The sequence below is a fragment of the Microbacterium sp. HM-570 genome, assembly GCF_054165885.1.
In genome coordinates this window covers 2,283,459-2,340,299 of record NZ_CM135111.1, presented here as the reverse complement: position 1 = coordinate 2,340,299, position 56,841 = coordinate 2,283,459, and the positions used below count along the sequence as shown (strand labels likewise).

56 protein-coding genes, 3 pseudogenes and 1 other annotated feature (2 of these 60 running past the window's edge) are annotated in these 56,841 nt (G+C 65.3%); of the genes and pseudogenes, 27 read left to right on the top strand and 32 right to left on the bottom strand.

Going from position 1 to position 56,841, the window contains the following annotated elements:
* The 3 genes from resB to ccsB all read left to right on the top strand — a co-directional run.
* Positions 1–1,205, top strand: partial view of a cytochrome c biogenesis protein ResB gene (gene resB / locus ACT9TC_RS11155; RefSeq protein WP_458040570.1) — the 3' portion only. The gene continues 475 nt to the left of window position 1, outside the view; the window shows 1,205 of its 1,680 coding nt (coding positions 476–1,680); its start codon lies beyond the left edge, outside the window; the stop codon is at positions 1,203–1,205.
* On the top strand, positions 1,202–2,140 hold the full coding sequence (locus ACT9TC_RS11150) for a cytochrome c oxidase assembly protein (RefSeq protein WP_458040569.1): 939 nt from the start codon (positions 1,202–1,204) through the stop codon (positions 2,138–2,140). Before resB ends, ACT9TC_RS11150 begins: the two co-directional genes overlap by 4 nt.
* 250 nt (positions 2,141–2,390) lie before the next feature.
* Positions 2,391–3,425 (top strand): c-type cytochrome biogenesis protein CcsB, encoded by a 1,035-nt coding sequence (gene ccsB / locus ACT9TC_RS11145; RefSeq protein WP_458040568.1) that lies wholly within the window; start codon positions 2,391–2,393, stop codon positions 3,423–3,425.
* 9 nt (positions 3,426–3,434) lie between these two features.
* On the opposite strand, the gene ACT9TC_RS11140 is transcribed toward ccsB, so the two are convergent.
* The 4 genes and pseudogenes from ACT9TC_RS11140 to ACT9TC_RS11125 all read right to left on the bottom strand — a co-directional run bounded on the left by ACT9TC_RS11140 (position 3,435) and on the right by ACT9TC_RS11125 (position 6,714).
* Complete coding sequence (locus tag ACT9TC_RS11140; RefSeq protein WP_458040567.1) at positions 3,435–5,360, bottom strand: heavy metal translocating P-type ATPase; 1,926 nt, start codon at positions 5,358–5,360, stop codon at positions 3,435–3,437.
* A gap of 176 nt (positions 5,361–5,536) precedes the next feature.
* Positions 5,537–5,914 (bottom strand): Cd(II)/Pb(II)-sensing metalloregulatory transcriptional regulator CmtR, encoded by a 378-nt coding sequence (gene cmtR / locus ACT9TC_RS11135; protein ID WP_458040566.1) that lies wholly within the window; start codon positions 5,912–5,914, stop codon positions 5,537–5,539.
* Positions 5,915–6,143: 229 nt separating this feature from the next.
* Positions 6,144–6,418: pseudogene (locus ACT9TC_RS11130) on the bottom strand (cation diffusion facilitator family transporter); the annotation flags it as partial.
* Entirely contained in the window at positions 6,328–6,714 is a 387-nt protein-coding gene (locus ACT9TC_RS11125; protein ID WP_458042918.1) for an ArsR/SmtB family transcription factor, read from the bottom strand. The gene ACT9TC_RS11125 and the pseudogene ACT9TC_RS11130, both read right to left, overlap by 91 nt.
* Positions 6,715–6,911: 197 nt before the next feature.
* On the opposite strand from ACT9TC_RS11125, the pseudogene istA reads away from it, so the two are divergent.
* The 9 genes and pseudogenes from istA to ACT9TC_RS11080 all read left to right on the top strand — a co-directional run bounded on the left by istA (position 6,912) and on the right by ACT9TC_RS11080 (position 15,302).
* Positions 6,912–8,609: pseudogene (gene istA / locus ACT9TC_RS11120) on the top strand (IS21 family transposase).
* Positions 8,606–9,415: an IS21-like element helper ATPase IstB gene (istB, locus tag ACT9TC_RS11115; RefSeq protein WP_458040565.1), complete on the top strand. Its 810-nt coding sequence runs from the start codon at positions 8,606–8,608 to the stop codon at positions 9,413–9,415. The pseudogene istA and the gene istB overlap by 4 nt, the downstream one beginning before the upstream one ends.
* 46 nt (positions 9,416–9,461) lie before the next feature.
* A complete protein-coding gene (locus ACT9TC_RS11110; protein WP_458040564.1) occupies positions 9,462–9,806 on the top strand; it encodes an ArsR/SmtB family transcription factor in 345 nt (114 codons plus the stop codon).
* On the top strand, positions 9,770–10,447 hold the full coding sequence (locus ACT9TC_RS11105; RefSeq protein ID WP_458040563.1) for a signal peptidase II: 678 nt from the start codon (positions 9,770–9,772) through the stop codon (positions 10,445–10,447). The genes ACT9TC_RS11110 and ACT9TC_RS11105 overlap by 37 nt, the downstream gene beginning before the upstream one ends.
* On the top strand, positions 10,444–11,049 hold the full coding sequence (locus ACT9TC_RS11100; protein ID WP_458040562.1) for a cadmium resistance transporter: 606 nt from the start codon (positions 10,444–10,446) through the stop codon (positions 11,047–11,049). The genes ACT9TC_RS11105 and ACT9TC_RS11100 overlap by 4 nt, the downstream gene beginning before the upstream one ends.
* A gap of 477 nt (positions 11,050–11,526) precedes the next feature.
* Positions 11,527–11,808, top strand: coding sequence for a metal-sensitive transcriptional regulator (locus ACT9TC_RS11095; protein ID WP_458040561.1), 282 nt, complete (start codon positions 11,527–11,529; stop codon positions 11,806–11,808).
* Between the two features lie 22 nt (positions 11,809–11,830).
* Entirely contained in the window at positions 11,831–12,160 is a 330-nt protein-coding gene (locus ACT9TC_RS11090) for a heavy-metal-associated domain-containing protein (RefSeq protein ID WP_458040560.1), read from the top strand.
* A complete protein-coding gene (locus ACT9TC_RS11085) occupies positions 12,157–14,433 on the top strand; it encodes a heavy metal translocating P-type ATPase (RefSeq protein WP_458040559.1) in 2,277 nt (758 codons plus the stop codon). Before ACT9TC_RS11090 ends, ACT9TC_RS11085 begins: the two co-directional genes overlap by 4 nt.
* 275 nt (positions 14,434–14,708) lie before the next feature.
* Positions 14,709–15,302 carry a DUF305 domain-containing protein gene (locus tag ACT9TC_RS11080; protein ID WP_458040558.1) on the top strand — a complete coding sequence of 198 codons (594 nt, stop codon included), beginning with the start codon at positions 14,709–14,711 and terminating at the stop codon, positions 15,300–15,302.
* A 1,102-nt stretch (positions 15,303–16,404) separates the two neighbouring features.
* Here the strand turns inward: ACT9TC_RS11080 and ACT9TC_RS11075 are convergent.
* On the bottom strand, positions 16,405–16,614 hold the full coding sequence (locus tag ACT9TC_RS11075) for a hypothetical protein (RefSeq protein WP_458040557.1): 210 nt from the start codon (positions 16,612–16,614) through the stop codon (positions 16,405–16,407).
* 45 nt (positions 16,615–16,659) lie between these two features.
* On the opposite strand from ACT9TC_RS11075, the gene ACT9TC_RS11070 reads away from it, so the two are divergent.
* The gene (locus tag ACT9TC_RS11070) at positions 16,660–17,937 is read left to right on the top strand and encodes a prolipoprotein diacylglyceryl transferase (protein WP_458040556.1); all 1,278 of its coding nucleotides are present in this window, start codon (positions 16,660–16,662) and stop codon (positions 17,935–17,937) included.
* Positions 17,938–18,125: 188 nt separating this feature from the next.
* Here ACT9TC_RS11070 and ACT9TC_RS11065 read toward each other — a convergent pair whose 3' ends face one another.
* From ACT9TC_RS11065 to ACT9TC_RS11055, 3 genes are read right to left on the bottom strand one after another with little or no spacing between them, the layout of a single operon-like run.
* A complete protein-coding gene (locus tag ACT9TC_RS11065; protein WP_458040555.1) occupies positions 18,126–18,812 on the bottom strand; it encodes a ferredoxin--NADP reductase in 687 nt (228 codons plus the stop codon).
* A gap of 12 nt (positions 18,813–18,824) precedes the next feature.
* Entirely contained in the window at positions 18,825–19,373 is a 549-nt protein-coding gene (locus ACT9TC_RS11060) for a hypothetical protein (RefSeq protein WP_458040554.1), read from the bottom strand.
* Positions 19,374–19,395: 22 nt separating this feature from the next.
* Positions 19,396–20,097, bottom strand: coding sequence for a ferric reductase-like transmembrane domain-containing protein (locus ACT9TC_RS11055; protein WP_458040553.1), 702 nt, complete (start codon positions 20,095–20,097; stop codon positions 19,396–19,398).
* Positions 20,098–20,433: 336 nt separating this feature from the next.
* Between ACT9TC_RS11055 and ACT9TC_RS11050 the strand changes: the two genes are divergently transcribed.
* Entirely contained in the window at positions 20,434–20,685 is a 252-nt protein-coding gene (locus ACT9TC_RS11050; protein WP_458040552.1) for a putative quinol monooxygenase, read from the top strand.
* A 409-nt stretch (positions 20,686–21,094) separates the two neighbouring features.
* On the opposite strand, the gene ACT9TC_RS11045 is transcribed toward ACT9TC_RS11050, so the two are convergent.
* Complete coding sequence (locus ACT9TC_RS11045) at positions 21,095–21,244, bottom strand: helix-turn-helix domain-containing protein (protein WP_458040551.1); 150 nt, start codon at positions 21,242–21,244, stop codon at positions 21,095–21,097.
* 21 nt (positions 21,245–21,265) lie between these two features.
* On the opposite strand from ACT9TC_RS11045, the gene ACT9TC_RS11040 reads away from it, so the two are divergent.
* Entirely contained in the window at positions 21,266–21,511 is a 246-nt protein-coding gene (locus ACT9TC_RS11040; protein WP_458040550.1) for a hypothetical protein, read from the top strand.
* A gap of 85 nt (positions 21,512–21,596) precedes the next feature.
* Here ACT9TC_RS11040 and ACT9TC_RS11035 read toward each other — a convergent pair whose 3' ends face one another.
* On the bottom strand, positions 21,597–21,890 hold the full coding sequence (locus ACT9TC_RS11035) for a hypothetical protein (RefSeq protein ID WP_458040549.1): 294 nt from the start codon (positions 21,888–21,890) through the stop codon (positions 21,597–21,599).
* A 103-nt stretch (positions 21,891–21,993) separates the two neighbouring features.
* Here ACT9TC_RS11035 and ACT9TC_RS11030 point away from each other — a divergent pair, with 103 nt between their 5' ends.
* The 4 genes from ACT9TC_RS11030 (at position 21,994) to ACT9TC_RS11015 (ending at position 25,858) form a co-directional block, all read left to right on the top strand.
* Positions 21,994–23,745: a hypothetical protein gene (locus ACT9TC_RS11030; RefSeq protein WP_458040548.1), complete on the top strand. Its 1,752-nt coding sequence runs from the start codon at positions 21,994–21,996 to the stop codon at positions 23,743–23,745.
* A 676-nt stretch (positions 23,746–24,421) separates the two neighbouring features.
* Positions 24,422–25,111, top strand: a complete 690-nt coding sequence (locus ACT9TC_RS11025; protein WP_458040547.1) for a hypothetical protein — start codon at positions 24,422–24,424, stop codon at positions 25,109–25,111.
* Between the two features lie 189 nt (positions 25,112–25,300).
* Positions 25,301–25,525, top strand: coding sequence for a DUF433 domain-containing protein (locus tag ACT9TC_RS11020; protein ID WP_458040546.1), 225 nt, complete (start codon positions 25,301–25,303; stop codon positions 25,523–25,525).
* 3 nt (positions 25,526–25,528) lie between these two features.
* Entirely contained in the window at positions 25,529–25,858 is a 330-nt protein-coding gene (locus tag ACT9TC_RS11015; RefSeq protein WP_458040545.1) for a DUF5615 family PIN-like protein, read from the top strand.
* 93 nt (positions 25,859–25,951) lie between these two features.
* Here ACT9TC_RS11015 and ACT9TC_RS11010 read toward each other — a convergent pair whose 3' ends face one another.
* The 5 genes from ACT9TC_RS11010 to ACT9TC_RS10990 all read right to left on the bottom strand — a co-directional run bounded on the left by ACT9TC_RS11010 (position 25,952) and on the right by ACT9TC_RS10990 (position 31,574).
* Entirely contained in the window at positions 25,952–26,743 is a 792-nt protein-coding gene (locus ACT9TC_RS11010) for a tannase/feruloyl esterase family alpha/beta hydrolase (protein WP_458042917.1), read from the bottom strand.
* 473 nt (positions 26,744–27,216) lie between these two features.
* Positions 27,217–28,494 carry an ATP-binding protein gene (locus tag ACT9TC_RS11005; protein WP_458040544.1) on the bottom strand — a complete coding sequence of 426 codons (1,278 nt, stop codon included), beginning with the start codon at positions 28,492–28,494 and terminating at the stop codon, positions 27,217–27,219.
* A gap of 102 nt (positions 28,495–28,596) precedes the next feature.
* Positions 28,597–29,490, bottom strand: a complete 894-nt coding sequence (locus ACT9TC_RS11000) for an ATP-binding cassette domain-containing protein (protein ID WP_458040543.1) — start codon at positions 29,488–29,490, stop codon at positions 28,597–28,599.
* On the bottom strand, positions 29,487–30,530 hold the full coding sequence (locus tag ACT9TC_RS10995) for an ABC transporter permease (protein ID WP_458040542.1): 1,044 nt from the start codon (positions 30,528–30,530) through the stop codon (positions 29,487–29,489). Before ACT9TC_RS10995 ends, ACT9TC_RS11000 begins: the two co-directional genes overlap by 4 nt.
* A 60-nt stretch (positions 30,531–30,590) precedes the next feature.
* Entirely contained in the window at positions 30,591–31,574 is a 984-nt protein-coding gene (locus ACT9TC_RS10990; RefSeq protein ID WP_458040541.1) for a sugar ABC transporter substrate-binding protein, read from the bottom strand.
* A gap of 160 nt (positions 31,575–31,734) precedes the next feature.
* Here ACT9TC_RS10990 and ACT9TC_RS10985 point away from each other — a divergent pair, with 160 nt between their 5' ends.
* Positions 31,735–32,919 carry a Gfo/Idh/MocA family protein gene (locus ACT9TC_RS10985; RefSeq protein ID WP_458040540.1) on the top strand — a complete coding sequence of 395 codons (1,185 nt, stop codon included), beginning with the start codon at positions 31,735–31,737 and terminating at the stop codon, positions 32,917–32,919.
* A 49-nt stretch (positions 32,920–32,968) separates the two neighbouring features.
* On the opposite strand, the gene ACT9TC_RS10980 is transcribed toward ACT9TC_RS10985, so the two are convergent.
* The 8 genes from ACT9TC_RS10980 to iolC are packed head-to-tail and all read right to left on the bottom strand — an operon-like array spanning position 32,969 to position 42,090.
* Positions 32,969–33,754, bottom strand: a complete 786-nt coding sequence (locus ACT9TC_RS10980; RefSeq protein WP_458040539.1) for a TIM barrel protein — start codon at positions 33,752–33,754, stop codon at positions 32,969–32,971.
* 14 nt (positions 33,755–33,768) lie between these two features.
* Complete coding sequence (gene iolG / locus ACT9TC_RS10975) at positions 33,769–34,779, bottom strand: inositol 2-dehydrogenase (RefSeq protein WP_458040538.1); 1,011 nt, start codon at positions 34,777–34,779, stop codon at positions 33,769–33,771.
* Between the two features lie 33 nt (positions 34,780–34,812).
* Positions 34,813–35,730, bottom strand: coding sequence for a sugar phosphate isomerase/epimerase family protein (locus ACT9TC_RS10970; RefSeq protein ID WP_458040537.1), 918 nt, complete (start codon positions 35,728–35,730; stop codon positions 34,813–34,815).
* Positions 35,727–37,667, bottom strand: a complete 1,941-nt coding sequence (iolD, locus tag ACT9TC_RS10965) for a 3D-(3,5/4)-trihydroxycyclohexane-1,2-dione acylhydrolase (decyclizing) (protein ID WP_458040536.1) — start codon at positions 37,665–37,667, stop codon at positions 35,727–35,729. The genes ACT9TC_RS10970 and iolD overlap by 4 nt, the downstream gene beginning before the upstream one ends.
* Positions 37,667–38,599 carry a 5-deoxy-glucuronate isomerase gene (iolB, locus tag ACT9TC_RS10960; protein WP_458040535.1) on the bottom strand — a complete coding sequence of 311 codons (933 nt, stop codon included), beginning with the start codon at positions 38,597–38,599 and terminating at the stop codon, positions 37,667–37,669. The genes iolD and iolB overlap by 1 nt, the downstream gene beginning before the upstream one ends.
* A gap of 44 nt (positions 38,600–38,643) precedes the next feature.
* A complete protein-coding gene (locus tag ACT9TC_RS10955) occupies positions 38,644–40,212 on the bottom strand; it encodes a CoA-acylating methylmalonate-semialdehyde dehydrogenase (RefSeq protein ID WP_458040534.1) in 1,569 nt (522 codons plus the stop codon).
* Positions 40,213–40,232: 20 nt separating this feature from the next.
* A complete protein-coding gene (locus ACT9TC_RS10950) occupies positions 40,233–41,132 on the bottom strand; it encodes a class I fructose-bisphosphate aldolase (RefSeq protein ID WP_458040533.1) in 900 nt (299 codons plus the stop codon).
* A gap of 1 nt (position 41,133) precedes the next feature.
* Positions 41,134–42,090: a 5-dehydro-2-deoxygluconokinase gene (gene iolC, locus ACT9TC_RS10945; RefSeq protein ID WP_458040532.1), complete on the bottom strand. Its 957-nt coding sequence runs from the start codon at positions 42,088–42,090 to the stop codon at positions 41,134–41,136.
* 149 nt (positions 42,091–42,239) lie between these two features.
* On the opposite strand from iolC, the gene ACT9TC_RS10940 reads away from it, so the two are divergent.
* On the top strand, positions 42,240–43,001 hold the full coding sequence (locus tag ACT9TC_RS10940; protein ID WP_458040531.1) for a GntR family transcriptional regulator: 762 nt from the start codon (positions 42,240–42,242) through the stop codon (positions 42,999–43,001).
* A gap of 95 nt (positions 43,002–43,096) precedes the next feature.
* Here the strand turns inward: ACT9TC_RS10940 and ACT9TC_RS10935 are convergent.
* Positions 43,097–43,372 (bottom strand): annotated as a pseudogene (locus tag ACT9TC_RS10935) (LysR family transcriptional regulator); the annotation flags it as partial.
* A 177-nt stretch (positions 43,373–43,549) separates the two neighbouring features.
* On the opposite strand from ACT9TC_RS10935, the gene ACT9TC_RS10930 reads away from it, so the two are divergent.
* Entirely contained in the window at positions 43,550–43,747 is a 198-nt protein-coding gene (locus tag ACT9TC_RS10930; protein ID WP_458042916.1) for a transposase, read from the top strand.
* Positions 43,705–43,857, top strand: a sequence feature (AL1L pseudoknot). (Overlaps the previous gene by 43 nt.)
* Before the next feature lie 302 nt (positions 43,858–44,159).
* Here the strand turns inward: ACT9TC_RS10930 and ACT9TC_RS10925 are convergent.
* The 5 genes from ACT9TC_RS10925 to ACT9TC_RS10905 all read right to left on the bottom strand — a co-directional run bounded on the left by ACT9TC_RS10925 (position 44,160) and on the right by ACT9TC_RS10905 (position 49,003).
* Positions 44,160–44,783, bottom strand: a complete 624-nt coding sequence (locus ACT9TC_RS10925; protein WP_458040530.1) for a hypothetical protein — start codon at positions 44,781–44,783, stop codon at positions 44,160–44,162.
* A gap of 162 nt (positions 44,784–44,945) precedes the next feature.
* Positions 44,946–45,356 (bottom strand): hypothetical protein, encoded by a 411-nt coding sequence (locus tag ACT9TC_RS10920; RefSeq protein WP_458040529.1) that lies wholly within the window; start codon positions 45,354–45,356, stop codon positions 44,946–44,948.
* Positions 45,357–45,807: 451 nt separating this feature from the next.
* Positions 45,808–46,173, bottom strand: a complete 366-nt coding sequence (locus ACT9TC_RS10915; RefSeq protein WP_458040528.1) for a DUF5615 family PIN-like protein — start codon at positions 46,171–46,173, stop codon at positions 45,808–45,810.
* Between the two features lie 13 nt (positions 46,174–46,186).
* On the bottom strand, positions 46,187–46,429 hold the full coding sequence (locus ACT9TC_RS10910) for a DUF433 domain-containing protein (protein WP_458040527.1): 243 nt from the start codon (positions 46,427–46,429) through the stop codon (positions 46,187–46,189).
* 351 nt (positions 46,430–46,780) lie between these two features.
* A complete protein-coding gene (locus ACT9TC_RS10905; protein ID WP_458040526.1) occupies positions 46,781–49,003 on the bottom strand; it encodes a TOTE conflict system archaeo-eukaryotic primase domain-containing protein in 2,223 nt (740 codons plus the stop codon).
* A 369-nt stretch (positions 49,004–49,372) separates the two neighbouring features.
* Here ACT9TC_RS10905 and ACT9TC_RS10900 point away from each other — a divergent pair, with 369 nt between their 5' ends.
* Complete coding sequence (locus ACT9TC_RS10900) at positions 49,373–50,521, top strand: tyrosine-type recombinase/integrase (RefSeq protein ID WP_458040525.1); 1,149 nt, start codon at positions 49,373–49,375, stop codon at positions 50,519–50,521.
* A gap of 418 nt (positions 50,522–50,939) precedes the next feature.
* Here ACT9TC_RS10900 and ACT9TC_RS10895 read toward each other — a convergent pair whose 3' ends face one another.
* From ACT9TC_RS10895 to ACT9TC_RS10885, 3 genes are all read right to left on the bottom strand, one after another.
* Positions 50,940–51,287, bottom strand: coding sequence for a HepT-like ribonuclease domain-containing protein (locus ACT9TC_RS10895; RefSeq protein ID WP_458040524.1), 348 nt, complete (start codon positions 51,285–51,287; stop codon positions 50,940–50,942).
* Positions 51,284–51,604 carry a nucleotidyltransferase family protein gene (locus tag ACT9TC_RS10890; RefSeq protein WP_458040523.1) on the bottom strand — a complete coding sequence of 107 codons (321 nt, stop codon included), beginning with the start codon at positions 51,602–51,604 and terminating at the stop codon, positions 51,284–51,286. Before ACT9TC_RS10890 ends, ACT9TC_RS10895 begins: the two co-directional genes overlap by 4 nt.
* Positions 51,605–52,299: 695 nt before the next feature.
* Positions 52,300–53,118: a siderophore-interacting protein gene (locus tag ACT9TC_RS10885; RefSeq protein ID WP_458040522.1), complete on the bottom strand. Its 819-nt coding sequence runs from the start codon at positions 53,116–53,118 to the stop codon at positions 52,300–52,302.
* Positions 53,119–53,190: 72 nt separating this feature from the next.
* On the opposite strand from ACT9TC_RS10885, the gene ACT9TC_RS10880 reads away from it, so the two are divergent.
* From ACT9TC_RS10880 to ACT9TC_RS10865, 4 genes are all read left to right on the top strand, one after another.
* Positions 53,191–54,252 (top strand): ABC transporter substrate-binding protein, encoded by a 1,062-nt coding sequence (locus tag ACT9TC_RS10880; RefSeq protein ID WP_458040521.1) that lies wholly within the window; start codon positions 53,191–53,193, stop codon positions 54,250–54,252.
* Positions 54,253–54,257: 5 nt separating this feature from the next.
* Entirely contained in the window at positions 54,258–55,253 is a 996-nt protein-coding gene (locus tag ACT9TC_RS10875) for an iron chelate uptake ABC transporter family permease subunit (RefSeq protein WP_458040520.1), read from the top strand.
* A gap of 62 nt (positions 55,254–55,315) precedes the next feature.
* Positions 55,316–56,311 (top strand): FecCD family ABC transporter permease, encoded by a 996-nt coding sequence (locus tag ACT9TC_RS10870; protein ID WP_458040519.1) that lies wholly within the window; start codon positions 55,316–55,318, stop codon positions 56,309–56,311.
* On the top strand, positions 56,308–56,841 hold the 5' portion of the coding sequence (locus ACT9TC_RS10865) for an ABC transporter ATP-binding protein (RefSeq protein ID WP_458040518.1). 285 nt of this gene lie beyond the right edge of the window; only the first 534 of its 819 coding nucleotides appear in the window; its start codon is at positions 56,308–56,310; its stop codon lies off the right edge, out of view. Before ACT9TC_RS10870 ends, ACT9TC_RS10865 begins: the two co-directional genes overlap by 4 nt.

The window sequence follows — 56,841 nt, the reverse complement described above, 5'->3', positions numbered from 1 at the left end:
GCCCGGACGCCGCGGGGTTCGCGATCGACCTTGCAGAGCGTCAGTTGCGTCGCGCCGGCTATCGCGTGCACCGTTACGACGGCGCCGGTGGGGCGTCGGTGTCGGCCGAGCGTGGCTACCTGCGTGAGACCGGCAACCTGCTGTTTCACCTCGCCCTGGTCGGTGTGCTCACCTCGGTCGCCATAGGCACCGGATTCGCCTATACCGGCCAGCGGGTCGTGGTGGAAGGAACCACGTTCGTCAACGCGCTCAGCGACTACTCGTCCTTCAATCCCGGTCGGTTCGTAGACGGGACCGGACTCGCTCCGTACTCGCTCACCCTCGACGATTTCCAGGTCTCGTACCGCCTGCCCGGCACGCCCGGGGCCGGACAGGCGGGGGACTTCTCCGCAGACGTCACCGTCCGCACACCCGGAGACGAGGAGAACACCGAAAGCGTGCTCGTCAACTACCCGATCACGGTCGATGGGGATCGGGTCTTCCTCCTCGGCAACGGTTACGCACCCACCCTCTCCATCCGCAACCCCGACGGCGAGCTGGTCTACAGCGAGTCCCAGCCCTTCCTCCCACAGGACACAGCAATGACCTCTCTGGGGATCATCAAGATTCCGGACGGGCTGCCGGAGCAGGTCGGCCTCGTCGGCTTCTTCTACCCCACACAGGGCGTGCTGCCCTCAGGCGCGTTCACCTCGATCTACCCCGACGTGGTAAACCCGGTCCTCACCCTCAATGTGTTCAGCGGCGATCTCGGCATCGACGACGGCACACCCCGGTCGGTGTACACCCTCGACGTCGGCAGTCTGACCCAACTCACCGGGGGCGACTCCGGCCTGGACTCCCTCGAACTCACCCCCGGAGCCACCGCCGATCTCCCCAACGGGTGGGGCACCGTCACCTGGGAGGACGACACGGAACAGGTCGGCGAGCCCGTGAAACGGTTCGCGTCCCTCCAGATTCAGAGCGACCCCAGCGGCGTCTGGGTACTCGTGTTCTCGATCCTCGCCCTCCTGGGCCTATTCGCCGGACTGTTCGTCCCGCGCCGACGCCTCTGGGTCAAAGCTCACCTCACGCCGGACGGGGTTCACGTCGACTACGCCGGTCTCGCGCGGGGAGAGGACCCGGCTCTCTCCCGCGCCGTCACCGACTTCGCATCTCGACACGCCACCGCCTATTCCGACCTGCCGAACGCAGCCACACGCCCATGACGGACTGGATCCCGGACGTACCGCCCACGTTGATGGGGTTCCTTTCCCCTGTCCCGCTACCGTTCCCGCTGCTGCCGCTTGTCGCGGCGATTCTTGCCGCCGCCTACCTTCTGGGGGTTATCCGGATGTGGGTACGGGGGCGGCGCTGGCCGATCTGGCGAACCGTGAGCTTCCTGCTCGGATGCGCCAGCCTCGCCGCCATCACCGGGCTCGGCGTCGAGGCCTACGGATACGCGCTGTTCTCCGTGTTCATGTTCCAGCAACTCACGCTCATGATGGCGATCCCGCCGCTGCTGGTCCTCGGCTCACCGGGCACACTCCTCTTGCGGTCCACCCCCCACGATGGCGTCGGTCGGTCGGTCCTTCAGATCGCGCATGCGGGGCTACGCAGCCGATTCGCGCGGTGGCTTCTCAGCCCCTGGGTCGCGCTACCCCTGTATCTCTTCGCGTTCTACGGCCTCTACCTGGCCGACTTCGCCGACCTCATCCTCGCGTTGCCCGGCGGTCATCTCGGCCTCGAGGTCGGCTTTCTCATCGCGGGGATCCTGTTCACCATCCCGGTACTCTCGGCGGACCCGCTGCCCGTGCGCCTCAATCACGCGGGACGAGCCCTCGACGTCTTCGCGGAAGCCGCGCTGCACGCCTTCTTCGGGGTATTCCTGATGATCTCGGGAAGCCTCCTCATCAACACCTTCGCCGCGTCCAGCCTCGCCCTGGGCGTCGACCCCCTCGAAGATCAGAGAATCGCGGGCGGGCTGGCCTGGTCGTACGGAGAAGCACCCACCCTGCTGATGCTCCTGTTCGTCATGCATCGCTGGTACCGCGACGACACCACACGCGGTGCGGCGGCTGCCCGGTATGCCGACGCACACGGCGACCCCGATCTGGACGCGTACAACGCCTACCTCGAAACCCTCCGCGAGAAAGGCACCTGACGAATGCTTTCGCTCACCTTCGCCTCACCCGACGCGCCGACGGCAGCCGCGCGGGCCAGCATCGGTGCGGGGCTGCCACTGTGGACGGCGGTTCCGATGTCGGCGGTCCGAACCGGCCTCACGCCGGCGTCGGTCGTCGGCGCCGGGCTCAACGCGCTCCTCCTGACCAGGGCCCGAGCCGGGCTGATCCTGTTTGGACTCACTCGCCGTCTCCGTAACCGACCTCGCACCTACCGATAGGAACAATCCCATGTCCGGAACAGAGCCTCTATCCCTCGATGGGATCTCCTTGTTGCTGGTGTGGACGGCAATAGCCACCTACGCACTAGCCTTCATCGCCTTCACCATTGACCTGGCCCTGCGCGCCTCTCGCACCGACTCGGTGTCTCTGCGCGAACATGTCCCCGTGCTCGTTGCGGCAGGCGCCAACGTCCCCCGGCACAGCGCCGCCGATACTGCCGCCGCCGAACAAGGAGCCATCGATGACCTGCGGGTGCCGCCGAGACTGCGGCCCCGGCTGCTGTGGGCTCGCATCGGCACAGCGCTCACCTTCCTCGGGTTTCTGTTCCACGCGGTAGGCACCGTGTTGCGTGGAATCGCGGCCGAGCGGGTTCCCTGGGCGAACATGTACGAATTCGCTCTCACCGGGACGTTGTTGATCGTGGCGGTATTCCTCATCGTCCTCCGGTGGTATGACCTCCGCTTCCTTGGTGCATTCCTCATCGGAATAGTCGTGCTTCTTCTCGGTGGGGCGACGGTCGCTTTCTACGTGGAGGTCGTCCCGCTGATGGATCCCCTGAAGAGCATCTGGCTGGTGATCCACGTGTTCGTCGCGTCCCTTGCCACGGCACTCTTCGCGATCGCATGCGGGATATCAATTGTTCAGCTGCTGCAAGCGCGCCGCGAGACGCGAGCCTCGGCGGTATCAGATGCCGACATTCGCCGCCCTGGACTTCTGCGCACGCTCCCCGGTTCCGACGCCCTGGAATCGCTCTCCTACCGCTTCGCGATTGTCGGTTTCATGTTCTGGACCTTCACGCTCATCGCCGGCGCAATCTGGGCGAACGACTCGTGGGGACGCTACTGGGGCTTCGACACCAAAGAGGTATGGACGTTCGTCATCTGGGTGCTCTACGCCGGCTACATCCACGCCCGAGCGACCCGCGGATGGCGCGGCACGCGTTCCGCCTGGCTGTCCATCATCGGGTTCGCGACCGTGCTGTTCAACTTCACCATCGTCAACATCTTCTTCAAAGGCCTGCATTCATACTCCGGCCTCAGCTGATCGGCGGGTTCAGGACGTCGGGGCGACTGCGGGCTGGGAGTCGTCCAACTCGGTCATGCCGCGAACGAGTGCCGGGCGACGCGCAGCGCGAACGCCGTTCGCGATGACGATCAGCTCCGCGATCTCGTGAACCAGGACGACCCCGGCAAGCCCCAGCACCCCGAATAGCGCGAGAGGGAAGAGCACGACGATGATCGCCAGCGCAAGGCCGATATTGGCGGTCATGATCCGCCGTCCGCGTCTGGCGTGTGCCAGGGCGCTGGGGATGAGGCGGAGATCGTGGCCGGTGAAGGCGACGTCGGCAGATTCGATCGCCGCCGCGGAGCCTTTCGCTCCCATGGCGATCCCGACGGTTGCGGTAGCCAGCGCCGGGGCGTCGTTGATACCGTCACCGACCATCGCGGTCGGACGCGCCGCTACGAGCGCCGCGATCGCGTCGGCCTTGTCTCTCGGCAGCTGCTCGGCCCGGACATCGGTGATTCCGGCTTCCTCAGCGATCGCGTGCGCGGTGCGGTTGTTGTCACCGGTGAGCATGATCGTGTCGATGCCCTGCGCGTGCAACATCCGGACCGTTTCCGGCGCCTCCGGGCGGAGCTCGTCGCGCACCCCGATCAGACCGGCGAGCTGTGCGTCTGCTTCGACGACAACAACGGTCATGCCGCGCGCTGCCATCTCCTCCGCGGCGACGCGGAGCACGCCGGGGTCCAGCCAGCGGGCGTTGCCGACGCGCACGACCCGGTCGCCTACCCCGCCAGTGACACCGTGGCCGGCCTCCTCCACCACGTCAGTCGCGGATGCAGCTCCCGGTCCGGCCTGGGTGATCGCCCTGGCCAGTGGGTGCGTGCTGGTCGCTTCGACCGCTGCAGCCCAGGTCAGAAGTTCCTCGCGGGTAACGCCCGACGCGGGTCGCACGTCCGTGACGGTGGGTTCGTTGCGGGTGAGCGTCCCGGTTTTATCCAGCGCCACCGTACGGATCGTGCCCAACTGCTCGAACGCCTCACCCGACTTGATCACCACACCGAATTTTGACGCAGCCCCGATCGCGCTGATCACCGTCACCGGAACCGCGATCGCCAAAGCGCAGGGCGACGCGGCGACGAGGACCACCAGGGCGCGCTCGATCCAGGTCCCGGGATCCCCCACGATGAACCCGAACACGACGATCGCGGCAGCGGCAATCAGCACGGCAGGCACCAGCGGGCGGGCGATACGGTCGGCCAACCGCGCCCGGTCTCCCTTCCGAGCATGAGCCTGCTCCACCAGAGCAACAATCTGCGTCAGCGAGTTGTCGCGACCATCGGCGGTCGCCTCGATCCGCAGCGTCGCCGCCCCGTTCACGGAACCCGCGACGACCGTCCCGCCGGGCCCGACATCTACCGGAATGGATTCGCCCGTCACGGCGGACGTGTCCAAACTCGACCGGCCCTCCACGACCACGCCGTCGGTGGCGACACGTTCACCGGCACCCACCACGAGGATGTCGAGTTCGCGCACCTCCGCTGCGGGGATCGTGACATCACCGGTCGGACGTGACACGCGCACCGTCTCCGGAATCAGGGAGAGGAGAGCGCGCAGCCCCGCCTTTGCCCGGTCCATCGCACGGTCCTCAAGGGCCTCGGCGAGGGAGAACAAGAACGCAAGCGTCGCCGCCTCGCCCACATGGCCGAGAAGCACAGCCCCGATCGCGGCGATCGTCATCAGCAGTCCCACCCCGAGGCGGCCGCGGAGAAGCCGACGAACAGCACCGGGAACGAACGTGTACGCACCCGCCACCAATGCGGCCGACTGCAACACCACCGCGGGGATGTCGAGCCCGGACCACTCGAAGATGTACCCGACGAACAGGAACACACCCGACAGGACGGAGGGCAGGAGCGCACGGTCGCGCCACCACGCCGGGCGGACCTCCTCATCCTCGCCGTTGCGTTGGAGCACCGTCCGTGCAGGGTCCGAGCCGCAGCACGCGTCACCCTCGTCCGCAGGCACCTTCGTAGCAGGGCCGCCCGGCTCGCGTGGTGCGCAGCAAGCGTCCGTCGCCGCGGGCCGGTGCAGGTCAACTCGTCGCACCGTGCCGGTCTTTCGCGACTCGCCCGGACCGCAGCATTCCTCGCTCACCGGGTCACCCCGGTCACCACCGAGTCGAGTGACCCGATGCTCTCACAACACTCGCACGCGTCATCGGCGCACGGCGTGCCCTCGTCGACCGCGACCACTGCGTCGAGCAGGTGCCTAATGCCGCGGGTCAGGTGACGGTCAGAGATCTCGTATCGGGTGCGGCGACCCTCTGGGGTAGCCACGACCAGACCACACCCCCGCAAACACGACAAATGGTTCGAGACGTTTGTGCGCGTCAGTTCCAGATCTCGCGAGAGCTCTGCGGGATACCCCGGGCCGTCCAACAAGGTCAACAGAATACGCGAGCGCGTCGGATCAGCCATCGCCCGACCGAGCCGGTTCATCACATCGAGACGGGACGCTATAGTCAGCATGCGATGACTATACAGCAGTTACTGACCTAATCTGTTCGGCCCCTCGACAGCAGGGGGCGTGGAAGTGAGCGGCCCGCTGGTGACTGACGCCGCGAAAGTAGGCAGCTTCTCAACGAGGCCCCTGCTGCTCCCGCCGCCTCAACGCCTGGCCTGGGCCCTCCGGCCAACACCTGGGCCCTCCGTCCAACAATCGGAGCGCGCTATGGCTGGCGCGTGGTCAGGATCCCGTCCCCTCCAACCGGTGCCCGTTCCAGCGAAGGCGGATGCGGATGCGGTCGACATGCTCGATCCCCTCGACGTGGGCCAGTGCGCGCGCGACCTTGTCGACGAGTTCGGGTTCTACGCCGTCGAGGAGACGCCGGCCCACGCTGCGGATAGTGCCGATCAGGAGGATGAAGATCGCCGCGAGATGATCAGTCCGACGATGGGGTCGGCGAGGGGGAAGCCGAGGAGCACTCCGATTCCCCCGACGACCGCGAGGGAGGTGACTCCGTCGGTGCGTGCCGCTGAAAACAACAACAATGCTCTGCATGGTGATGGCGGGGGCTGCCGCCGAGAGAATGCTCGGCTTGGAGGATGGCATCGGCCACCAACCGGGATGCGTGCTCGTTCTCCAGCCGGTAGAAGATCTTCTGCCCCTCCTGCCTCGTCGCCACTATGCGAGCCAGGCGCAGCTTGGCAAGTTGCTGCGAGACGGCGGCAGGCGACTTGTCGATCACTTCGGCGAGAGCGCTGACGGAAAATTTGTCCGCATCCTCCAGCGCGAGGACAATCCGCACACGTGTCGCGTCAGCGAGCATCCCGAAGATCTCCACCGCAAGCTCGACGTATGAACTATCCGGACGATACGCACTTGGTTATGACAGCCTGATATGGCCCCGGGGTGACGGCTACATGTGGCTCCACCGTTTCGGACTTGCCGGGGGCCTTTCGCGGGTTTGAGTGGGCCGCCCGTGAGCGTGTTCTCGTCTGGATGATTCTGACGAGAGGGCCCTTGATGAGGTCGACGGTGGATCTGTTCGCAACTATTCGGAGGGACGCCCGGGTCGAGGGACTCTCGGTGCGGGAGTTAGCGCGCCGGCATGGGGTCCACCGACGGACGGTGCGGTCCGCGTAGGGGTCTGCCGAGCCACCGGCACGGAAGGTGCAGGTTCGGGTGGCGCCTCGTCTGGCTCCGTTTAAAGAAGCCATTGATCAGATGCTCCGGGTGGATCTCGATGCTCCGAAGAAGCAACGCCACACAGCTACCCGGATCCTCGCCCGGCTCGCGGAGGAACACGGTGCAACGGAGCTGTCTTACTCCACGGTCCGGGACTACGTCCGGACCCGCCGAGTCGAGATCGAAGTGGACGCCGGCCGCCGGAGGGTTGACGCGTTCATCCCGCAGGGGCACGCGCCCGGGGCTGAGGCGGAGGTCGACTTCGGCGACGTCTGGGTGGTTCTCGCCGGGGTGAAAACGAAGTGCCACATGTTCGTCTTCCGCCTCTCCCACTCGGGAAAGGCGGTGCACCGGATCTACTCCACCCAGTCGCAGGAAGCGTTCCTGCAGGGACACATCGACGCGTTCGACACGATCGGTGGTGTGCCGACGAGGCATATCCGGTACGACAATCTGACCTCTGCAGTGACGAAGGTGCTGTTCGGGAGGCGTCGGGATGAGAACGACCGGTGGGTGCTGTTCCGCTCCCACTACGGGTTCGACGCGTTCTACTGCGAACCCGGAATCGGCGGCGCGCACGAGAAGGGCGGGGTCGAGGGTGAGGTCGGGAGGTTCCGCCGGAATCGACTCTCCCCGATGCCCGAAGTCGACTCCCTCGCCCAACTCAACGAGAAGCTCATCGCCTGGGACGAAGCGGACGACGCCCGCCGGATCGACACCCGGCTCCGGTCGGTCGGAGGGGACTTCGCCACTGAAAAACCGCTCCTCGCCGCTCTGCCGGCAGAGCGGTTCGATCCGGGGTTGCCGCTCACGCCACGAGTGGATAGGTCGAGTCTGATCACGGTGCGGATGGCGAGATACTCCGTCCCCTCCCGCCTGATTGGTCGGCAAGTGCGCGTCTCCCTCGGAGCGGCCGAGGTAGTCGTGTTCGACGGTCGCCTCGAGGTCGCCCGACACGCGAGGGTCGTGGCGCGGGGCGGGGAATCGGTGGACCTCGACCACTACCTCGACGTGCTCAAGAGAAAACCGGGCGCTCTGCCCGGCTCGACGGCACTGGCCGCAGCTCGAGCGGCGGGCACGTTCACGTCCGCGCATGAAGCGTTCTGGGCCGCAGCCCGGAAGACCGACGGGGACTCCGTCGCCACCCGGCAGCTGATCGACGTCCTCCTCCTGCACCGATCCATGGCCGCCGCCGACGTCGAAGCCGGCATCCGGTCGGCCCTGCTCGTCGGAGCGGTCACCGCCGATGTCGTCGCGGTCGAAGCCCGTCGACATGAAGCAGCGGGTGGGGCCAGTTCTGGCCGTCACCTCGTTGCTCGAGCACACGACGATGAACGGCGCGACGGACAAACCACCGGGCCCCGGGTCATCAGCCTCACCCAACGCCGGCTCGCGGATCCCGCCGCCGTCATCGCCGGGCTCCCCGCCGACACGAGGCCACTCCCGTCGGTGGCGGGTTACGACCAGCTGCTCCGACTGCCTGCACGAACCGAGACCACAGCCGCTCCGGCCGTGAAGGAAGGAACTGCATCATGACCGTCACCACCAGCGTCACCACCACCCTGAGACGTCGACGAGGGCTCACCGAGGAAGCTGCCATCGCGGCGATCGACCAGGCGTGCCGGCGGCTCCGGTTGCCGACGATCCGAGCCGTCGTCGACGAGGCCACCGCGACCGCTCAGAAGGAACAGCTCAGCTATCACGGGTTCCTCGCCGAACTCCTCCTCGCCGAGTGCGACGACCGGGACCGGCGCTCGTCCGTCCGCCGGGTGAAAGCCGCCGGCTTTCCGAGGGACAAGTGGTTAGGGGACTTCGACTTCGACGCGAACCCGAACATCAACGCCGCGACCATCAACACCCTCGCCACCGGCGAGTGGGTCCGGAAAGGGAAACCACTCTGCCTCATCGGCGACTCTGGCACCGGCAAATCGCACCTCCTCATCGGCCTCGGCACCGCCGTGGCTGAGAAAGGCTTCCGGGTCAAATACACCCTCGCCACCCGGCTTGTGAACGAACTCGTCGAAGCCGCGGATGAGAAGAACCTCGCCCGCACCATTGCCCGCTACGGCCGGGTGGATCTCCTCGCGATCGACGAGCTGGGGTATATGGAATTGGATCGCCGCGGCGCGGAGCTCCTGTTCCAGGTCCTCACCGAGCGGGAGGAGAACAACTCCATCGCGATCGCGTCGAATGAGTCCTTCTCCGGGTGGACGAAAACCTTCACTGACCCGAGACTCTGCGCTGCGATCGTTGACCGGCTCACCTTCAACGGCACCATTATCGAAACCGGCACCGACTCCTACCGACTCGCCCACACCCGACACCAGCAACAAACCAACTGACGAGTAGGCATCACTAGTCATCGTCCGTTTTGGCTATCATCGGTGTATGACGATGAACTGTTCACCTGATCTGGATCCCGCTGTCGCGCTATTCCACTCGCTTGCTGACGAGACTCGGCTCGCGGTCGTGCAGCAACTGGCCGGCGGGGAGTTGAGAGTCACCGACCTGGTGGCACGTCTCGGTCTCGCCCAATCGACCGTTTCCGCTCACGTCGCCTGCCTACGAGATTGTGGCCTCGTGGCGGGGCGGTCGGAGGGCCGTCAGGTCTTCTACTCCCTGTCCCGTCCCGAGCTGATCGACCTTCTCCGAGCGGCAGAGGGAGTGCTCGAAGCGACCGGATCCCGAGTGGACCTGTGCTCGGTCTACGGCACCCGGGAGATGGCGAAGTGACGGCTCTCGACACCGCCGAGGTCGAGCGCCTCAGCCGACGCGGCTTGCGCCTCGCCCAACGGGCTTCGCGCAGCGCGGCGGAAGAAAGCACGACCTCCCCCCATGACGGACCCCCTCTCGCCCGAGCGGAGGGTCTCGAAGTGTCAAGTTCGCCTCGCCGTGCGACCGAGAGGGGCCGAGCTCGACGGTTCCTACTAGCGGTCGGTGTCGCAGCAGTCGCTGTACTGGTCGACCAAGGCGCCAAAGCGCTCGCCCTCGCGCAGCTCCGCGAGGACGAGCGAATCCCGCTCCTCGGGGACTGGCTCGGCTTACAACTCGCATTCAACCCCGGCACCGTCATGTCCCTCGCAGCCGACGCAACCTGGCTGTTGACGGCCGTAGCGGGTGCGGCCTCGATCGCCCTGCTCATCGCCGCGACACGTGCTCGCACCGTCGGATGGGCGATCGCGATCGGCCTCGTATGGGGAGGGGCAGTCGGCAACCTCCTGGACCGACTGCTCGCCCCGCCCGGATTCGGCCGCGGTCACGTGACCGATTTTCTCGCCTACGGCAACCTCTTCATCGGCAACCTCGCCGATGTCATCCTCGGTGTTGGGGTGGGGCTCGGCCTGCTGGTCTACCTCCGGGAGGCGAAGGCATGATCCTCCACTCCGTCCTGCAAGCGATCGGCCTGTTCTTTGCCACGAACATCGACGACATCATCGTGCTGTCACTATTCTTCGCCCGCGGCGCTGGGCAACGAGGTGCAACGGCTCGGATTCTGGTCGGTCAGTACCTGGGATTCGTAGGTATTCTCGCCGCCGCCGTACTCGTATCCCTCGGCGCCGGAGCGTTCCTGCCTCCCGATGTCATCCCCTATTTCGGCCTGATTCCACTGGCGCTGGGGTTATGGGCAGCCTGGCAAGCGTGGCGCCACAGGCACGAGGACGATGATGACGATGAGGTCAAGATCGAAGGCAAGAAGGTCGCTGTCTGGGCCGTAGCCGGAGTCACCTTCGCTAACGGCGGAGACAACATCGGCGTCTACGTCCCCGTCTTCCTCACCGTGGGGCCGGCCGCCGTGGTCGCTTACTGCCTTGTGTTCCTCGCGCTCGTTGCAGTGTTGGTGATAGTGGCCAAGTTCATTGCCACGCGACGTCCGATCGCCGAAATCCTGGAACGTTGGGAGCACATCCTTTTCCCGCTAGTTCTCATCGGGCTTGGCATCTTCATCCTGATAAGCGGGGGCGCATTCGGACTCTGATCCACCGCGTTTCGACGTCGAGCACGGGGACTCGATCCAGTCGGACGATCTATCACGGCCGTCATCGTGGGGGGGCTCAGAGACGACTCCCGCCCGAAGGTGAGGGAAGGCCCGCACCCCTACCGCGGCGGACATCCCCGGTCGCTAACACCGATTCGGTGGAGCCACATGTAGCCGTCACCCCGGGGCCACCTCTAGTTGACATAGCCACGCACTTTCCCGCTTATCTGCATGCATACGCAGATGTATGCATGCAGATGTCCTCACTCGACCACCGATAGGTGCGCGCTGGGCGACCGCACGTCTCGACGTCGTCTCACACGGTCGACTTTCGCTGTATTCAGATTCATTCTCACCCTCCCGGCGGTCGTCGTGCAGATAGGAGGTCTTTACCGTCTCGCACCGTAGACACTCAACGTGCACGTTCATCCCACCCATCGTGACTTCAAGTACCCTAGGGGGGTATAGTATGTCCTTGTGAACGGTTACTCGGACAACAAAGATGACCTTCTGAAGCGACTCAGTCGCGCGGAAGGTCAGGTGCGAGGGATCGCGCGGATGCTGGAAAACGATAAGTACTGCATCGACATCCTCACCCAGGTTTCCGCCGCGACCAGCGCCCTCGAGACGGTGGCCCTGTCCCTGCTGGCCGATCATTTGTCGCACTGTGTCGCGGAAGCGGCCGCAGAGGGCGGTGCCGTTGCGACCGAGAAGATCCGCGAAGCCAACGAGGCGATCGCTCGCCTGGTCCGTTCCTGACCCCCAACGAAAGGCACTCATCATGAACACCACCAACGACCGCACCGACCTGGGCCTGACCGACTCCGCCGCCGGGTGCAGCTGTTGTTCCACCGCGTCCGCCGTCGACACCCCGATAGCAGCGTCCACGACTACTCAGGTTGTCTTGGTCGACGGGATGACCTGCTCGCACTGCGTGATGAGTGTCACCGAGGAGCTCACCTCGATCGAGGGTGTCGAGTCCGTGTCGGTCGACCTGAACGCGGGCGGCGCCTCGCGCGTCAGCATTCACAGTGGAGCGCCGATCGACGCTACGCAGGTGCGGGCCGCAGTAGAGGAGGCAGGGTACACCCTCGCCGGCAACCCCGCATGAGCACCGCCGATGTGGAGCTCGAGATCTCAGGGATGACCTGTGCGTCCTGCGCGACGCGGATCGAGCGCAAGCTGAACAAGCTTCCCGGGGTTGAAGCGACCGTAAACTATGCGACCGAGAAGGCGCGTGTGCGTGCCGACGGTGTCGAGACCGCGGAGTTGATCGCCGCCGTCGAATCCGCGGGGTATTCCGCGGTGCTTCCCGCCCCGATCGTCGCGGAGCCCACCTCGACGGACGAGGTGCCCGAGGATCCTGAGCTGGTTTTGCTTCGGCACCGGTTGCTGATCAGCACCGCACTGGCAGTGCCGGTCGCGCTGATGTCGATGATTCCGCTGCTCCAGTTCACCTACTGGCAGTGGCTGGCGTTGACCCTCACCGCACCGGTGGCGGTCTGGGGCGCGTGGCCCTTCCATCGTGCCGCGTTCGTGAACGCCCGACACGGCGCGGCGACCATGGACACCCTGATCAGCGTCGGAGTGATCGCCTCGTTTGGGTGGTCGCTGTACGCGTTGTTCTTCGGAATGGCCGGGATGCCGGGCATGCACATGACTTTCACCCTGTTCGGCAGCCCTGAGGCCGGGAGCGGCGAGATCTACCTCGAAGTCACTGCCCTCGTGACGGTATTCATCCTTGCCGGCCGATATGTCGAAGCCCGCGCGAAGAAGTCCTCATCCGAAGCGCTCCGCGCCCTCCTTCATCTCGGCGCGAAACACGCCACTCTGCTCGTCGACGGCATCGAACAGCTCGTGCCGGTGTCACAGCTAGCCGTCGGCGACCAAGTTGTCGTGCGCCCCGGGGAGAAAATCCCCTCCGACGGGCTCGTGGTTGAGGGCGCGTCCGCGATCGACGCGAGCATGCTGACAGGCGAATCCGTCCCGGTTGAGGTCACCAGAGGTTCCCGAGTGGTCGGCGCCACCGTGAACGTCGGCGGGCGGCTGACCCTGGAGATCACCCGCGTCGGCGCCGATACCGAGCTGGCACGGATGCAACGACTGATGGACGAAGCGCAAACCGGCAAGGCCAAGGTACAGCGCCTCGCTGACCGCGTCTCGGCCGTGTTCGTTCCGATCGTGATCGTCCTGGCGATCATCGCGTTCGTCGGATGGCTGCTGCTCGGCGGGTCTCTCGAGGTTGCGTTCACCGCGGCCGTCGCGACCCTGATCATCGCCTGCCCCTGCGCCCTCGGTTTGGCAACGCCCACCGCGCTGCTCGTCGGCACCGGCCGCGGATCGCAGCTGGGCATCCTAATCCGCGGACCCCAGGTACTCGAGCAGACCCGCCAGGTCGACACCATCGTGCTGGACAAGACCGGCACCATCACGAACGGTGTCATGTCCGTCACCACCCTCTCCCCTGCACCCGGCATCACTCCCGAGGACCTCCTAGCATCGGCCGCCGCCGCAGAGTGGGGATCGGAACACCCCGTCGCCCGTGCGATCGTCGCGGCAGCGGAGGGCACACCGACTCCTGCCGAGGCATTTACCTCGCACGCCGGATTCGGCGTGCAAGCGGTGATCGATGACGCTGTCGTGGTCGCTGGGCGTCCCCTGTGGGTCGAAGACCAATGGTCCGTCCACGCCCCCACCACCCACCGTACCGAAGCTGAGGGTCTGGAAGCGGCCGGGGCGACGGTAATTGCGGTCGCACGCGACGGCGAGTTCCTCGGCATGATCGCCGTGTCCGACACCGTCAAGCCCAGCAGCGCCGAAGCGATCGCACGTTTCCGCGCGCTCGGGCTCCGTCCGGTGCTGCTCACCGGCGACAACGCCGGCGCGGCGCAGCACATCGCCGCCCTCGTCGGCATTGACGAAGTCCGCTCCGGAGTCACCCCTGCCGGGAAGCTCGAAGCGATCCGGCAGCTGCACGCCTCGGGGCGGGTGGTGGCGATGGTCGGCGATGGCGTGAACGACGCCGCGGCCCTCGCCGCGGCGGATCTCGGGGTGGCAATGGGCGGCGGGACGGATGCGGCGATCGCCGCGAGTGACATCACGATCGTCTCCGGTGACCTGCTCGTGGTCGCGGATGCGATCCGGCTTGCCCGCCGAACCCTGGGCGCCATCAAGGGAAACCTGTTCTGGGCGTTCGCGTACAACATCGCCGCGATCCCGCTGGCGATGCTCGGCCTGCTAAATCCGCTGATCGCGGCCGCCGCGATGGCGTTCTCGTCTGTGTTTGTGGTCACCAACAGCCTCCGGCTGCGACGCTTCCGCGCCCACGCCACCGCTTCGGCCGCCGTAGCCGTACCTCTGTCCCGCACGCCCCAGCTGGCCTGATCCGTTTACCCTGGGAAGCGAGCGAGGTGACATGTCGATGATCGCTCTGGCGCAACGCCTGCCTCGCATGGCCGCCACCTGGCGGACCGCGCTGCCTGCCGGACCGGCCCTGATCGCCCGTGGCACTGTCCTTCCTAGACCACCGTCTCTGCTGGTTCTCTGCATCGGTCGTACCTGAGGGGTGCAGTCAGCCGACCCGTTCCTGCGCGTGGGCACAGCAGTCTCGCGCACGAACATCCGGTTCGTGCGCCTCACAACGACTGAGAAGACACCTGATGAAGAACCGTGCCACGGCGACCGCCGCGATCACCCTGACCGCCCTGCTCGCTCTCGCCGGTTGCACCGGCACCACGACCGGTGGCGGGATGGACAACATGCCCGGGATGGGCTCATCGTCCTCGGCGTCCCCTGCCGCCGATGTGAACTCCGCAGACATGCAGTTCACGATGATGATGATCCCGCACCACGAACAGGCCGTAGAGATGGTCGACATGATCCTCGCCAAGGATGGGATCGATGACCGCGTACTCACTCTCGCCGAGCAGATCAAAGCTGCGCAGGGCCCCGAGATCGAGCTGATGGAGTCGTGGCTGGACGAGTGGGGCACCCCGATGGGCGACATGGGCGGTATGGACGACGGGGGGATGATGTCGGACACTGACATGGAGGCGCTTGAGGGCGCCACCGGCGTGGAAGCGTCGCGCCTGTTCCTGGAGCAGATGATCGTGCACCACGAAGGCGCGATCGACATGGCGCAGACCCAGATCGACAACGGTGAGAACGCCGATGTGATTGCCCTGGCGGAGAACATCGTCGCCTCGCAGACCACCGAGATCACGACGATGGAGGACATCCTCGCGACCCTCTGACAGGCAGGGGCCGGCCACACCCGCCGGCCGGCCCTCGCCCGTGCAGCCCGCCACCATGAACACGCGCACACGCACCCCCACTGCCACCGTCTCGCTGGCGTGCTGACAGTTACCGTCGCGGCCTGCACGACCGCCGGCAGCGATGAACCTTCCTCCGCCCCGCCCGTCGCTCACATTCACGACGTCGCGTTCGCGCCCGACGGTGCTGTGTTGGTCGGCGCACACGCCGGCGCGGACCGCAGGCCACCACTCCTCGAGCCAGCAGAACGTGGTGAGGTCAGGGTTCGCGAAGGTAGCGTGGGGCACGTCGAGGTCTTTCGGCTGGGCAGTGTGAGAACTTCCATCCTGGAAGACCTCGACCCCTGCCCAGAAACCGACACCACCACACCCTCATCTGCAAAGAGCCCATCTAGCGCACCACCAAACGTTGATAGTGTGAGAGCGACATGATCGCCCCGGTGTCCACCCAACCCTCGACAATACTGTCCGAGCGCCTGATGATAACGAAGATCATTACGGGTGTGACGCTCGCGTTTTTTCTCATTCTTGGCGCTTGGGTATCGACCCACTCCTATCAGGAGGCTGGCGCACCGGCTCCCGTTGGCGTCGAGCTGATCGATTCACACGTCGAAGGGCCCGCTCCGAGCGTTCAGACCATCGTTAGCACATACCTGGGCACCAACTCCCTTCTGGGGGTAGGGGTGTGCGCGCTTGGGGTACTGTGCGGGGTTCTTCTCGTTCTGATCGTGTCCAGGTGGTTCCATTCGCGAGGGCGCCCCATCTACGTCCGACGACCGCTTGCATCGACCCGGGTGCTCCTCGCTACGCCGACTCCGCCCCGCAAGGCTGCACTTTCACTCACGCAACTGAGCATCTCGCGAACCTGATACGTCGTACGCCATCTCTCTGATGGCGCCCACTCCGGCTCCCGCCGGAGGTATCCGCTTTGTGCCGTGCGTTTGTTGATTGTTTGGAGTTGCTTCGTGAAGACCCCCGTGAAGGCGACGTTGATCGCCATTGCTGTCGCTGTCGTTCTGGTCCTCGCCAGAATTATCTGTGCCCTGATGAACTATCGCCTCTCGCAGGCGACGCGGAGGTGGCCTCAGCGGTGCGCCCCAATTCGCATGTCGTCGACGACGGAGGTGAGGGCGCCGTCGTCGTCGTGGAGTTCCTGGACTTCGAGTGCGAAGCCTGTGGCGCGTTCCACCCGATCGTGGAGGACCCGCAGGACTGTGCCGCTGGGCACTTCCCGGCCCGCGTCGAGCACGCGACGAAGGCTCTCCATTTCAACGAGGACCGGACGCGTAGTCACCATGAACCGTCGTCCGGCGCTAGAGCTCCCCATGGAACCGCGGCCATGACCGCCGACCCGAAGAAGACTCCGTCGCCTCCTGGGGCATCGTTTTTCCGTGGGTCGGCGCCTCCTAAACCACAGGTTGGGCTCGGCGCAGCACAGGCCAGGGTCGGCGGATCTAAACCGCCACCAGCGAAGCCAGATCAGGGCAGTGGTGACGTACAGCCTGGAGCTTTGCAGATTTCCGCGTTCAATTGCAGAGCCTTGGCGGAGGCTGAGCCGCATGCCTTGGGACTGACCTATGAGTTCAACGCCGCGCCTGAGGGCGACCCTTACGCAGTAACGGTCACGTTTGAGGGACAGCGGGCAGGCGTGACTCACCGTCCCGGTCCCGGCGACAGGTTTCAGGTTTCGACGACAGTAAAGCCCGTACTGCCGGGGGTCGGCCGGGTTGCGGTCACTACTCGAGTCCCGGGATTGGCAGCGGGCTCTTGGAGGGTGGTCGCTCGGCCGTCGGCCCACCATCTCGGACTTGATGAAGGCCCATCCAATGGTCTGCGAGCCGCGTTACCGCATCTACCCGGGGGAAGAGCACAGGGTTCCACGGGTTGGGCTCCGGTGATCGCGCAGCGGGCTCCGGGGGTATTCCTTGGCTCTTGGGCGGCTCTGGTCGGGTTAGGTGCGGTAGTCGGGTTGAGCCTGCAGGCGATGCTCGCCGCCTTTCTAGGGCTGTCGGTGTTCGGGGTAGCACTGGTGTCAGTGATAGCGAGCCTGATCGGGCTGATCGGAGCCAAGGTTTACTACCTTGCGGTGTATCCGGCCGCGCGGCGTCGTGCATTGATCGGGGGAGGGATGTGCATCCAAGGGTTTGTTATTGGCGCCGGTGCGGGCTTAATCATTGGTGCATGGGTGGCTGGCATCCCCATAGGCACGTTGCTTGACATCACCGCGCCCGCGTTGATGTTCGGGATGACGATAGGTCGGTTCGGCTGTTTCTTCAGCGGATGCTGCGTGGGGCGCCCCACCGCATCGCGTTGGGGTTTGTGGTCCTCGGACCGGCGTGTCGGGGTGCGCCGTATCCCTACGCAATTGCTGGAATCCGCTGTCGCGGCGGCGATCGGGGTAGCCGCTCTCGCGCTCCTGATCATCCTGGGGAGCCCGCCGCTGGGTGGCGTGATTTTCATCGGAACCCTGGCCGCTTACGTCGCAGGTCGGCAGCTACTCTTGCCGTTGCGAGCGGAGCGCGGTAAAACCCGTCACGGACGAGCGATAACGTTGGCCGCAGCGGCGATCATCTTGGCCGCCGACGTTGCCGCCGCCATAGTCATGTACGCGCGATGAGCTCCGGTGAGCCGCTGGCGAAGAGGGGCGGGTCACCGGGGACTTGGGATGGGGACTTTGCGGACCGCCGATGAGATCGAACTAGCGACCCTGTCCTGGGTGCACTGGTGCACGCCACGGCCCGACCTTGAGAAGTCCGGATGCACCAGTCCGCAGGACTTCTCCGCGCGGCAGGGAGCGGGCCGGCCTCAATATCCGACGAACACTTCGGTGAACACGCTGAGGTCGTCCACGCCGGAGAGGGACAGCAGGCTACGGACGTGGTCCACCATCCCAGCCGGGCCCGCGAGGTGCCACACCGCGGTCGGGAAGTCCTCCGCCGCTTGACGGACCTCCGGCAGGTCGACGGTGCTGGAAGTGCTCCATAAGGTGAAGTGGTCGCTTCGGCGCGCGAGCGCCGTCAACTCGTCGAGGTACACCGCGCTCGTTCGGTTGCGGTTGAGGTAGACGAGTGCGAGCGGCGCGGGGAGTTGCTCCTCTGTGGCGAAGCGGATCATGCTCAACTGCGGCGTGATACCGATCCCCCCGGCGACGAACACGATCGGATGGCGCGGTGTGCCCTGCAGCGTGTAGAAGCCGTGGGCGCCCTCCAATAGCACCTCCGTCCCGATGGGGTATTGCTCGAGCGACCGCTTGAAGCCGCTCATGGTCCGCCGAAAAGCGATCGAGATCCGTCGTCGGTCGTTCGGCGACGACGCGATGGAGAACACCCGCGAGCTCCCCTGGGGGTCGGCGTGCGCAAGCTGCGGCAGCTTCACCTGGATGTGCTGCCCGGCCGAGAAGGTGAAGCAGGCGGGGCGAGCGAAGGAGATCTCGAGTGCGTCATCCGCGATCCGCTTTCGCTCGAGGATCGTCGTCCGTTGGATTCTGCTCATCGGCTGCCCGGCTCACTCGGCCGGGACCGGTGCGGCGTCCGGGGGAAGCTCGAACACCTCGGCCGGAATGTCTTCGTCGACGCTGTGCACCGTGATGTCGAAGCTGCCTCCCTGGACCGGCACCTGGTGGTCTCCCACCCCGTATTCGAGTGCCCATGCGGCGGGCCCCGTCGCGAGCCGGGAGAACTGCATCTGCTCCGGAGTGACGCCTTCCACCATCGTCCAGGCGAGCTCCGAGTCCGCGTTCGCTTCAGCTGTGTATAGCGTTTGTTCTTCGGATAGGTAGAGCTGCTCCGAGACGGGCTGCCCGTCGACCTCGATGGTCTGCCGGAAATTCGGCTGGCCCTCCATGTTCTCCAGCCAAAGCCGGACCGTCCGGTCCGGTTCAGACACCGTCATGGAGAACGAGCGGGCGTACTCGGCGGCCTGAGCCGGTGCGCCCATCGCGGAGCCTGCGTTGGCCGCTAGCCGACTCTCGAGCACCAGCATGGTGGACGCGATCAGCAGGATCGGTAGCGCGAGCATCACGCCGATCAGGGAAAGGGCCGCCGTGGTGAGCACGCGTCTCACCGGTCCCGTCCGTTCACGCTCCACCGAAGCTCCTCCGCGCCATCGTGGTCCTCACGAAGGCGGCCGCTTGAGCGAGGGACACCGTGACCATCATCGCAAGATAGACCCACCGCAGCGGGTTCGGCGCGTACAACTGAGCCTCGGGCGACGCCGGCGTGTAATGCATGAACGCGAAGTACAGGACGTGCGCAGTGGTCAGGAAGAACGCCGCATAAGCCAGCGTGTGGAGCCACTTCCAGGCCGAGATGCCGAGGAAGCCGACCGCCCGGTCGAAGGAGGTAGCGGCGAGTCCTAAGCCGAGCATGAGCGCCATCAGGCCAAGGATGTTCGCGAGACCGAAGCCGGGCTCTGCGCGAAGGTACATGCCGGTTTCCGGGGAGAGCTGGTAGCCCAGCAGTGCTGCCACGTCCCACCGAGCCCAGCCGTCCCACACCAGGTATGCGTGGATGACACTGATCACCACAAACCAGATGCCGAACTCGCGCCGCCACGGCACCAGCCGCGTGAGCGGACGCCACAGCCGAGCAGCGGGACCGATGAACACGGCGAACCAGAGCATCCCCAGGGAAGCGCCGCCGAATGCCTTCCACAGGCGCATGTCTGGACTCCAGCTGGCATGCATCTGCCACACCGAGAAGACGAGGACGGCGGCGACGGTCGCGGCGAGGAGGTGTCGCCCGAACAGTGCCGTCGGGGTGCGGACTCCTAGCAGCAATGGCTGCAGGCGTTCGGCTCGGGACTCGTCACATGTAGATTATACCGGCTCCGCGGAGGTTCTACTGGCTCCGCGGAGGTGCGCCGTCCACGTCGCGGAGTGTGCCGCACCGCCGGGCGCCGAACGCGGGCACAGAACGGAGGGGCGTTTGTGCTGGACACATGGGCTGGGCGTTGCGGCGGGGTGCCCTCACGTGTCGGTCAGCAGGTCTCGGACGATCGCGGCGACGGCGCTGGGCATCTCGACCCGCGTCGTCGTTGACCTCGCGTTCATCGAAGAGCAGCGCGCCAAGGGCCGCTCGGTCGGGACGATCTGCAAGGTTTGTGTGAGCAGGGCGTGCCGCTCGCCGAGCGGACATACCGGGCTTGGAAACGCGCCCAGCCCAGCGACCGTGACCGCGCAGACCGGAACGACGCCGGGAACATCGACTACGAAGCCCCCGAGGTCGATGGCGAGCCCGGCGCCTTCGTGATCTATGAGCGGTGGGAGACTCGGGAGCGCCTCAACGCACACTTGAGCCCCTCCGCATGCAGGACCTCGCGCCACAGATGCTCGATCTCATCGAGGGATCCATCGAAGATGGCATGACCCTTCTTCGCCCCTTCCGCCCCACCCACTGAAGCAAAAACCAGCCCTGGTAACGGAGCAATCGCCGTAGCTCGGTCGGCGAACTCACCTCGGGCAGTGAGCGCCTTCGCGGTCCGGCCGCCCGGTCACGTTTCGTCAAGACCGAGATCGGGCGGCCAAACCGGGGAGAATACGTTCGCTCTCACTTCGTTCTCACTTCGCACTTTCGCGAATGACCGAAGCCCCGCGATCCCTGTTTTTCCATGGGTTCGCGGGGCTTCGACGGTGGAGGTGGCGGTGGGATTTGAACCCACAACCCTGACATCTGGCTCGGTCTGGAATCGCGGTTTCATGCGGGTTCGATCAGGCCGACATCCCGGCTCGATCAGCTGGATCGGACTCGAACTGGTTCAGTTGTTGCCACGCGTCGTCAGTGTTGCGGGGTCAGCGATAGCTTGAGGTCGAGGGCGTCAGCGAGTTTGCTGATCGTGGCCACGGTCGGGTTCGCTGCGCCGGACTCGATTCGACTGATCTCCGACTGCTGGATGCCCGTGACGGCCGACAGAGCTGGCTGGCTCAACGACTTCGCTGTACGCGCCGCGTGGAGCTGTTCACCCAACTCGGCGCGCGCCGCCATCTCGAGCTGGAACACACGCTCAGCGGCGTCATGAACGCGCCGCTGGTCAGCAGTCCAATTCTGCTCGGCGCGAGCGACAAGATCATCAAAGCTCTTAGCCATCGGATGCCACCCCCTCCGCTCTATTATGCGTCAAAACACATAGGTGGTCAACGCCGGCGCTTCCACGCCGCATGCATCTTCCGCGCACGAGCGATCTCGCTCGCCTGACGCTTCTCGGAAGGGTCCTTCTTCTTGTCGTACCCGTGATAGAGCAACACGATGCGATCACCATGGAACGTACAGAACACCCGGATCAGAACCATCCTGTCAGCACCTGCCAGACCCGACGGCGCCTCCACTCCGGCTGCTGAGAGGATCGCCCGCAACGACCGACGCACGCGGAACTCGTAGAGTCCGTCGCCGAGAGGCTTGCCCCACTCGCCTGGCAGATGTCGATCCCGTGGACCTTCAGCACCTGGTTGATCGCCGCTGCGAGCACCGCCTGCTCATAGCCGCCGAGCTTCGAGAAGAAGCGTTCGAAATCGTGACCCTCGTACTCGATGGTCCATCCGCGCGCGTCTCTGCCCATCCGCGCGTCTCTGTCCATCCGCGCGAAGGTATCTCACCCCGACCACAACGACGGAGAGTGCCCCCCTCCGGAACACGACGTGGTCGCGAGTGCGAGCAAGCGGGTGTTCTAACCTTGTCCGGTGAGCAAGCGCCCGAAGAATTCCCGCCCTTCGTCTCGCCAGGGTCCGCCGCGGGGCGCCGCGTTCGGGGTCGGCGCCGCCCGCAGGACTCAGGCCGAGCCGGAACTGCACCGCGAGGTCGACCGCCTCCTGCTCAGCGCGTCGGCGCTGGACCTGCTGGCGTACGCGAGCACACTGGTCGCGTCGATCGAGCCGGCGGGTCCCCTCAAGCCGCCACGCACCGGTGTTCCCAGTCTGACGGAGCTGATCGCGATGTTCCGTGACACCGGCGCCCGCGCCACGGATGCGCTGCTGCTGGTGCTCACCGCGCTCGACGGAGACGAGATGCTCGCGCGTCGGATCTCCGGCGAGGTCACAGCGCGACGACATCCTCTCCCGACGTGGTTGACGCAGCTCGACAGATTCCAGCCCGCTCGCGCGGTCGGGCTGGGTCATGTGCTCGGCGACGGAGAGAACATCGTCGTGGGCATCGACTCGCCTGCTGGTGAACTGACCTTCCTGTTCTATGTCGACCACAACGAGGGCACCGCCGTCAAGGATGCCTACTTGCTCGACGTGCCGTTCACCGAGGTCACCGGGCGGCTCGGGGAGCTGGCACGCGACGAAGTAGGCACGACGACCATCGACCTCTCCCTGGCCGACGCCCGCGCGCGCATCGAGCAGGCCATCGAGACGGGCCGGATGATGTATCCGCCGTTCGAAACTGACACCTGGCCGTCGGCGCGGCCACTGGCCGAGTGGATGCTTCGACGGATGCCGCCGGGCGGCGTCGGATACCCGGATGCCGCCGACGCCGTCGATGAACTCGACACGACAGCGCTCGTGGACCAGCTTGCGAACACGTCCAGCTCCCTAGACTTCGACAGACGTGACGGCTCGGACGATCGCGACATCGCCGAGACCCTGCTGGAACTCACCGCGAACTACTTCGGCGGCGATCCGCTGCGCTGGAGCCCGGTCACCGTCGAGATCCTGTTGACAGACCTGTTCCCGCGGAAGGTGCACGCTGACCGGCGATACCTGAGCCGGATCCCCGAGATCATGCGCACGGTGGTCACCTTCGCGCACAAGACGCGAGAGGTACCCGCTCGGCTCACTGCGGACACGCTCGACTCCGTCGACCGCTTCGAGCCCGAATACCGACGCCTCACCGGAGCGCCCCGCGACGCACGCGCAGATCTGACCCGCCAATTCTCACCCGACGACCCCGACGCGTACTACAAGGCGCTGCTCGCTGCGGCGTGCGGAAGCGTCGAAGCTATCGAGTCTCTCGACCTTTCGCCGCTGCCCGCCGAGTCGGTCCGTCTGGACGCCGTCGAGCCGGACATCCGCGAACGTGTGGCTGCCATTGCGAGAACCGCCGGAGATGCCGGCGCCGAGCTGTTCGATCCCGAGTTGCGCACCGTCGCGCATCGGATCGTCACGCGGATCGCGGCATCCGATCCGAATATCTTCCGCCGCAACTCGAAGCCAGAGATGACGGCGGCGGCGGCGCTGTGGATCAGCGGGACGGTCAACGATCAGTTCCGGCGTGTGACGGTGAAGGCGATGATGGCTCACCTCGGCCTCACCGGCAGCCCTGCGCAGCGTGCCGAGCCGATGCTGCGGGCACTCGGTGTCGAGCGGGTCAGCGGCTGGGCCTATGACGCGACCCTCGGCGACCCGGGGCTGCTGATCTCCGAACGGCGCCGCTCACTGGCCGAGCACTGGGCATGGGTGAACGGCGAGACGGAGCATCCCGATCACGACTAGGCAGCATGCCCGCACTTTCTTCACGGCGAGCGCCCACAACAGCCGGCAGACTCGCTCAGCACAAGCGGTTCGTGTGAAGCCGACCCATAACTCAGCCGATCTGACCACGGCGGCGGCGAGGTCGCCCCAGGTGGCCCGATCGCCAGTGCCCCCGCCGGTACCGACCCGACCGGTACAGGTCAATCTGATCGGAACGGGCCGACCTGATCACGACATACCAATTCACCTGCGGGGTCCGACCCCACCGGAAGTTCGTTCGATGAAACGCCCCCACTTCAAAGTCCGCGAGTTCGCGAGTCCGGCGGCTGTTGCCATCCGGTTGCCGACAAACCCGCAGAATCACGCGGCGGCGGACCAGTCACGAGGTACCGAGTGGGTGGCTCCGACCGCGTCGACCCCGACGTGGTCGTGACCGACGGTTAAGAACCCCAGATCAGCGGCAACATCGTAGCAACAATTGAACGAGAATCAAATGGAACGAGCCCCGTCCCGGCTGATCGAGATCAACTGAAACGGGGCCCAAAATGGCGAAGAGGGGATAGTGGGATTTGAGCCCATACAGGAATGCCTTTCGGCGGTGCCCGTAGCGGGTACTTCGCTGTCATTCCGCGGGTGTCGACCTTTCAAGCGCACACCCGGCCGGTTGCACGCGCTAATCCGAGCCGGATACGTGACCGTGGCGGTGGACGAGAGATGTGGGATTCGTCAGGATGAGCGGATGACGTCGTTGACGGGCCTGAGCGCCGCGAGTTGTGCATTCGCTGATCTAGCGACCCGGGTGGATGCGCATGCGTCCGTGCGTAACGAGAGCTGGCCGACGGCAGGCGCGATGATCGACCACCTCGGCAACATCCAGGCGTGGGCGACGGACGCCGTGCGCGTCGGCACGCCCGCGGACCGCAGCAAGTACACGCGCCCGGCTGAGCGCGAACGGGTCGAATGGTTTCAGGAGACCAGTGCCGCTCTGGTGGAAACGCTCGAGAAGACCGATCCGGCCCGCGAGTGCTGGACGCTCTGGAGCGCGGAGCCGGTCGTTTCGTTCAGGCAGCGGCGCATGACCAACGAGGCTGGGAAGCACCTCTGGGACCTGCGCACCGCCATCGATTCCGAACCGCCGATGCCCGCTGAAATCAGCCTCGCGGAGCGGGCGAACATCATGGACGAGTTCGTCGACGCGCTCGTGCCGGCAGCGCGCACACGCGAGATCGAACCATTACCGCGCCACGTGCTCCTCGTTGCCCAGGACCTTTGGACGGACATGGCTGCTCATATTCGATCGACGCCCAGCAAACAAGACACGCCAAAGGGGCGGTTAGGGCGCCGATGGTTGCCGTGTCGCCTCGCTGACTGCGATCGTCCCTCTTGACCGCTTCAACCGACATCGGCGTCGCGCAACCGCGATATCGCGTATGCGATGAGATTCTCGACCGCGGTCGCCGCAGAACGCCGTCCCTTGGCGTCGAAGGACACCAGTCAGGTGCCGAGCTGGGGGTCTGTGTGAGTGCGATCATCAGCAAGGGTTCTCACTGTCTGGAGGCAGCGCTAACCTGAGGACATGTCTCGCCTAGATCGAATCGTCGTCGACCCCGACGTGGTGCACGGGCGCCCCGCGATTCGAGGCACGCGCGTACGCGTCGCGGATGTGCTGTCGCTCCTTGCCTCCGGAGCGACGACGACGGAAATTCTTGAGGACTACCCCTATCTGACTGCCGAGGACGTAAAGGCATCCCTCGAATACGCGGCGGCGCAGTCCAACCACGCGATCCTCACCGCCTCGTAGTCCGTGCGCTTCCTGATCGATGCGCAACTCCCGCCAGCGCTGGCGCGGATGCTGGCCGAGCATGGCCACATCGCCGAGCATGTGACAGATGTCGGGCCCTGCGACGCTGCCGACCTCACGCTCTGGAACTACGCCCTCGAACACGGCGCCGTCCTCGTCACCAAAGACGAAGACTTCCGTGACATGCTCCTGCTCAGCGGCAGCCCACCAGCCGTCGTCTGGGTGCGAGTCGGAAATACCCGGCGCCAGGCCCTTCTGGACTGGTTCGAACCGCTGATCGATAGGGTCGTCGAACTCATCGACTCCGGAAACGACCTCCTCGAACTCCGCTGAGCCCACCGGGTGGTCACACTAGGTATTGTCCGATCCGACCACTCGAGTTCACACCAAACTCCGTCCGCGCCCGGTAACGGACCGACTAGTGCGCTATCCACCCACGGTCTGCCAGATGGCGTACTCGTCGTACTCGTTGTCGGCGATGCACTCGTAGGCCAGGACCGACGCTGTGGTCAGTCCCTCACCACCGAACCATCGCGAGAGAACCTCGGGCCCGGCTTGCGCATCACCCGCATCGTCGATCACGAATGGCGTCCACCCGAGGTAGTCTCCGCCGAACGATTTTCCGCCCGCGTTGAAGCTGCTCACGCTCGCTGAAATCGACCACTCGGGACATCCGTTGCGCGTATCGGTGACGCGGATCGGGTTCAGCGACCCTGCAGCAGCGAAGTGATCTCCTTCTTCGGTCGCCACACCCAGGTCGATCAGCGTCGACGTGCCGTCGACCGCCCAGACGAGCTCACCCGGTACCGCTTGAGGAACTTCAACCTGTACCTGCTGGCCTGACGCGTCGGCGTCTGCCGGCGCCGCGCAGCTGTAGCTGCTCGCGTCATGCAGGTCTCCCGACCCGTTGTACGCCGGGTAGTTCGGGTACCGACAGATCGGCTTCGACGCAACCGTAGCGCCGGCCCTCACCGCGGTCGCTGTCAGTGACTGCGCAGGCGTAGTGCCGTCGTTCACCCATCCGGTGAGTGAGTCGTAGAGGTCGACGTTGGCTGCGATCTGTGTGCCGCTCGCATCCGACGGCGCCCCGCCATGTCCGGTGTTGGGCACGACGTAGTAGGCGACCGAACCGTCGACGGCCTCCTGACCATGCCTGACACGTAGGGGACCGCCAACTTCGCCCCGCGTGCTCTCGCGTGCTTGGCGAGGCCCTCCCAGTAGGGGATGGCGACGTCATCCCACTGGTAGGAGAGAACTTCTCGCGTTTCCGGCGGCCATGAGGTCGTGATCCAATTCGGCGTCTTCTCGCCCCGAGCGCCGGGAAGTCCCGACATCAGAACGACGGTCGGCACCCCCAGCTCGCTTGCGACATCGATGGCGTCTCGGACGACCTTGTCATGCTGGGCGCCCTCAACAGGGTGGAGCTGGTTCCCATTGGCGTTCAACGCGCTAAGACTCAACCGGCGACTCGTGACGGACTCCATGAGGGACGCCCGCGCCGCCGAGCTTCTGACCATCAGCGGGAGGTCTGTGTGAGGCGACTCTGACCCAGTTCCCAGTCGCGATCTCGACCGTGTCGAGGTGCAATTCCACGGCGAGGTCGAGGGCCTCCTCGAAGGGTCTGCTTCCGATGGAGTCGGTGATGAGTCCCAGCTTCATTACTGTCCGTTCTGTGCGATGGCAAGTTGCAGTCAGACGCGGCCGACGGCTTGGATATCTTCGTGGAACTGCGCCGCGATCTCAGCGGAGACGGTGGCTCTGGTCCCAACGATCGCGGATATGTAATCGTCCATGAATGGCCCCTCGGGATCATCTGCTCCCGAGTTCAGCGCGTTCTCCAGCGCCGCCTGCGACGCCTTCCGTGCCGCGTACTCGATGTCAGCGGGCGAGAAGCCCTCAGTCATCGCTACCAAGGCAACCGCATCCACGCCGACCGCTGCGTCCGGGATGTATCTTTCCCATATCGCGCTCCGCGCTTGGTGGTCGGGCAGGCCGATCGGGATGACGTAATCGAAGCGACCATGACGGAGGAATGCGGCGTCGAGCGCGCGGATGAAGTTGGTGGCGCAGATCAACAGCCGTCCGGGCTGCTCTCGAAATGCCGGGATTATTTTCAGTAGTTCATTAGTCACGCCCTGGGTGGGTGATGGCGGCTCGCCCTGGCGACGCGATGCGATCTCTTCGACCTCGTCGATGAAGACCACGGTGTGTTCGAGTTCCGAGATTGTGGCGAACGTTTCCCGCAGAGCACCAGCGAGGCCGGCAGGATGCGACGCGAGCCGTGAAGGAAAGACCTCAACGAACGTCCATTCGAGCCGCGATGCGATCGCTTTTGCGAAAGTTGTCTTGCCTGTCCCCGGCGGCCCGAAAAGCACGATCGAGCGCGGTGGCACAACACCGAACCGATCTGCGAGCTGTGATTGGGCGAGCGGCATCACTACGCGTCGTTCCAACAAGTCTTTTTCTGCTGTCATCCCCCCGACCGAGTCCCACAGCCCACGGGGAAGCACACGACCGCCCAGCTCGGCGAGCAGTCTCAGTTGTTCACGCTGAACGGGGATGCGGCGTTCGAAGTAATGCAGATCCTGCTTCAGCGCGAAACCCTGCCGCAGAAACGCGCCGACCCTCGTCTCTGCTGCTGGCATCAACGCGGACATCTTCGAGATACCCGCCGCAGCCATCCGAGACTCCAGAGCGGCGAGGAGCGAGGACCCTATGCCAGTCCCGCGCACCGCGTCCGCGGTGGCGAGGAACACGACCCACCCCTGAGCATGAGCCACACGACCGATCGCGGCACCAACCACGTCGTCGCCGACCACTGCGACAACGGCGTGATCCTTCGCGCATGACGCGAGGACATCCGAGATCCCGTAGACCGGCTCTGCGTTCGAAGCCAGAGTCTGCTCCCAGAGTCGAAGAATGCCATCGACATCGTCGGGGTGATAGTCACGCACGCGCCAGCCGGTCATGAGGATCCTCCTTGCGGCAGCGGCCGCGGCCCCGACACCGCGGTGGGAGTGCGCCCGCCAATGTCCTCCACGTCTGCCTCACACGGATGTATGAGACACGCTTCAGTGCGAACCGTCGATGTCGGCCGCGGGAGCCCGCATCACTCTTGGTTGCTCTTCTGCTTCCTTTTCGAGCTCCTTGACGAGATCCGATCCGCTTCCCAGAGTGCGCTCGAGCTCATGAGCAAGAGATTCCAGCTCCGCACCGCCCGCCATCATGCTGGTCAACTCGTCGAGTGTGATGTCCTTCTTCTCGAAGTTCCCGAGGCTGGTCCCGCGATTGAGCAGAAGGAATCGGTCTCCGACCGGATAGGCGTGGTGCGGGTTGTGCGTGATGAACACGACCCCGAGGCCCCTGTCCCGCGATCGGGCGATGTACTTGAGGACGACGCCGGATTGCTTCACGCCCAGAGCAGCTGTGGGCTCATCCAGGATGAGCACCCTGGCACCGAAATACACGGCCCGGGCAATCGCGACGCACTGCCGCTCGCCACCCGATAGCGTGCCAATGGGCTGGTCGACATCTCGCAGGTCGATGCCCATGTTGGCGAGTTCGGTGAAGGTGATCTGCTTCATCCGCTTAACGTCCAGGCGGCGGAAAGGGCCGCGGCCCTTGGTGATCTCGGACCCGAGGAAGAAGTTGCGCCACACCGGCATCAGAGGAACAACGGCGAGGTCCTGGTAGACCGTCGCGATTCCGGCATCGAGTGCGGCCCTCGGCGACGAGAACGTCACCGGCTCACCATCCAGAAGCATCGTGCCTTCGCTCGGAGCATGCGCACCGGCGAGCATCTTGATGAAGGTCGACTTGCCGGCGCCGTTGTCACCGAGCACACAGGTCACCTGCCCGGCGGCGACGGTCGTCGACACGTTCGAGAGCGCATTGATGGGTCCGTAGCTCTTGCCGATATCGCGTACTTCGACGATCGGCGTGCCGGTGACTATTGAGGTACTCATTTACTTCCTCCCGCTCGCAAACGCACCCAGTGATTCAAGAAGACGGCGAGTAGCAGCATCGCTCCGAGAACCGTGCGCAGCCAGTTCGTGTCCCATTGAGCGAAGGTGATGCCCTGGAAGACCATGCCGTAGATCAGTGCACCGAGGGCCGCACCGATCGCGGATCCGTAACCTCCGGTCAGCAGGCACCCACCGACGACAGCGCAGATAATGTAGATGAACTCCTGACCGACACCGGTGTTCGCCTGAACAGTGGATGTGCGAAAGAGCGAGATCATTCCGACGAGCCAGGCGGCGCCCGCCGTGGTCATGAACAGCCCGACCTTGGTCTTCATGACCGGGACCCCGATCTGACGGGAAGAGTTCAGCGCACCGCCGACGGCGAAGATCCAGTTGCCCGCGCGGGTGCGGAGGAGGATCCACGTTGCGATCGCGGCGACGAGGAACCACCACAGCACCGAGATGTAGAAGTTGCCGCCGCCGATCTGAATCGAGGCGCCAAAGAGGGGCTGGATCGTGTCGTAGAAGGGCACGCTCGTCATGCCCTGGATGGCGACCTGCCCGGTGAGGAGCTTCGTCACGGCGAGGTCGATGCCCGCGAGGATGAAGAAGGTACCGAGCGTGATGATGAAGCTCGGAAGCCCGGTCTTCATGACCAGGAAGCCGTTCAGCGCGCCGATGGAAAGAGCGGCTACGAGGGATATCACCACGGCCAGCCAAATGTTCAGACCGAACTGGGTCGTCAGTACGCCGACCATGAGAGCGGTGAAGCCGGTCATGACACCCGCGGAGAGGTCGAACTCGCCGCCGATCATGAGCAATGCGACCGCGACCGCCATGATGCCGAACGTCGACGCGGACTCCAGCCAGACGCCCGCGCCGGGCAGCGTCATGAAGCTCTCGGTGTAGACCGAGAAGAAGATCATCACTGCGAGTGCTGCCACCAGGGCGCCCATCTCGGGGCGGGCCATGAAGCGCCGGAATGGTCGCCGCTCCAGCCGGGGGCGTGTGGCGATTGTCACGATGTCCGTCGTAGTCACGTCGGCTCCTTTCTTGGCGATCGGGACCGGGCGGTCATCCGCCCGGTCCCGATCGGGTCCTTATCGAGTGCCGTTGGCTGCGAACTCAGCGACGGCGGCTGCGTTCTCGGCGGTCACGAAGGCGGGACCGGAGTAGATGGCCTGTCCTCCGCCGATGTCGTTGCCGTTCGTGCTCTTCAGGTACAGGGCGGTGATGCCCATGAAGCCCTGCACGTAGGGCTGCTGGTCAACGGCGAAGAGGATCTTCCCGTCTTCGACCGCGGCCACGACATCCTCCGACAGGTCGAAAGTGGCAATCTGCGCAGCACTACCGGACTCTTCCACGGCGCCCACGGCGTCGATGGCGTACTGCCCACCGAGTGTGAGGACGGCATCGATCGAGGGGTCGGCCTGCAGTTTGGACTTGATCGTCGCCTTCACCTCCGCGTCGTTCGTGCCATCCACCTGGAGGTTCTCCATCGATCCACTGAACGCGTCCGTCGCGGCCTTGCACCGCTCCTCGAGCCCGACGTTGCCGGCTTCTTGGATCACGCAAAGTGCTTTGGTTGCGCCTTCGTCGCTCAGGCGCTCGCCGACGGCGGCACCGGCGATCGACTCGCTCTGCCCGATGTGGGTGATGGCGCCGAACTCTGCGAAGCGCTCGAGGCCCGAGTTGATGGTGACGACGGGGATGCCTGCTGCGACGGCCTTCTCGACGCTCTCTTGGACGCCGTCCGGGTTGGCCATGGAGACGACGATCCCATCGACCCCCTGTGCGACCGCGTTGTCGATGAGCTGCGACTGCTTGGCGGGGTCCGGGTCGGAGTTGTATGTCACGTCGGCGCCGTAGTCAGATCCGGCCTGTTCCGCGCCGGACTTGACGCGATCCCAGAACGAGTCGCCGGGCGACGAGTGTGTGACGACGGCGTAGGTCAAGCCCTTTGAGGCGGTGTCTCCGCCGCCATCGGAGTCGGGTGCTGCTTCTTGGCCCGTTCCCGAGCATGCGGTGAGCAGCAGCGCTGCGGTCACGGCAAGCCCGAAGCCGGCGAGGAGGCGCTTCTTCATGTGATTTCCCTTTCGGTGAGGACGCTGTCTTCAGCGATCATGGCGTCCATCTGACGACTGTGTCGGGATCGAGTGTCGCACCCGTCCCGGACTTTGTCAATACATTCTGTCAACGGGCCTATCGCGGTGTACTGTGGGCCGCAGAGAAGGGATGATCTCAATGACCTCGAGAAACCACATCGGAGTGGGACTGGTATCCGTCGGATGGATGGGGCGGCTGCACTCGCGGGCCTATCTTGCTGCGCCACGGCACTACGCCGATCTCCCCGCGCAGACCGAACTGGTCATCGCGGCCGATCCCGACCCCGACAGTCGGAGCCACGCATCCACGAGCCTGGGCTACCGCGAGACCACCGACGACTACCGGGCGGTTCTCGCGCACCCCGACGTTGACGTCGTCTCGATCTGCTCGCCGAACTTCCTCCACCACGAGATCGCACTCGCGGCGATCGCGGCAGGAAAGCCGTTCTGGATCGAGAAGCCGATGGGCCGCGGAGCGCACGAATCCGGGGAGATCGCTCGCGCCGCAACCGATGCGGGCCTGGTCACCTCGGTCGGCTTCAACTATCGGCACGCGCCCGCGATCGCCCATGCACGGCAACTGGTGCGCGATGGCGCCCTGGGGACGATCACCAACGTGCGGGTCAGCCTGCTGGCCGACTACTCTGCCGACCCGGAAGGCGCCCTGACATGGCGATTCAACCGCGAGCGAGCGGGAACCGGGGTGTTGGGAGATCTTCTCTCCCACGGAGCCGATCTCGCGCAGTACGTCGTCGGGCGAATCGCCTCCGTCAGCGGCCTGACCGAGACATTCATCCGAACGCGGCCCCTCCCCTCGGCTGGCGCCGCAAGCCATTTCAGCAAGGGATCGACCGATGGCCCGACCGGTGCGGTAGAGAACGAGGATTACGCCGCCATCATCGCGCGCTTCGAGGGCGGGGCAGTCGGCGTCCTCGAGTCGAGTCGCGTCGCAATCGGCCCACGCGCCGAATATCGGCTCGAGGTGTACGGCACGAAGGGCTCACTCCGCTGGGACTTCCAGCGCCTCAACGAGCTTCGGTTCGCACAGGACACATCCGGCTACCGCACGATCATGGTCGGACCGGGTCACGGCGACTTCGCCCTCTTCCAACCGGGCGCGGGCACCAGCATGGGGTTCGATGACCTCAAGACCATCGAGGCTGCGCTGTTCCTGAGATCTGTCATCGAGAACCGTCAGCTCGCGCCATCGGCTTCGGATGCGTGGTCCGCTGCGGAGATCGTGGAGGCAGCCTCGACCAGTGCCGTATCCGGCGCGTGGGTGGACGTCGCCACCGTGACCGGCAGCACAACGTACGACGCCTGAACGCAGAGAGAGGGCGCCCGGTCACGCCGGGTGCCCTCCCTCTGTTGCTCTAGCCTTCGAACGCCGCCTGGAATGCATCCAGTGCGGCATCGGAGTCCTCACTTGCCCACGCTTCGAGGCCGATGACGCCCGTGTACTCCACGCGGCGCAGAGCTGCGGCGATCGCTTCGTAGCGAATCTCCCCCGTCCCGGGTTCGCAGCGTCCAGGCACATCCGCGATCTGGATCTCGCCGATCCAGGCGAGCGCGCGCTCCACGAGTTCGATGAGATTTCCCTCGCCGATCTGCGCGTGGTAGAGGTCGAGGTTCAGTCGCAGTGCGGGAGAGTCGACAGCCTGGACGAGTGCGAGGGTGTCATCGGCGCGAGCGAACGGTGTTCCCGGATGATCCACCGCCGTGTTCAGATTCTCCAAGGTGAAGACCCGCCCCGCGCGCTCACCGAGCTCGGCGATTTGGCTGAGGGTATCGGCGGCGATGAGCCACTCCGCACCCGACGTCGCCTCCTGGGGCCGAACCGGCAAGCCCTGCGAATCAAGCCCGGTCCCGTGCAGATTCAGCCGTGGGGAATCGATCACATCGGCCATCCGAAGAGATTCCTCGGCCGTCGCGAGCAACTCTGCGATGCCGTCCTCCGTGGTCAAGTCACCCCGCAGATATCCGGTCATTGACGAGAAGGTCGCCCCCGTCGCGGCAAGCGCCGGCAGATCCTTCGTGCTCCAATCCCAGATCTCCACCTCGAAACCACGCTCATGAAGTCGCTCCACCCGCTCGACGAACGGAAGGTCGCGAAACAACATCTCTGCGGAGGCCGCGAGTCGGTAATGCGATGCGCTCATGTTGCTCTCTCGTCTCAGCCGAGGTCGACCGGCACGATGACGCGCTCGGTGGCCGATCGCTGTGCCGCGTCCGCGAGAACCAGAGCGGCGCGGCCGTCCTCGAATGTCGGGCTGGTGGATTCCTCACCGCGGGCGAGCTTGATGAACTCACGAAGCTCGGCGGCATAGGCCACCGAGTACCTCTCCAGGAAGAACTCCTCGTAGGGCGGCTTGGCCTCGACCGCGGTCGCCGTGGAAAGGCTGACCAGGCTCGACGGTGCGTTCGCCACCTGCAACATTCCGATGCCACCGAACGCCTCGATGCGCTGGTCGTAGCCGACGGCGCTGTGGCGCGAATTGACGATCGTGATGATCGCGCCGGACGCCGCCCGAAGGGTTGTGACGGCGGTGTCGAAATCGCCATGCTCCCGGGCGCCCGGGTCGAAGGTCCTGGTGCCGACTGCCGAGACTTCGACGATCTCTGGCAGGAAGAACCGAGCCATGTCGAAATCGTGGATCGTCATGTCGCGGAAGATACCGCCCGACACACCGACATAAGCGGCGGGCGGGGCGGACGGGTCGCGGCTGATGATCGTGAGTTGCTCCAGCGCACCGATCTCACCCGCGGCCACGCGGGCACGCGCGCTCGCGAATGCCGGATCGAAGCGGCGGTTGAAACCGAGCGCCACCGGGACCCCCGCGGCGGCGACCTTAGGACGCAGAGCGTCGACCCGCGCGATGTCGAGATCGATCGGCTTCTCGCAGAGCACGGGGATTCCGGCATCCACCGCCTGAGAGATCAGATCGACGTGCGTGGCCGTCGGAGAAGCGACGAGGATCGCGTCGACCTCACCCGAGGCGAAAACCTCATCGGAGTTGTCCGTCGCCGTGCCTCCGTAGAGGGCCGCGACGCGGTGCGCGCCGTCGACGAACGGATCGGCAATCCACGTGAGGATGGCGTCGGGATCGGCGGCGATGCTCGCGGCGTGCACCTGGCCGATGCGCCCGGTGCCGATGAGGCCGAAGCGGAGGGGTGACTGGGACATCTGTGTTCCTTGTTCTGTCGTTATCGTCGGGGTTTAGAGCCAAGCCCGGAGGGCCTCGCGGTTCACGAGCTGGTCGGCGCCCCGTTCGGCGCGGAAGTCGCTGATCGAGATGTCCGGGCCGTTGAGGACGTCTTGCTCCACGACGACCCAGCCATCGAAGCCGCGCTCATCGACCGCATCCATGACGGCGGCGAGGTCGATGTCGCCGCGACCGAACGCGACGAACGAGCCGGATGCCCAGACCTCCGGCATTCCTCCGCCTGCGGCGAGAACGCGCTGCAGTTCGCCGAGGTCGACGTCTTTCAGGTGCAGGTGGTTGATGCGGTCACCCCAGCGATGGACCGCCTCGAGCGGATCGCCTCCCGCGATGAAGAGGTGGCCGGTGTCGAGCGTGAGGTCGACGTCGACGTTCGCGAGAAACCGGTCGATCTCATCCGGCGACTCGACGAAGGTGCCCGCGTGGTGGTGGAAGGTCGGCTCGAATCCGGCGGCCCGCACCATCGCGGCTGCGCGTTCGGTGTTCGCGACGAGTCGTTCCCACGCGGCGTCGGCGAGAGGGTCGACGGCAGCGCCGCGCCCCGGGGCTGCACGACGGGCAACCGAGCCGTCGTCCGCGAGCGTTGGGAGCGGGAGTCGTGCCGGACTGTTCTCGGCAGCGTCGGAGAAGACCCTCATGGCGTCGCGAAGGTCGGGCAGCGACGCCTCGAATGCCTCGTCATCCGAGAACGGAAGCTGCACCCATCCGCCGGCGAGCTCGAGCCCGTGGCTCTCGAGCCTGCGACGAAGTTCTGTGGAGCGACCGAAGTAGCCCAACGGGCCGAGGTCGACCCCTCCGTAGCCCGCTTCGACCAAGACCTCGAGCATGTCGTCGGGCGCGATCGTCTCGGCGCCCTCGGGGGTCATCTCGAACACCCCGAAGCTCACCGGGGCCCCGGCGATCGAGGCCTTCATACGCCGGCCTCCTCACCGAGGAGCGGCCGCTGAGCGGTGCGCTGCTGTTCGTATTCGCCGCGCGCGCGCCGGGTGGAATCGAGCGTCGACACTTCGGGCACGGGCACGTCCCACCATCCTTCGCCACTCGGCGAGTACAACAGCGGGTCGCTCTCGATGTGAATGAGCGTCGAGCGATCAGAGGCTTTGGCAGCCGTGACCGCCGCCGAAAGATCCGCGATCGCGGAGGCGGTGGCCGCGATCTCGACGACATCGATCCCGTAGCTGCGGGCGTTCATCGCCAGATCGACGGGCAGCACCCGCTCGCCCTGGAAGTTACGGGTCGCGTCGTCGTAGAGCCGGTACTTCGTGCCGAAGCGCTCGGAGCCCACGGTCTCGGAGAGATGACCGATGGATGCGTATCCGTGGTTCTGAATGAGGATGACGATGATTTTGATGCCCTCGGCGACCGCCGTCGCCAGCTCCGAGCTCAGCATCAGGTACGAACCGTCGCCGACCATGACGATGACGTCACGGTCGGATCCGTCAGCAAGCGCACCTCGCTTGACCCCGAGCCCACCGGCGATCTCATACCCCATGCAGGAGTACGCGTACTCGACGTGATAGCCGAGCGGATCCCGCACGCGCCAGAGCTTATGCAGATCGCCGGGGAGCGATCCCGCGGCCTGCACGATGACATCCTCGGGGCCGCTCGCGGACTGTACCGTTCCGATGATCTCGGTCTGACCGGGAAGGGCAAGGCCGGAGGGGACGAAAGCGGCATCGACCGCGGCATCCCACTCGCTCTTCTCTCGGGCGATCCTCGCGCGGTAGTCCGCCGCAACTGCGAACCCCTCGAGCTCGGCCGAAAGCTCCACGAGCGCCTCGCGCGCATCCGCGATCACCGGGAGCTGCGTGCCGTGCTTGTAGGCGTCGAACGCGGCCACGTTGATGTTGACGAACCGCACGCCGGCGCTCTGGAAGGCGGTCCGCGAAGCCGTCGTGAAGTCGCTGTACCGCGTGCCGATGCCGATCACCACGTCGGCCTCGGCGGCGATCCGGTTCGCCGCGGTGGTCCCCGTCGCACCGACCGCCCCGAGGTACTGCGGGTGGTCCCACTGCAGCGATCCGCCGCCGGCCTGCGTCGTACCGACGGGAATGCCGGTCGCTTCGACGAGCGCGCGCAGATGTTCCTCCGCGGTCGAGTAAAGAACGCCACCCCCCGCGACGATGAACGGTCGCTTCGCGCCGCGGATCGCCGCGACCGCGCGCGCGAGGGCATCGCGCTCGGGCCGCGGACGACGGATGTGCCACTCGCGGTCCTGCAAAAAGGCGAGCGGCACGTCGAGGCTCTCCGCCTGCACGTCTTCCGGGAGCGCGATCGTGACCGCGCCGGTCTCTGCGGGGTCTGTCAGCACCCGCATCGCGCCGAGGGCGATCGAGTAGAGCTGCTCGGGGCGCTGCACGCGATCGAAGAACTTCGACAGCGGGCGGAACGCGTCGTTGACCGTCAGGCCGATGTCCCAGGGCTGCTCGAGCTGCTGCAGCACGGGGTCGGCGACCCGGGTGGCGAACGTGTCGCTCGGCAGCAGCAGGGCGGGCAGGCGGTTGGTCGTGGCGAGGGCAGCACCGGTCAGCATATTGGTCGCACCGGGACCGACGGATGCCGCGGACGCAAAGGTCGCGCGACGGCGATGCATCCGCGCGTAGCCGACGGATTGGTGCACCATCGCCTGCTCATTGCGGGCCTGGTAGTACGGCATCAGATCGGGCTGATCGACGTTGGCCTGCCGAAGCGCCTGACCGATCCCTGCGACGTTGCCGTGACCGAAGATGCCGAACACGCCGGGGATCGTCCGTTCCCGGATGTCGCCATCCACCGTCCACTGGTGGGCCAAGAACTCGATGAGCGCCTGGCTGACCGTCATCCGTTTCGTCGCCTGCTTCGTCGCCGCCATCAGTGGTGGCCCTTCTTCTCGTTCGTGTCGGACTTCTCGTTCGTGTACGGCAGACGGGGGTCCACCTCTTGCCCGGTCCAGGTGTCGCGCACCCAGGCGTGGGCCGGATCATCGCTGATCAGCCAGGCACGGTCGGGGTCAGGGCCCGCCATGACGTTCAGGTAGTAGAGGTCGTAGCCCGGAGCTGCCACCGCGGGGCCGTGATACCCGTAGGGCACGAGCGCGATGTCGCCGGTTCGCACCATCGCGTTGATGTCGATATCGCCCGCCGACGACGAGTACGTGCTGAACATGCCGAAGGCGTCGGCATCCGTGGCCTGCGAACCTTCAATGGTCGCGGCCTCGAAGTAGTAGATCTCTTCCAGCCGCGACTCGTGGCCGGGCACATGCTCATCATGCTTGTGCGGCGGGTAGGACGACCAGTTCTCGGCCGGGGTGATGACCTCGCAGACGATGAGGCGTGCCGCATCTAGGGCCTGCGGAGTTCCGAAATTGTGCACCTGACGGCTGGATCGACCGGCCCCCCGCAACTCGAGCGGAGTCTCTGCCGCCGTGATGTGGCGACTCGGCCGGACATCGGTGGTGGGCGACGTCGCGACGGCGACGCGCCCCGCACCGGTGATCGTCGCCGTCGAGGCGGCAGAGAGATACAGCACGTCTGTGGGACCGTCGAAGACCGAGGACCTGCCCGCGAGCACCGTGGTCGTGGCTATGCCCGCCTCGGCGTGCGTCACGGTGAACGACCCCGATAACGGGACGACGATCCGCTCCACACCCGTTTCGGGCAAGGTGAGTTCCTCCCCCGGCGTCAGATGCGTAACGCGCAGCCCCGTGTGCTGCCATCCCGGAGTGGAACCGTCGACGACGCTCTCCCAGCCGTCACGCGCAAGCGCGCCTCGGCGGTGGAACCAGCGCTGGTCGGTGGTGCTCATGCTCTGCTCTCGTCATCGGCGGCGATCAGATGCCGCGGGTGCGTTCAGTTGTTCTGCGGGAACCCGAGGTTGATGCCGCTGTGCTCGGAGTGGTGCCGCGTCGCGGGGTCGAGCCACCGGCTCGTGATCGCCTTCTCACGGGTGAAGAAGTCGAACCCGTGCACACCATAGGCCTTTGCATCCCCGAACAGCGACGACTTCCAGCCGCCGAACGAGTGGTACGCCACCGGAACGGGGATCGGCACGTTGATGCCGATCATCCCCACGTGCACCTCGTTCTGGAACCGCCGCGCGGCGCCGCCGTCGTTGGTGAAGATGGCCGTCCCGTTTCCGAACTGTCCCGAGTTGATCAGGTCGAGGCCCTCCTGGAAGCTCCGCACGCGGACGATCGAGAGCACCGGGCCGAAGATCTCTTCCTGATAGGCCCGGGAGCTGGTCGGAATGTCATCGATCAGGGTCGGCCCGAAGAAGAAGCCGTCCTCGCGCCCCTCAACGGAGAATCCTCGGCCATCCACGACGATCTTCGCGCCGTCCTGCTCGGCAATATCGACGTAGCTCGAGACCTTCTCGCGGTGCACATCGGTGATGAGGGGACCCATGTCAGGCTCGCCATCGGCACCGCCCGCCCCGTCGCCGATGCGCAGACGTCCGATGCGCTCGGTGATCTTCTCGATCAGCTCGTCGGCAACCGGCTCGACCGCGAGCACGACCGAGATCGCCATGCAGCGCTCGCCCGCCGCGCCGTAGCCGGCGTTGACCGCCTGGTCGGCGACCAGGTCGAGGTCGGCATCCGGCAGCACCAGCATGTGGTTTTTCGCGCCGCCCAACGCCTGCACCCGCTTGCCGTGGCGGGATGCGGTTTCGTAGATGTACTGCGCGATCGGGGTCGACCCGACGAACGAGATCGACTGCACGATGGGACTTGTCAGCAGCCCATCCACGGCCAGCTTGTCGCCCTGCAGAACCGTGAAGACACCGTCGGGAAGACCCGCCTCTTTCCACAACCGGGCGAGCCAGAGCGCCGCAGACGGGTCCTTCTCCGAGGGCTTGAGCACGACCGCGTTGCCCGCCGCGATCGCGATGGGGAAGAACCACATCGGAACCATGGCCGGGAAGTTGAAGGGGCTGATGATGCCCACGACCCCGAGGGGCTGCTTGAGCGAGTAGACATCGATTCCGGTGGAGGCGTTCTCGGTAAAGGCGCCCTTGATCAGGTGCGGGAAGCCGGTCGCGAGCTCGACGACCTCTTGTCCGCGCAGGATCTCGCCCATCGCATCCGAGACGACCTTCCCGTGCTCGTTCGTGATGATCTCGGCCAGTTCGAGCTTGCGGGCGTTGAGCAGCTCGCGGAACGCGAACAGCACGGCCTGCCGCTTCGCGATCGAGTAGCCGCTCCAGAGCGCGTACCCTCGCTCGGCAGAGGCCAGCGCCTCGGCGATCTCGGCCTCATCGGCGAGGGCGACGGATGCCGTCCGGCGCCCGGTTGCCGGGTTGTAGACGGGCGCGGTCCGACCACTCGTGGAGGGGCGCTCGGCGCCGTCGATCCAGTGAGAGATGACGCGGAGGTCGATGGCGTCGTCGGTCGTGGCGGGGGTGGTGTCGGTTGTGCTCATGACGGTTCCTTCTGTGCGGGTCAGAGGTCGAGGTGGACGAGGCCGGCGGCGGTGTCGACCGCGGCCGCCACGTCACCATCGGGCGGGTAGAGGAGGGTGCGTCCCACGGTGAGCCCGCGGACGCCGGGGAGAGAGAGAGCGTCCTCCCACGAGGCGAATGTCTCGTCGGGGTCCACACCCGAGTCCCCTCCGAGGAGGAGGGTCGGCATGGTCGTTGCCGCCATGACCCGCTCCATGTCCTCGACCACGGGCAGCTTCATCCAGGTGTAGGCGCTGCTCGCGCCGAGGCCGGACGCGATCGCAATCGACTGAATGACGGCATCCGTCGACAGGTCGTTGATGATGCGCCCGTCGGACCACAGGCTGATGAACGGCTCGAGCATGATCGGGAGCCGAGCAGCCGCGGCCTCGGTCACAGCGCGTGCGGTGGCATCGAGCGTCGGCGCCGTTGCCGGGTCGGCCAGGTTTACGCGCAGAAGCGTCTTGGCGAAGTCGATACCCGAGGCGACCATGGACGGCACGTCGTAGCCGGTGAAGCGGTCGTCCATCTCGAATGCCGCCCCGCGCAGGCCTCCGCGGTTCATAGAACCCACGATGATCTTGTCATCCAGCAGCCCGAGAGCCGCGAGATCGTCGATGATGTCGGGGGTGCCGAGGACCCCATCGACTCCCGGCCGACTCAGGGCGATAGCGAGGCGCTCGAGCAGCTGATTGCGGTCCGCCATCGCGTGCGGGTCGGCGCCGACCGCGAGCGCGCCGCGGGCCGGGTGGTCGGCCGCCACGATGAGCAGTCGCCCATCGCCACGGAGCACCTCGCGACGCCTGCGCTTGTGGAGCGCCTCATTGATCGCTTCGGGGCGCTCGGCGCGGAGGTCGCGAAGGGCGGCCAGATCGATTGTGGTCGGTGGGGTGATCGTCATGTCACACGCCCCTTTCGAGGATCTTCTCGATCTCATCCGTGTACGGCATCGCGGTCGAGCACTCGCGGCGGGAAGCGACGATGGCACCGGCGATGTTCGCAAATCGAAGGATTCTCTCGAGCCCCCACCCCTCGAGCAGGCCGTGGCAGAGCGCCCCACCGAAGGCGTCACCGGCGCCGAGTCCGTTCACGACGTCGACGAAGTACGGAGGCACCTCGACGCTCTCGTCGCAGGTCTTTGCCAACACACCCTTCGGGCCCTGCTTGACGATCGCGAGCTCGATGCCTCGCTCGAGAAGAGCATCCGCGGCGCGATGCGGGTCGGTCTCGCCGACCGCGACATCGCACTCTTCGCGATTGCCGACGGCGACCGTGACCTGGGCGAGAACGGGGGCGATCTGATCCGACGCATCCTGAGGCGTCTGCCAGAACATCGGCCGATAGTCGAGGTCGAGCACGGTGTGCGTCGCGCGGGCGCGCGCATCGAGCGCGACGTGGTGCGCTTCCCGGCTGGGCTCCTGGCTGAGGCCCGTGACGGTCATCCACAGGACTCCCGCACCGCGAACGGAGTCGAGGTCGAGCTGAGCCGCATCGATATTGAGATCCGGCGCCTTGGGCTCGCGGTAGAAGTAGAGCGGGAAGTCGTCGGGAGGGAAGATCTCGCAAAAGGTGATCGGGGTCTTCAGCGACGGATCTGTCGCGACGCCGCGGGGATCGACGCCCAGGCGCGAGAGCTCGGCGAGAAGGTAGCGTCCGAACGGGTCATCGCCGACTCGCGACACCAACTGGACACGGCGACCATGCCTGGCCGCGGCAACCGATACGTTCGCGGCGCTGCCGCCGAGGTACTTGCCAAACGTCTCGACCTGCTCAAGACCGACCCCGTCTTGCAACGGGTACAAGTCCACGCCGAGCCGGCCGAACGCCAGGACGTCAGGGGAAAGAATCGTCTCAGTCATACTCCGCTGTACAACTCACTTTCACATCAGATGATTATGTCCTAACAATAGCACATGTACCCCGGCGCGCAACGGTTGATACAACAAAGGGGGCCTTAGGTAAGGTTGTCGGGACATGAGCAGCCGCGATCAGCGCTCGAGAGGATTCCATGGCCACCGAGGAGACCTACTGGCCTGACGAGCTCTTCGAAGACCTGGATCGCACAGGACCCATGCCCCTCTATTTCCAGGTCTCGAGCCGACTAGAAGCGGCGATCACGTCAGGCGCCATCCCCACGGGCGCGCGCCTCGAGAACGAGATCGCGATCGCCAAAAAACTGGGCCTGTCGCGACCCACCGTGCGGCGTGCCATCCAAGACCTCGTCGACAAGGGCCTACTCGTGCGGCGACGCGGTATCGGCACGCAGGTCGTCCAAGGGCAGGTCACTCGCCAGGTCGAACTGACCAGCCTGTACGAAGATCTGCAAAGCGCAAACCACGACCCCGGAACGCGGGTGCTGGATCACGGGATCATTGCCGCGTCGGATAGCGTCGCCACAGCCCTCGGCATCGCCGCCGGAGCCGAGGTCGTCTATGTGCGCCGCCTCCGCAGCACGGATGCCGTGCCCGTAGCCGTGCTCGAGAACTTCCTCCCGACCGAATTCAGCGACGTGACCACCGAACAGCTCGAGCAGCGTGGGCTCTATCAGATCCTCCGCGCGCGCGGAGTGACGATCCGCATCGCCAAGCAGAAGATCGGCGCGCGACGAGCACACGGAGACGAGAGCGAACTGCTCGACATCGACCGGGGCGGACCGGTGCTGACCATGGAACGCATCGCGTTCGACAACTCCGGACGAGCAATCGAGTTCGGCCACCACTGCTACCGACCCGACATGTACAACTTCGAAACCACCCTTGTCGCGAAATAGATTCGAAGGCATCCAGCTGGCTCAGGCCGCATGCTGCTCCTCGAGCGCGGCCTGAGCACGCGAAGACATGGGCTCGTGACCGATCCGGCTCAGCCCTAGCCGAGCAGCACCACCCCGAAGCCGGCGACGACGGCGCGCACTTCATTGAGGTACCGCTGTGCCTGCTCGGTGAGGGGTATCGCGGAATGTCCGATCCAGCCGATCTCGATGCGTTCTTCGACGTGGAGCGGCACGGCGATGATCTCGGGGTCGAGGTCATCGCTGATGATGCCCGTCGAAATCGTGTAGCCGCCGAGCCCGAACATGAGGTTGAAGATGGTTGCGCGATCGGAGACCCTGATCTCCTGCTTGCTCGACAGGGGGGAGAGGATTGAAGCGCCCCGGGTTTGATGGAGGCTCTCGAACCTGTGAAGGATGAGAGTCATGGCAGCACCACGGAAGTACAGTGAGGAACTGAAGGATCGGGCGACGCGGCTCGCGCTGGACGCACGCCGCGACCCGGCGAGCAAGGTCGGGGCGATCAAGCGGATCGCCCCGACCAGCTCGGTATCCACCCGGAAGCGTTGCGCCCATGGGTCAGGCAGGCCGAGGTCGATGCGGGTGGGGCGCCGGGAACCACGACGGTGGACTCGGAGCGGATCGCGCTGCTGGAGCGGGAGAACCGGGAACTGAGGCGGGCGAACGAAATCCTGAAGACAGCGTCGGCTTTTTTCGCCGCGGCGGAGCTGGACCGCAAGCTGAAGTAACCGAGGTGTCGGCAGCGGTGCTCGTCGAGTATGTCGACGAGCACCGCGACCGGTTCGGGGTCGAGCCGATCTGCACGGTCCTCCGCGAGAGCGGGCTGCAGATCGCCCCGAGCACGTACTACGCCGCCAAGGCGCGTCCACCGTCCGCGAGAGCGGTCAGGGACGCTGCGCTGGTGGAGGATATCTCGCACCGCGCACAAGGCGAACTTGGGCGTCTACGGGGCGAGGAAGATCCACGCCGAGCTGAACCGGGAGGGGCCCGTGGGCACGGGTGCCAGGAATGCCACTGGCCCGAGCGAGGACAACTCGCTCGGGCCAGTGTAGAAATCGAACGAAGAGACCTGCCCCCCTTGCGATAGCAACCTTACGCGAGCGACATAGTCGCATCGAATCCAAGGGCGGCTCTACCCCGCTACCTCGACTTGATTTTGCAGAGCTTGAGGGCTGCGTCGAAGGCGGGGTCTGACACTGAGATCTCGTCGGTGGAGCGGACGGTCGTCGGTTCGTCCAGGCCGGCGTCGACGTTACGCAACCAGTACGCCCAGCACAGCCCCGTGCCATCGGCGGGGCGTCCGTGATTGGAGAAGAACTGGATCCCCAACGGCAACGTGCCATCGTCGAGCTCCACGCGATCTCGCAGGATCCCGGCGATGGCGGTTGTCAACGCTCGGTCGTCCCCCGTCAGATCCGACATCGTCAGCATCGAGTCGTCCGTGAGCGCATGCGGCTCGAGATAGTCGATCAGCGCAGAGATCGTCTCGGTCGCCGTGACGTCGATCCACCATCCTTGCGGGAAAGACAGACCATAGATCTCCCGACCTTCCCGGAAGACCCGAGGGAGCCAACTCGCCTTCATCGTGCCGGCCTCTTCCCATTCGCCGACGATCTGGGACCAAAGCTCGTCGAGCGGCAGTCCCATGAAATCGGCCAAGGGTTGCAGCGCGCGTCGCTTCTCATCCACGATCGTGCGATAGGGCGCAAGCAATTCCATGAACGCCGTCTGCCGGTCGGCGCTGGCGTAGATCGTGCGACCCACAGTGTCATACCGACTTCACGCCGACGGGTCCTCCTCGCCGGCGTGCCGCAGAGGCGGCGCAAGCGGGCCATAGGACTCACGCGCGATGCGGAAAGCCTGGGCCGGGCTCGCTGCGAGCGCGAGCCCGGTCTTCTGACAGATTCGTTGGGTCGACCCCATTGATCAGCCGCTGAACGAGTCGTCTACCAGTGCCTGGGCTGCAACCGCGACATCCTTCAACCGGTCTTCGCGGATCGCGTTCGCCGGGGTGTCGTACTCGAGCCACGGGTTCGCGCCGATGAACCACACACGCGCGACATGCTCCCCTTCTACTTCCACGACCTTCTGCCACTGCTCGTAGGCAAACACGAGCCGCTTCACGGCCTCCGGGCGCGGGGACGGACCGCCCTCCTTGGCCCACTTGTGCGACGCCTTAGTATCCTTCGAACCAGCCAGCGCCGACACGAGAGTCCCGCCCAACGCAGCATTCAAGCGGCGGGTAATCTCTCGCGCATCCAGTTGAATAGCGCGACGGTACGCACTATTGCGCACAATGGTTGTCTCGACGCTCTTTACGCCTGCCTTGACAGTCATGATGGGTCCCGCCTCAGTCGCTCTCGAGGTTCCACCCTACGTCCGCAACACCGGAATGTCCACAGTAATGCCACCGATAAACCACTACTATGGTGGATCTCTGTCCCGGCTAATTCGGAGCCGAGGCGGGCCCTTCCGGCCCTGCGGCAAAGCCTGATACTCGAGCACGAACTCGCGGATCTCATCCGCCGTGAACCCCGCACTGATCGACATCCCTCTTCCCCTCGCTGAACGTGAACTGACTCACAACCAGCCTGGCGAAGAGGGGACGGTGGGATTTGAACTCACATCCTGTGACCTTTCCCCGCTGTGACCTTTCCCCGCCGTGCAGGGCCTTCCTCACCCGTATCCACCCGGGTGTCGACCTTTCGTCGATGTGCCGGGCGGTACTTGATGCGACACGTTCTTTCTCACGGGTTTGCCCGGAAAACAAACCGTGACTAGCGATGGGTCAGCGCTTTCGCCGAGGATGGAGGATAAGGCTCTCGCGGCCAAGTTCGACGAAATCTGCGTCTTCGAACGCGACGACCACCTGCGCGTGATGGGCGGAGAATTGGTCCAGCAGTTCCCGGTTGCGAGTATTGCCGACGACGAGCAGCAGCAGCCGCTCTGGATGACCACCGGTCTCGTGCGTGTGACGAAAATCGGCGTCCTTCGTCACCACGACACGCCCGCGCGCGTCCGCGGTGGATGTGATCACAGAATCGGTTGTTCGACTGCCGGCGGGCAGTTCTTTGACGTGAATCGCGTCGTGCCCGAGATCGACCAGGTGCACGGCGAGGCTGCGCGGCAGTTGCGCATCGACCAGGAACTTCATCGGTGAGAGTCTTTCAGGCGACGAATGCGAGCACTTTCGTACCGCCCGCAACAGATGCTGCGTACTCGAGCGCCGCAAGCACGTCGTCCCGGGTCAGCTCGTCGTACTCGCCGAGCAACTCGTCGATCGTCTCTCCGGCCGCAAGAAGCTCAAGGATCACCTGTACGGTGACTCGCGTGCCGCGGATGACCGGCTTGCCGTGCACAACCTCCGGATCAACACTGATCCGGTCAAGGCGCGAAGTCGTGGGAGCCATGAACACAGTGTCCCACGCGAATCCGCCGCCGTCACCCGCCGATGGGCGGCCGCGCCACGCACGTCCCAAAGAAAGGCGGCCTACTCAGGCTGCACACAGCTCCTCGGCGGTCGTGAGCGCCCCCTTGGAAGTAGGCGTTGGGGACGGCATCGGCCATCACCAGATCGACTCTGCGACCGAACACGACTTCAAGGTCTTCTTTCAGTCCGAAGTATGCGTCGACGAGGTCCGCGACGTCCCGCTCGAAGTCGGCGAGCAGAAGCACATCACTCCACGAGTCGTCGAAGCGATCCCCGGTGATGGACCCGAAGACGCCAATGTGGCAAACGGGAAGGGAGCGTGCTTTTGGTCTCAGCCTGAATCGTGCATGATCGAGAAGCCCTCTTTCGCCATCACGCGTCGCCGTCGACTGTGCATCCGCTCCAGGATCGGTACAGCGGAGTCGCGGAAGTCGTGAACGACCGCAACGGCATCCGCATCGACACTACGCGTGACCCGACCGACCTGCTGAATGATGCGCCCCTTGAAGGAGACAGGCACCGCGAGGAACAAGGCGTTCAGGGATGGCAGGTCGATCCCCTCACCGGCGACCTTGTCGATCGCGACAAGCACGAAAGGTGCACGCGCCGCATCGAAGGATGCGAGCCGGTCCCGCAGTGCGCGGCGGTCCGGGGCGCTGAGTCGACCGTGCAGAGACAGCACTGGGACATCGACGCGCGAAGCGATCCCTTCCACCAGCATGTCGAGATGGCCGAGCCGGTTGGTGAGCACCAAAGAACGGCTGCAACTCTCGGCTGCGCGTGCAACCTGCTCGACGATCAGCGCGTTGCGGACCTGGTCGATCGCGAGTTCTGAGTAGATCGCTTGAATCGATGGTCCGTCCGCTCCTGACTCTTCGGTGGTGAACGCAGCCTCATGCACCAGAAAGCTGCGCGCCCGCGCGGGCGCTGCCGAGATGTTGTGCCGGATCGGGCCACACTGCATCGTGATGAGCCCGTCCATCTGATCGGCGCGATACGGAGTCGCTGTGAGGCCTACCCACTGCCGCACACTCACCGTACGAATTGCAGCCTCGACAGCAGGAGCTGCTACCGCATGACATTCGTCGACAATGATCTGCCCATACTCCTCAAGCAGCGTTGGGTCCCCGCTGCGGTGCGCGATCGACTGCATCATGATCAGGTCGACAACCCCCCGACGCTTCCGGCGACCACCACCCAATTGCCCGATCTCCTTGTCTGTTATGGAGAGAAACTGAGTCAGTCGGGTTCGCCATTGCTGGAGGAGTTCGGTCCGGTTGACGAGTATTGCTGTCGGTGTCGCACGTTGAGCTATCAGCGCACATGCGATCACGGTCTTGCCCGACCCTGGCGGGGGGACCAGCACTCCCGTGTCCTGACCCAACAGGGCCTTGACCGCGTCCCGCTGCTCATCGCGCAGTTCGCCCGTGAACGTCACATCGATCGAGGCCGGGGCGGCGATGTCGATCGACAACTCAACAGTGAAGCCTGCGTCCGCCAGCACGCTGATTGTCTCATCGAGCAGGCCGCGCGGCAGACGGAGTTCACGCTCATCATGCTCAAAGCACCTGACAAGGCGCGGAATACCGAACGTGCTGAATCGCTGCGCCTGCCGACGGTAGAACTCAGGGTTGGAGACCGATGCCGCGTGCTTGAGTTCGGTCACCACCGAGCCGGGAAGTCCCTCCGTAGGGACTCGCACGACCGCGTCGCGCTGAACGACTATTCGTCGCCCTGCGACATGAGCGGCCTCCGCTTTGATCGCAGCCCGGCGGGGCCTCACCGCTAGAGACTCTCGGGGGCCGGCGGGCAATCGGTTCGAAGTGTTCGCGAACTCGTCTACGCGCTTGGACCCGACGACGCTGACCTCAGCAAGGGCTGCGAACTGATCCTCGAACGGCTCCCACGTCTCGGGGTCGGGAAACACTGTTGTTCCGTGTCGCCGCGAGTCGCCGTGAAGCGGAAGTGCGATCAGGTTGCCGAGACGGAGACGTCCCGGAGACCGCACCGGAAGAGTGTCCTGGGACGGGAAGAACCGGTCGTAGCTCGACATCGGCATTGACGCCCGCTCCGCCATCGCGGCGCGCAGCATGGCCGCGCCCATCGCCCGCGCGGCAGCGGCTGGCACCGCCTCCTCGAAGAAGGTCCAGACGTGCGCTCCCGCCCCCGAACGAGAGATCTCGGCGAGGGCACTGATGTCCGCCTTTCGGCACGCGGCCGCGTAAGCCCGGGCATCCAGCCGCCAGTCACCATCATCGAAGTCGCACGCGAGAAATCGACACTGGTCGTCTTGAAGGAGCGGGTACACGCCGACATGAAACACACGATCACCTGTCCGCCCGCCCCACAGGTACTGCTCGAGAACCGCATCCGTCAATGGAAGCAAATCGACATCGGTTGTCGCATCGGTGAAGAAACCGCCCCGCACCGCCGGGCTCCAGCCCTTCCTGCCGGTGCGCCGACTCACCCACGGCAGCGCGTAGGCGTCAGCTCGACCGGCGAATCGAGCTCGAAACAAGGCAAGCTTCTGTTCAGGTGAGGATTCTGCTGTCACAGCAGGCGCATGCTCCGAAACGTCCCGGGGAAGGGAACGCGCTGCAGCCTCGGTCTGCGCGGTGCCCTCCTGCTCGATCTCCGCGAGATCTCGACGCGCGGATGCGAGCTCACGTTCCAGCCGACGAACACGCTCCCTTGCCGCCGCCAATCGAACACCGCCCTCCACCCCTCGACCGTATCTCCTTCAAGCCAACACGAGCCGCGAAGGTGTCTCGCGGTGAGAGAGTGCTCGCCCCGAGCGGATTCGGCTCGGGCGATCGGGCGAAGATCTTCATAGCGCGGCGACAGTCTGCGCGACGAGAGAAGAAGTGTCATGAGCTGTCCGGGGGATGGGAAGGAACTCGGGTGCTGTGGTGCTGGGGTGGAGATGGGAAGCATTCATGAGTACAGCACTGTTGAGGGCGCGCGTTACCTGGTCCGATACCGCAAGCCCGACGGTGTCCATGCGGGTCGGCGGCGTTTTCTGACGAGGGCCGACGCTGCGGAGTATCTCGCCTTCATCGAAGCGTCCATCGCGCGGGGGTGCTACGTGGACCCGATGCGGGCGCGGGTCACGGTGGGAGAGCTTGCCCCCGCGTGGTTGGCGTTCCAAGCGGCAGTGCTGAAACAGTCCTCCGCCCACAGCCTCGACTCCGCATGGCGGGTGCACGTCGCCCCACGATGGGCGGACGCGGCACTGGCGGAGATCGGCCACGGTGATGTGCGGGACTGGGTCGCGGGGCTCGCTACCTCGCACGGGGCGTCTACGGTGATCCGCGCGCACGGGGTGCTGTCCGGGCTCCTGGAGGTCGCCGTCCGCGACCGACGCCTGTTGGACAATCCCGCCCGCGGCATCCGCTTGCCCCGCAAGGCCCCGGCACGGCGCGCGTATCTTAGCCATGCTCAGGTCGCGCGGCTCGCTGGCCACGCCCGCCAGCCGGACGTGGTGAACCTCCTCGCCTACACCGGTCTTCGGTGGGGTGAGGCGACAGCGCTCCGTGTCAGCGACGTGGACACCGTACGGCGCCGCGTGAACATTCAAGAGAACGCTGTCGCCGTGAACGGCACCATCCATGTCGGGTCCCCGAAGACTCATCGCGCGCGTTCCGTGGCGTACCCGGAGTTCCTCACTCCGAGTGTTCAGGAGGCGATCGCCGGGAAAAGCGCACAAGACCTATTCTGCGGCGACGGTGACACGCACCTCCCGTTGCCGAACTCCCGGGACGGCTGGTTCGCCGGCGGGGTGAGACGATCCCAATCGGAGAACCCCGCGTTTCCGCGCGTCACACCTCACGACTTGCGTCACACGGCCGCCGCGCTCGCGATCCGTGCCGGCGGCAACGTGAAAGCCGTCCAGCGAATGCTGGGTCACGCCTCCGCCGTGATGACACTCGACACCTACGGGCACCTGTTCGATGACGACCTCGACGCCGTCGCGGGTGCGATGCACAACGCCAGGACCGCCTCCACCCGCCACGAGACGAACTCGGATGCAGTCAGAAACGCACCCCACCGTGTCGCCCCGCGCCGACTGTAGTTGCATACCTGCAGAAGACTATTTCCCGATTCTTTCTCACGCTCATATGCCGATGCCTCGCGATACCAGTGTTTGCATGGGGTCGCGAGGCGTGACGGTGGGTACGCGAACACAAGTAGGTTGAGGCCACCGGAAGCGGTCTTGTCATCACGCGGACCCGCGGAATTCCGAGGATCTCGCTTGGCTCCCAACGGCGCAGAAGCGCGTCGGTCGAATTTTCCCGGACCTTCCCAAACGCCGATCAGCGCCACAAAAAGTAGCGCTGATCAGGCATTATGGCGGTGACGGTGGGATTTGAACCCATACGGGAACACCTTTCAGCGATGTGCAATGGGCCCACTTCGCTGTCATTCCGCGGATGTCGACCTTTCTGCGGTGTCGCGAAGTGGCCTGATCTTTCCTCATTCTTTCCCACGGGCTACCCGCGGGTTCCGCCATCGCTGCGTGGTGCCAGCTCGGCGGCGAGTGCCACGAGCTCTGTGTCGATGATGTCGGTGACGGCTTCTGGATCGACACGGAAATACTCGTGGACAAGGATGTTCCGCAGCCCCGCGATCGCCGGCCACGGAACATTCGGCCGCGCCGCCTTGAACTCTGCCGGTAGCGCACGAACGGCTTCACCGATGACTGCGAGATTCCGCAGGACAGCGTCATAGGCCATCCCGGCGATCAGAGCGTCGGCGCTACGAAGCGACGAGCGGTACGCCGCGATTCGATCGATCGCCGACAGGATGTCATCCGTCCGTTCGCCATCACGTCGATTCACAACGGCACAGCCTCCGCAAGCGCGGGCGCGGAGACGCCATCACGGAGCAACGAGGCAGTGACGACATCCACACGGACACCCAACAGGTCACTGAGTTCTTCCCCGAGACCCGACACCCGCAACAGCGGATTCCCCGCATCCGGGAGCAGATCCACGTACAGATCGACGTCACTCGTCGAGTGCGCTTCTCCCCGCGCCACAGAACCGAACACGCGCGGATTCACCGCCGCATATCGGATCAGCACCTCGGTGATCTCGTCACGCCGTGCGAGCACGGCAGCGAGTGAGACGGGAGCGCCTCCGGCAATGATCGACATACAGGCAGGTTACTCGCCCCACCAATCCGTGGAACGGAGATTGATCGCCCGAAGACAAATACTCACCGAGGTCGGACCGATCGATCCGGGTTCGTCGACCATACCGTCGTCACCCATTTCAAAGCCCCGGTCGATCTTTCCCGGACTTTACCCACGGAAATGGGCTCCAGAACCGCGTGATTACGCGACCGTGGAGCCCATTCCGCAAACGGGATATCGCCCGATCTTTCTCACTTCCATTCAATGAGAATCAGAAAGTGACCCTGATCAGGGATTTTTGGCGGTGACGGTGGGATTTGAACCCAAACGGGAACAACTTTCGACGGCGCACAACGAGCCCACTTCGCTGTCGTTCTGCGGATCTCGACCTTTCAAATGCCCACCCCAGCGGGCCTGATCTTTCGTCAATCTTTCCCACGACGTTCCCACCAGCCCAGACGCCCGAGTAGCGCCGCCGAGCAGCGAGAAGGCCACTCCTCGCGCGCGAGCAGACATACACCGGCAATGCATCGGCAAGCGCCATCGGTTGCGGGGAAAGACCGAGGCGCAATCAAGACTCTCGCGGTGCCCGATGTGAAGTCGTCGCGGGCACGTCGGTGACGGGAGTGATGTCGCGGACTAGCGAGATGTGGGACTCGAAGTCGGTGCGGTTCGCCTCGTGATGACCAACGGCATCGCGACACGAGAGAGCAGACCTATTGATTGACTGGGTCGTGCTTCCAGAACCCGGAGAACGTTATGCGCGACTTCGCTAACCCGGCTCGATGCAATCGTCGGCGGCCTTCCGTGGTGAGCGTCGACTCGCCCACGACGAACGCGTAGTCTTTCGGCTTCGGTGAGATGCGTGAGCTCAGTGCATCGAGAGCTGCGGCTCCCGGCAACGTATGCCGTTCCGGGCGCAGAATCCAGATCACCTCTACGCCGACTGGTCGCTTGAGGTCCTGGACGTCTCCAGCATCCGGCACCTCGATGATCGCCGTACCGGTTGCTTCGCTGGGCAGGTCGCGCAGGATGCCTCGCAGTGCGGGAACGCCTGTTTCGTCGGAGACGAGATGGATGTCTTGCGTGTCGCGAGGGGGGTCGAACAGTGGCCCCTGATCGAGGAGCGCAACGGGCGAGCCGTCGAGAACGCTTGTCGCCCAGATGGCGACTGGACCCGCCATCGCACCCGTTTCGTTCCAGTGCAGCACGACGTCAATGTCCATCTCGGCGCCCCCCGAGATTGGGCGCATCGAGGCAACTGTGTAGTTGCTGCAATGCGGTCTCGCGTGGTCGGGGATCGCGAGATATGGCTTGTACCAGCTCCCGCCGCGGATGACCGGCAGTACAAGTGGCGCGCCAGGTCGGGGCGGCAGGAACAGACGGAACCAGTGATCCAGTCCGCTCCACTCGAACTCCGCGAGCTCCGGACTTGCGACGGTCACGCGCTGGAACGAGGGCGACCGTCGGGTTGTGCTCACCACTTGTGCGGTGAACATTCGCGGATCTGTCGGCATGAGACGGTTACCGGCCATCTATCTATTCTATTAGGTAAGGCTAGGCTTATCTGGAAATGGCTTCTTGACGGCTTAGAACGGAATCCGACGATGCACCGCGCCCACCGACGCCCCACTTCGACTGCAGCCCGAATCGCTGCGGCCGCCGCCGCGATCGCACTCAGCGGTGCGGCGCTCGCGGCCTGCAGTTCGGCACCGACAGCCACTGCTGAGAACCCGGACTACACGAGCGAGCCGACCGATACCTTCCCGGTGACGGTCACGCATCAGTTCGGCGAAACCGTCGTTCCGGCCGAGCCGCAGCGCATCGTGATCGTCGGTATCACCGAGCAGGACATCCTGCTCGAGCTGGGGGTCACGCCGATCGCGACTACCGAGTGGTACGGCGAGCAGCCTTATGCAGTATGGCCGTGGGCCGTGCCACTGCTGGGCGATGCCGAGCCCGCCGTACTCCACGACGCCGACGGCATCGAATACGAGAAGATCGCCGCATTATCGCCCGATCTCATCGTCGGGACCAATGCGGGGCTCGACGATGAGACGTACGAAAAGCTCACGCAGATCGCCCCTACGATCGCAAGCGCGGCTGAAGCAGACCCGTACTTCTCCGACTGGCGCGAGCAGACGCGACAGATCGCTGCGGCGACCGGACGCTCCACTGCCGGCGAGGACCTCATCGCGGGCGTCGAAGACGCGTATGCCCAAGCGGCGGCTGCGCACCCGGAGTTCGCGGGGCTCAGCGCGACCTTCTCGCAGGGTGTGCCGTACGAGGGCAATCTCTACGTCTACCCGGACGGACTCAACACCGACTTCCTTACAGATCTCGGCTTTATCATGACTCCCGACCTCGAGCCGTACGCTGCCGAGCCCGGTTCGCAGGCGCTCATCTCGCCCGAGAACATCGACCTGATCGAGGCCGACGTCATCGTCTTCGCGACCGACTTCGGCGAGGACGTCGACACGCTGCTGGACTTCGGCACCGTATCGAGCCTCGGCGCCGTCACGGAGAACCGCGCGATCTACACGGACGGCACCCTCGCCGGCGCGATCTACTTCCTCACGCCGCTCAGCCAGAAATACGTCCTCGAGCACCTCGTTCCCCGCCTCGTCGACGCGGTGGCCGGAGAGGCCCCGCAGACGACCGAGGGCTGAGCCCGGTGCAATACAGGCGCAGCATCGGCCTGCTGCTGTCGGTGCTGGCGCTACTGGTCGTGTGCATCGGGTCGATCCTCATCGGGGCGAAGGGTCTGTCGTGGGCCGAGCTGTCCCACGCGCTGACCTCCCCGACGGGCACCGCGACCGACCAGATCATCTGGGATCTGCGTTTCCCGCGCACGATCGTCGGGATCATCGTCGGCGCGGCGCTCGGCGCGGCGGGCGCGCTCATCCAGGCGCTCACCCGCAACCCCCTGGGCGACCCGGGAATCCTAGGAGTCAACGCCGGCGCATCTCTGTTCGTGCTCCTGGGCATCGTTCTGTTCGGCGCCACCACCACAGTCGGTTATATGGGCTTCGCGTTTGCGGGCGCGCTCGTGGCGACCGGCGCGGTGTACTTGATCGGCGCCACCAGCGCACGCGGGATCGACCACGTGCGAATGACGATCGCAGGCGTCGCGCTCGGCGCGGTGCTGACCGGAATCGGAGCCGCGATCACGCTCCTCAACCCGCGTGCGTTCAACCTCATGCGCGGGTGGGAAGCCGGATCCTTCGTGGAACGCGGAACGGAGGTCTACCTTCCCGTGTTGGGTTTCGTCCTCATCGGCGTCATCGTTGCCCTCGCCCTCGCCCATCCCTTGAACGCTCTCGGGCTCGGCGACGAGCTCGCATCATCGCTCGGCGCCGGCGTACCGGGAACCCGCATCCTGACGGTGGTGGCCATCACCCTCCTCGCGGGAGGCGCGACGGCCATCGCCGGGCCCATCGCCTTCGTCGGCCTCATGGTGCCGCACGTAGCGCGCTGGATCGTCGGACCCGATCAACGATGGATCATCCCGTTCTCGCTCGTGCTCGCACCGACGCTTCTCCTATTCGCCGACATCGTGGGCCGCGTGGCGATCGCACCGGGCGAAGTGCCCGTCGGCATCGTAACCGCGTTCATCGGAGCTCCCGCGCTCATCGCGCTCGTGCGCCGCGCCAAGGCGAGTGCACTGTGAATGCCCCGCCGAGGGAAGCGCTCCTGCTACCCGGGCGCACCAGCATCATCCGAGTCGGGCGCATGTCATTCCGCGTTGCTTGGCGGCCTCTCACGATCGGGCTAATCATCTGGATCGTCGTCGGCACACTCTCCCTGGTCGCCCTGGGACTCGGCGATCTCCCACTGTCGGTGCCGCAGGTAGTCGCGGCACTCCTGGGGGGCCAGGACGGAATCGTTCACACCGTCGTCATGGAATGGAGACTCCCCCGCGTCCTCGCGGCGGTCCTCTTCGGCGCAGCACTCGGGGTATCGGGAGCCATCTTTCAATCCCTCACACGCAACCCGCTTGCCAGTCCCGAGATCATCGGGTTCGAGGCGGGATCGTATGCCGGCGGCATCCTGGTCATCATCGCGTTCGGCGGAGGCTACCTCGCCGTCGCCGGCGGTGCTCTCGTCGGGGGTTTCGTCAGTGCCGTCGCGATCTATCTGCTGGCCTACCGCGACGGGATGCACGGGTTCCGGCTCATCATCATCGGCATCGGCATCTCAGCCATGGCGAGCGCGTTCTCGTCCTTCCTCATCCTCCGCGCCAAACTCGAGATCGCGATGGTCGCGGCCGTGTGGGGAGCCGGATCGCTAAATCCGGTCGGCTGGGCACAGCTCATTCCCACTGGTCTGATCGTCATCGTCGCATTCGTCGCGCTGATGACGCTCACCCGGTCGCTGCATCAGCTCGAGCTCGGCGACGACGCGGCACGCGCTTTCGGGGTGCGGGTGGAGCCAGCACGGCTGGGGCTCGTCGCGTGCGGAGTAATCCTTGTCGCCGTCGTCACAGCCGCAGCCGGACCAATTGCTTTCGTCGCGCTCGCCGCCCCGCAGATCGCTCGACGTCTCACGCGGTCTCCCGGGGTCGGGCTCCCGGGCGCTGCCGCGATGGGCGCACTCGTGTTGCTGGGATCCGATCTCGTGGCACAGCACGCCCTCCCCACGGCGATTCCGGTCGGACTCGTGACTGTGATTATCGGAGGCGCATATCTGGTTTGGCTCTTGATCCATGAAGCACGGAGACGTCTATGAGCACAACATCCGTCCCCCCGCCCGCTCGGCTGCACACCGAAGCCATCACGATCGGCTACGACAAGCGGGTCATCTCGCAAGACCTCACCGTCGCGATCCCCGACGGGTCGTTTACCGTGATCGTGGGGCCAAACGCCTGCGGCAAGTCCACGCTGTTGCGCGCTCTGTCACGGCTGATCCGACCCACCCAGGGCCAGGTCGTGCTCGACGGGAGATCGATCGCGTCGTACCGCTCGAAAGAGGTCGCCCTTCGCCTCGGCCTTCTCCCGCAAACCTCCCTCGCACCAGACGGCATCACGGTCGCGGATCTCGTCGCCCGCGGCCGCTTTCCCCACCAGTCGATGACCCGCAGGTGGTCGAAAGCGGACGAGAATGCCACCTCCGCCGCGATGGCCGCGACGGGTGTCACCGAGCTCTCCTCCCGTCTCGTAGACGAACTGTCCGGCGGGCAGCGTCAGCGTGTCTGGGTCGCGATGGTGCTCGCCCAGCAAACACCGCTACTCCTGCTCGACGAGCCCACGACCTTCCTC

Bases quoted from the DNA above. Each gene is read 5' to 3' on its own strand.
- ACT9TC_RS11150 (WP_458040569.1), top strand. From the start codon at position 1,202: ATGACGGACTGGATCCCGGACGTACCGCCCACGTTGATGGGGTTCCTT.
- ccsB (WP_458040568.1), top strand. From the start codon at position 2,391: ATGTCCGGAACAGAGCCTCTATCCCTCGATGGGATCTCCTTGTTGCTG.
- cmtR (WP_458040566.1), bottom strand. From the start codon at position 5,914: ATGCTGACTATAGCGTCCCGTCTCGATGTGATGAACCGGCTCGGTCGG.
- ACT9TC_RS11125 (WP_458042918.1), bottom strand. From the start codon at position 6,714: ATGCTCGCTGACGCGACACGTGTGCGGATTGTCCTCGCGCTGGAGGAT.
- istB (WP_458040565.1), top strand. From the start codon at position 8,606: ATGACCGTCACCACCAGCGTCACCACCACCCTGAGACGTCGACGAGGG.
- ACT9TC_RS11110 (WP_458040564.1), top strand. From the start codon at position 9,462: ATGACGATGAACTGTTCACCTGATCTGGATCCCGCTGTCGCGCTATTC.
- ACT9TC_RS11100 (WP_458040562.1), top strand. From the start codon at position 10,444: ATGATCCTCCACTCCGTCCTGCAAGCGATCGGCCTGTTCTTTGCCACG.
- ACT9TC_RS11090 (WP_458040560.1), top strand. From the start codon at position 11,831: ATGAACACCACCAACGACCGCACCGACCTGGGCCTGACCGACTCCGCC.
- ACT9TC_RS11085 (WP_458040559.1), top strand. From the start codon at position 12,157: ATGAGCACCGCCGATGTGGAGCTCGAGATCTCAGGGATGACCTGTGCG.
- ACT9TC_RS11080 (WP_458040558.1), top strand. From the start codon at position 14,709: ATGAAGAACCGTGCCACGGCGACCGCCGCGATCACCCTGACCGCCCTG.
- ACT9TC_RS11070 (WP_458040556.1), top strand. From the start codon at position 16,660: ATGACCGCCGACCCGAAGAAGACTCCGTCGCCTCCTGGGGCATCGTTT.
- ACT9TC_RS11065 (WP_458040555.1), bottom strand. From the start codon at position 18,812: ATGAGCAGAATCCAACGGACGACGATCCTCGAGCGAAAGCGGATCGCG.
- ACT9TC_RS11035 (WP_458040549.1), bottom strand. From the start codon at position 21,890: ATGGACAGAGACGCGCGGATGGGCAGAGACGCGCGCGGATGGACCATC.
- ACT9TC_RS11020 (WP_458040546.1), top strand. From the start codon at position 25,301: ATGTCTCGCCTAGATCGAATCGTCGTCGACCCCGACGTGGTGCACGGG.
- ACT9TC_RS11005 (WP_458040544.1), bottom strand. From the start codon at position 28,494: ATGACCGGCTGGCGCGTGCGTGACTATCACCCCGACGATGTCGATGGC.
- ACT9TC_RS11000 (WP_458040543.1), bottom strand. From the start codon at position 29,490: ATGAGTACCTCAATAGTCACCGGCACGCCGATCGTCGAAGTACGCGAT.
- ACT9TC_RS10990 (WP_458040541.1), bottom strand. From the start codon at position 31,574: ATGAAGAAGCGCCTCCTCGCCGGCTTCGGGCTTGCCGTGACCGCAGCG.
- ACT9TC_RS10985 (WP_458040540.1), top strand. From the start codon at position 31,735: ATGACCTCGAGAAACCACATCGGAGTGGGACTGGTATCCGTCGGATGG.
- ACT9TC_RS10980 (WP_458040539.1), bottom strand. From the start codon at position 33,754: ATGAGCGCATCGCATTACCGACTCGCGGCCTCCGCAGAGATGTTGTTT.
- iolG (WP_458040538.1), bottom strand. From the start codon at position 34,779: ATGTCCCAGTCACCCCTCCGCTTCGGCCTCATCGGCACCGGGCGCATC.
- ACT9TC_RS10970 (WP_458040537.1), bottom strand. From the start codon at position 35,730: ATGAAGGCCTCGATCGCCGGGGCCCCGGTGAGCTTCGGGGTGTTCGAG.
- iolD (WP_458040536.1), bottom strand. From the start codon at position 37,667: ATGGCGGCGACGAAGCAGGCGACGAAACGGATGACGGTCAGCCAGGCG.
- iolB (WP_458040535.1), bottom strand. From the start codon at position 38,599: ATGAGCACCACCGACCAGCGCTGGTTCCACCGCCGAGGCGCGCTTGCG.
- ACT9TC_RS10955 (WP_458040534.1), bottom strand. From the start codon at position 40,212: ATGAGCACAACCGACACCACCCCCGCCACGACCGACGACGCCATCGAC.
- ACT9TC_RS10950 (WP_458040533.1), bottom strand. From the start codon at position 41,132: ATGACGATCACCCCACCGACCACAATCGATCTGGCCGCCCTTCGCGAC.
- iolC (WP_458040532.1), bottom strand. From the start codon at position 42,090: ATGACTGAGACGATTCTTTCCCCTGACGTCCTGGCGTTCGGCCGGCTC.
- ACT9TC_RS10940 (WP_458040531.1), top strand. From the start codon at position 42,240: ATGGCCACCGAGGAGACCTACTGGCCTGACGAGCTCTTCGAAGACCTG.
- ACT9TC_RS10920 (WP_458040529.1), bottom strand. From the start codon at position 45,356: ATGACTGTCAAGGCAGGCGTAAAGAGCGTCGAGACAACCATTGTGCGC.
- ACT9TC_RS10915 (WP_458040528.1), bottom strand. From the start codon at position 46,173: ATGAAGTTCCTGGTCGATGCGCAACTGCCGCGCAGCCTCGCCGTGCAC.
- ACT9TC_RS10910 (WP_458040527.1), bottom strand. From the start codon at position 46,429: ATGGCTCCCACGACTTCGCGCCTTGACCGGATCAGTGTTGATCCGGAG.
- ACT9TC_RS10900 (WP_458040525.1), top strand. From the start codon at position 49,373: ATGGGAAGCATTCATGAGTACAGCACTGTTGAGGGCGCGCGTTACCTG.
- ACT9TC_RS10890 (WP_458040523.1), bottom strand. From the start codon at position 51,604: ATGTCGATCATTGCCGGAGGCGCTCCCGTCTCACTCGCTGCCGTGCTC.
- ACT9TC_RS10885 (WP_458040522.1), bottom strand. From the start codon at position 53,118: ATGGCCGGTAACCGTCTCATGCCGACAGATCCGCGAATGTTCACCGCA.
- ACT9TC_RS10880 (WP_458040521.1), top strand. From the start codon at position 53,191: ATGCACCGCGCCCACCGACGCCCCACTTCGACTGCAGCCCGAATCGCT.
- ACT9TC_RS10870 (WP_458040519.1), top strand. From the start codon at position 55,316: ATGTCATTCCGCGTTGCTTGGCGGCCTCTCACGATCGGGCTAATCATC.